Source organism: Paenibacillus sp. UASWS1643, assembly GCF_008693195.1.
Lineage (GTDB): Bacteria > Bacillota > Bacilli > Paenibacillales > Paenibacillaceae > Paenibacillus > Paenibacillus amylolyticus_B.
Map to the genome: position 1 here is coordinate 1 of NZ_VXKZ01000104.1, position 57,671 is coordinate 57,671.

50 protein-coding genes, 1 other RNA gene and 1 pseudogene (1 of these 52 running past the window's edge) are annotated in these 57,671 nt (G+C 47.8%); 47 read left to right on the forward strand and 5 right to left on the reverse strand.

Annotated features, from left to right (window positions below):
* Window positions 1-104: 104 nt before the first annotated feature.
* The 7 genes from FE296_RS10720 to FE296_RS10750 all read left to right on the forward strand — a co-directional run bounded on the left by FE296_RS10720 (window position 105) and on the right by FE296_RS10750 (window position 5,309).
* Window positions 105-284: a YfhD family protein gene (locus FE296_RS10720; protein ID WP_017687220.1), complete on the forward strand. Its 180-nt coding sequence runs from the start codon at window positions 105-107 to the stop codon at window positions 282-284.
* Window positions 277-669, forward strand: a complete 393-nt coding sequence (locus tag FE296_RS10725) for a hypothetical protein (RefSeq protein ID WP_105599752.1) — start codon at window positions 277-279, stop codon at window positions 667-669. The genes FE296_RS10720 and FE296_RS10725 overlap by 8 nt, the downstream gene beginning before the upstream one ends.
* Window positions 670-859: 190 nt before the next feature.
* Window positions 860-1,825, forward strand: coding sequence for a 50S ribosomal protein L11 methyltransferase (gene prmA, locus FE296_RS10730; RefSeq protein WP_150364941.1), 966 nt, complete (start codon window positions 860-862; stop codon window positions 1,823-1,825).
* Between the two features lie 3 nt (window positions 1,826-1,828).
* On the forward strand, window positions 1,829-2,509 hold the full coding sequence (locus FE296_RS10735; RefSeq protein ID WP_150364942.1) for a site-2 protease family protein: 681 nt from the start codon (window positions 1,829-1,831) through the stop codon (window positions 2,507-2,509).
* Between the two features lie 138 nt (window positions 2,510-2,647).
* Entirely contained in the window at window positions 2,648-3,412 is a 765-nt protein-coding gene (locus tag FE296_RS10740; RefSeq protein ID WP_150364943.1) for an RsmE family RNA methyltransferase, read from the forward strand.
* Between the two features lie 2 nt (window positions 3,413-3,414).
* Window positions 3,415-4,761, forward strand: a complete 1,347-nt coding sequence (gene mtaB, locus FE296_RS10745) for a tRNA (N(6)-L-threonylcarbamoyladenosine(37)-C(2))-methylthiotransferase MtaB (protein WP_124115970.1) — start codon at window positions 3,415-3,417, stop codon at window positions 4,759-4,761.
* Between the two features lie 113 nt (window positions 4,762-4,874).
* Entirely contained in the window at window positions 4,875-5,309 is a 435-nt protein-coding gene (locus FE296_RS10750; protein ID WP_150364944.1) for an NUDIX hydrolase, read from the forward strand.
* Window positions 5,310-5,372: 63 nt separating this feature from the next.
* Here the strand turns inward: FE296_RS10750 and FE296_RS10755 are convergent, their stop codons facing one another.
* On the reverse strand, window positions 5,373-6,374 hold the full coding sequence (locus FE296_RS10755; RefSeq protein ID WP_150364945.1) for a Na/Pi cotransporter family protein: 1,002 nt from the start codon (window positions 6,372-6,374) through the stop codon (window positions 5,373-5,375).
* A gap of 576 nt (window positions 6,375-6,950) precedes the next feature.
* On the opposite strand from FE296_RS10755, the gene FE296_RS10760 reads away from it, so the two are divergent.
* From FE296_RS10760 to FE296_RS10785, 6 genes are all read left to right on the forward strand, one after another.
* Complete coding sequence (locus tag FE296_RS10760) at window positions 6,951-8,327, forward strand: class I SAM-dependent rRNA methyltransferase (protein WP_150364946.1); 1,377 nt, start codon at window positions 6,951-6,953, stop codon at window positions 8,325-8,327.
* Between the two features lie 429 nt (window positions 8,328-8,756).
* On the forward strand, window positions 8,757-12,260 hold the full coding sequence (gene addB / locus FE296_RS10765) for a helicase-exonuclease AddAB subunit AddB (protein ID WP_150364947.1): 3,504 nt from the start codon (window positions 8,757-8,759) through the stop codon (window positions 12,258-12,260).
* A complete protein-coding gene (gene addA / locus FE296_RS10770) occupies window positions 12,257-16,684 on the forward strand; it encodes a helicase-exonuclease AddAB subunit AddA (protein ID WP_150364948.1) in 4,428 nt (1,475 codons plus the stop codon). The genes addB and addA overlap by 4 nt, the downstream gene beginning before the upstream one ends.
* A 59-nt stretch (window positions 16,685-16,743) precedes the next feature.
* Complete coding sequence (locus FE296_RS10775; RefSeq protein ID WP_150364949.1) at window positions 16,744-17,928, forward strand: exonuclease SbcCD subunit D; 1,185 nt, start codon at window positions 16,744-16,746, stop codon at window positions 17,926-17,928.
* Entirely contained in the window at window positions 17,925-21,344 is a 3,420-nt protein-coding gene (locus FE296_RS10780; protein WP_150364950.1) for an SbcC/MukB-like Walker B domain-containing protein, read from the forward strand. The genes FE296_RS10775 and FE296_RS10780 overlap by 4 nt, the downstream gene beginning before the upstream one ends.
* Before the next feature lie 498 nt (window positions 21,345-21,842).
* Window positions 21,843-22,187: a hypothetical protein gene (locus FE296_RS10785; protein ID WP_150364951.1), complete on the forward strand. Its 345-nt coding sequence runs from the start codon at window positions 21,843-21,845 to the stop codon at window positions 22,185-22,187.
* Between the two features lie 702 nt (window positions 22,188-22,889).
* Here FE296_RS10785 and FE296_RS33250 read toward each other — a convergent pair.
* Window positions 22,890-23,012: pseudogene (locus tag FE296_RS33250) on the reverse strand (PLP-dependent transferase); the annotation flags it as partial.
* Window positions 23,013-23,115: 103 nt separating this feature from the next.
* Here FE296_RS33250 and FE296_RS10795 point away from each other — a divergent pair.
* The 25 genes from FE296_RS10795 to rnpB all read left to right on the forward strand — a co-directional run bounded on the left by FE296_RS10795 (window position 23,116) and on the right by rnpB (window position 45,839).
* On the forward strand, window positions 23,116-23,475 hold the full coding sequence (locus FE296_RS10795; RefSeq protein WP_017687236.1) for a histidine triad nucleotide-binding protein: 360 nt from the start codon (window positions 23,116-23,118) through the stop codon (window positions 23,473-23,475).
* Between the two features lie 232 nt (window positions 23,476-23,707).
* Window positions 23,708-23,881, forward strand: coding sequence for a 30S ribosomal protein S21 (gene rpsU, locus FE296_RS10800; protein WP_005547957.1), 174 nt, complete (start codon window positions 23,708-23,710; stop codon window positions 23,879-23,881).
* A gap of 15 nt (window positions 23,882-23,896) precedes the next feature.
* A complete protein-coding gene (locus FE296_RS10805) occupies window positions 23,897-24,340 on the forward strand; it encodes a GatB/YqeY domain-containing protein (protein WP_017687237.1) in 444 nt (147 codons plus the stop codon).
* Window positions 24,341-24,622: 282 nt separating this feature from the next.
* Complete coding sequence (locus FE296_RS10810; RefSeq protein ID WP_150365005.1) at window positions 24,623-25,945, forward strand: NfeD family protein; 1,323 nt, start codon at window positions 24,623-24,625, stop codon at window positions 25,943-25,945.
* 158 nt (window positions 25,946-26,103) lie between these two features.
* The gene (floA, locus tag FE296_RS10815) at window positions 26,104-27,114 is read left to right on the forward strand and encodes a flotillin-like protein FloA (protein WP_150364953.1); all 1,011 of its coding nucleotides are present in this window, start codon (window positions 26,104-26,106) and stop codon (window positions 27,112-27,114) included.
* 13 nt (window positions 27,115-27,127) lie between these two features.
* Complete coding sequence (locus tag FE296_RS10820; protein WP_150364954.1) at window positions 27,128-27,727, forward strand: hypothetical protein; 600 nt, start codon at window positions 27,128-27,130, stop codon at window positions 27,725-27,727.
* Between the two features lie 181 nt (window positions 27,728-27,908).
* On the forward strand, window positions 27,909-28,202 hold the full coding sequence (gene yqfC, locus FE296_RS10825) for a sporulation protein YqfC (RefSeq protein WP_017687241.1): 294 nt from the start codon (window positions 27,909-27,911) through the stop codon (window positions 28,200-28,202).
* A complete protein-coding gene (gene yqfD / locus FE296_RS10830; protein WP_124115980.1) occupies window positions 28,199-29,392 on the forward strand; it encodes a sporulation protein YqfD in 1,194 nt (397 codons plus the stop codon). The genes yqfC and yqfD overlap by 4 nt, the downstream gene beginning before the upstream one ends.
* A 6-nt stretch (window positions 29,393-29,398) precedes the next feature.
* Window positions 29,399-30,370, forward strand: coding sequence for a PhoH family protein (locus FE296_RS10835; RefSeq protein WP_017687243.1), 972 nt, complete (start codon window positions 29,399-29,401; stop codon window positions 30,368-30,370).
* Window positions 30,371-30,386: 16 nt separating this feature from the next.
* Complete coding sequence (locus FE296_RS10840; protein ID WP_124116429.1) at window positions 30,387-32,636, forward strand: HD family phosphohydrolase; 2,250 nt, start codon at window positions 30,387-30,389, stop codon at window positions 32,634-32,636.
* Window positions 32,637-32,665: 29 nt separating this feature from the next.
* Window positions 32,666-33,163 carry an rRNA maturation RNase YbeY gene (ybeY, locus tag FE296_RS10845; RefSeq protein WP_124115981.1) on the forward strand — a complete coding sequence of 166 codons (498 nt, stop codon included), beginning with the start codon at window positions 32,666-32,668 and terminating at the stop codon, window positions 33,161-33,163.
* Window positions 33,163-33,534 (forward strand): diacylglycerol kinase family protein, encoded by a 372-nt coding sequence (locus FE296_RS10850; RefSeq protein ID WP_017687246.1) that lies wholly within the window; start codon window positions 33,163-33,165, stop codon window positions 33,532-33,534. Before ybeY ends, FE296_RS10850 begins: the two co-directional genes overlap by 1 nt.
* A gap of 284 nt (window positions 33,535-33,818) precedes the next feature.
* Complete coding sequence (locus FE296_RS10855) at window positions 33,819-34,232, forward strand: cytidine deaminase (RefSeq protein WP_076211616.1); 414 nt, start codon at window positions 33,819-33,821, stop codon at window positions 34,230-34,232.
* 37 nt (window positions 34,233-34,269) lie between these two features.
* Window positions 34,270-35,169, forward strand: a complete 900-nt coding sequence (gene era, locus FE296_RS10860; RefSeq protein ID WP_062835494.1) for a GTPase Era — start codon at window positions 34,270-34,272, stop codon at window positions 35,167-35,169.
* Between the two features lie 104 nt (window positions 35,170-35,273).
* Window positions 35,274-35,414, forward strand: a complete 141-nt coding sequence (locus FE296_RS10865; protein ID WP_074095877.1) for a YqzL family protein — start codon at window positions 35,274-35,276, stop codon at window positions 35,412-35,414.
* Window positions 35,415-35,447: 33 nt separating this feature from the next.
* Entirely contained in the window at window positions 35,448-36,200 is a 753-nt protein-coding gene (gene recO, locus FE296_RS10870) for a DNA repair protein RecO (RefSeq protein WP_047843778.1), read from the forward strand.
* A gap of 149 nt (window positions 36,201-36,349) precedes the next feature.
* Entirely contained in the window at window positions 36,350-36,475 is a 126-nt protein-coding gene (locus FE296_RS33725) for a hypothetical protein (RefSeq protein WP_263364157.1), read from the forward strand.
* A 135-nt stretch (window positions 36,476-36,610) separates the two neighbouring features.
* Window positions 36,611-37,498 (forward strand): glycine--tRNA ligase subunit alpha, encoded by an 888-nt coding sequence (glyQ, locus tag FE296_RS10875; protein ID WP_017687252.1) that lies wholly within the window; start codon window positions 36,611-36,613, stop codon window positions 37,496-37,498.
* On the forward strand, window positions 37,491-39,566 hold the full coding sequence (gene glyS / locus FE296_RS10880; RefSeq protein WP_150364955.1) for a glycine--tRNA ligase subunit beta: 2,076 nt from the start codon (window positions 37,491-37,493) through the stop codon (window positions 39,564-39,566). Before glyQ ends, glyS begins: the two co-directional genes overlap by 8 nt.
* A 208-nt stretch (window positions 39,567-39,774) precedes the next feature.
* Window positions 39,775-40,263 carry a YaiI/YqxD family protein gene (locus tag FE296_RS10885; RefSeq protein WP_047843776.1) on the forward strand — a complete coding sequence of 163 codons (489 nt, stop codon included), beginning with the start codon at window positions 39,775-39,777 and terminating at the stop codon, window positions 40,261-40,263.
* A 47-nt stretch (window positions 40,264-40,310) separates the two neighbouring features.
* Entirely contained in the window at window positions 40,311-42,131 is a 1,821-nt protein-coding gene (gene dnaG, locus FE296_RS10890; protein ID WP_124115984.1) for a DNA primase, read from the forward strand.
* A gap of 43 nt (window positions 42,132-42,174) precedes the next feature.
* Complete coding sequence (gene rpoD / locus FE296_RS10895; RefSeq protein ID WP_062835490.1) at window positions 42,175-43,314, forward strand: RNA polymerase sigma factor RpoD; 1,140 nt, start codon at window positions 42,175-42,177, stop codon at window positions 43,312-43,314.
* 183 nt (window positions 43,315-43,497) lie between these two features.
* Window positions 43,498-44,256 (forward strand): tRNA (adenine(22)-N(1))-methyltransferase, encoded by a 759-nt coding sequence (locus FE296_RS10900; RefSeq protein WP_124115985.1) that lies wholly within the window; start codon window positions 43,498-43,500, stop codon window positions 44,254-44,256.
* Window positions 44,232-45,347, forward strand: coding sequence for a Nif3-like dinuclear metal center hexameric protein (locus tag FE296_RS10905; RefSeq protein ID WP_150364956.1), 1,116 nt, complete (start codon window positions 44,232-44,234; stop codon window positions 45,345-45,347). The genes FE296_RS10900 and FE296_RS10905 overlap by 25 nt, the downstream gene beginning before the upstream one ends.
* 82 nt (window positions 45,348-45,429) lie before the next feature.
* Window positions 45,430-45,839: RNase P RNA component class A (gene rnpB / locus FE296_RS10910), an RNA gene on the forward strand.
* Window positions 45,840-46,096: 257 nt separating this feature from the next.
* On the opposite strand, the gene FE296_RS10915 is transcribed toward rnpB, so the two are convergent.
* Complete coding sequence (locus tag FE296_RS10915) at window positions 46,097-47,326, reverse strand: aminotransferase-like domain-containing protein (RefSeq protein WP_036615022.1); 1,230 nt, start codon at window positions 47,324-47,326, stop codon at window positions 46,097-46,099.
* A gap of 107 nt (window positions 47,327-47,433) precedes the next feature.
* Between FE296_RS10915 and pdxR the strand changes: the two genes are divergently transcribed.
* Window positions 47,434-48,954: a MocR-like pyridoxine biosynthesis transcription factor PdxR gene (pdxR, locus tag FE296_RS10920; protein WP_150364957.1), complete on the forward strand. Its 1,521-nt coding sequence runs from the start codon at window positions 47,434-47,436 to the stop codon at window positions 48,952-48,954.
* An 86-nt stretch (window positions 48,955-49,040) separates the two neighbouring features.
* On the forward strand, window positions 49,041-49,298 hold the full coding sequence (locus FE296_RS10925) for a hypothetical protein (RefSeq protein WP_076211601.1): 258 nt from the start codon (window positions 49,041-49,043) through the stop codon (window positions 49,296-49,298).
* A 101-nt stretch (window positions 49,299-49,399) separates the two neighbouring features.
* Here the strand turns inward: FE296_RS10925 and FE296_RS10930 are convergent, their stop codons facing one another.
* Window positions 49,400-51,274, reverse strand: a complete 1,875-nt coding sequence (locus tag FE296_RS10930) for a S8 family peptidase (protein ID WP_124115988.1) — start codon at window positions 51,272-51,274, stop codon at window positions 49,400-49,402.
* 283 nt (window positions 51,275-51,557) lie between these two features.
* Between FE296_RS10930 and FE296_RS10935 the strand changes: the two genes are divergently transcribed.
* From FE296_RS10935 to thiI, 6 genes are all read left to right on the forward strand, one after another.
* Window positions 51,558-52,064: a YpuI family protein gene (locus FE296_RS10935; protein ID WP_062835484.1), complete on the forward strand. Its 507-nt coding sequence runs from the start codon at window positions 51,558-51,560 to the stop codon at window positions 52,062-52,064.
* Window positions 52,065-52,230: 166 nt separating this feature from the next.
* A complete protein-coding gene (locus FE296_RS10940) occupies window positions 52,231-52,449 on the forward strand; it encodes a DUF1540 domain-containing protein (protein ID WP_074095869.1) in 219 nt (72 codons plus the stop codon).
* A 35-nt stretch (window positions 52,450-52,484) separates the two neighbouring features.
* Window positions 52,485-52,898 carry a hypothetical protein gene (locus FE296_RS10945; protein ID WP_124115989.1) on the forward strand — a complete coding sequence of 138 codons (414 nt, stop codon included), beginning with the start codon at window positions 52,485-52,487 and terminating at the stop codon, window positions 52,896-52,898.
* Between the two features lie 190 nt (window positions 52,899-53,088).
* A complete protein-coding gene (locus tag FE296_RS10950) occupies window positions 53,089-53,841 on the forward strand; it encodes a lytic transglycosylase domain-containing protein (RefSeq protein WP_124115990.1) in 753 nt (250 codons plus the stop codon).
* A 172-nt stretch (window positions 53,842-54,013) separates the two neighbouring features.
* Window positions 54,014-55,162, forward strand: coding sequence for a cysteine desulfurase family protein (locus tag FE296_RS10955; protein WP_150364958.1), 1,149 nt, complete (start codon window positions 54,014-54,016; stop codon window positions 55,160-55,162).
* 5 nt (window positions 55,163-55,167) lie between these two features.
* Window positions 55,168-56,409 (forward strand): tRNA uracil 4-sulfurtransferase ThiI, encoded by a 1,242-nt coding sequence (gene thiI / locus FE296_RS10960; RefSeq protein WP_150365006.1) that lies wholly within the window; start codon window positions 55,168-55,170, stop codon window positions 56,407-56,409.
* Between the two features lie 121 nt (window positions 56,410-56,530).
* Here thiI and FE296_RS10965 read toward each other — a convergent pair whose 3' ends face one another.
* Entirely contained in the window at window positions 56,531-57,241 is a 711-nt protein-coding gene (locus FE296_RS10965; protein WP_047843768.1) for a TerC family protein, read from the reverse strand.
* 88 nt (window positions 57,242-57,329) lie between these two features.
* On the opposite strand from FE296_RS10965, the gene FE296_RS10970 reads away from it, so the two are divergent.
* Window positions 57,330-57,671: the 5' portion of a TerC family protein gene (locus tag FE296_RS10970; protein ID WP_124116000.1), read on the forward strand. Its footprint extends 318 nt past the window's final position; 342 of the gene's 660 nt are visible here — the first part of the coding sequence; it begins with the start codon at window positions 57,330-57,332; its stop codon lies beyond the right edge, outside the window.

Consider the following 57,671-nt stretch of genomic DNA (forward strand, 5'->3'; position numbering starts at 1 on the left):
TAAAAAAAATCTGGGGATAACAGCGATCGGAGGATGGGACTACAATCGGAGTGTTACAGTGTAACACGTATTAGTTCATTTTAATTTGAAGGAGGAGCATTACAATGGCAGAACATGAACGTCCAGGCAAGATTTTAACGAAAACGGAAAAGATGAAACGTATGCAATCCGCGAAAAATGAGGACGTGGAATTCAGCGCTGAAGCTGCGGATCATGAAGATATAGAAGCATTACGCCGCAGTGAGGCGGCTGATCGACGTCAGGGACGGGAGCTTCATGACTGAAGATCGCTCGGCAGTGACCCTCGAAGCTGTTTTTACAAGCTGGACTGAGGCCGAGTCTGCACGCAGAGCCCTGGAATTGTTGCACCCAAACCAATTGAGTATAGAGAGTCTTGGCAATGAATCGTCTGCATTGGATTCAAACGATGTTAAGGGCTTCGATAATTCTCCTACAGCCGTCGTCGGAGGATTTAGTGGCGAATTGAATGTACTTGCCCTGATTAGTGATGACACGGAAATGTTGTCCAATGGTCAGGTGTATGATACACCCGAAGAGGATTCGGCAAACAGGCTAAAACAGGAAATTTTGCTTACCGTGTCCGTATCCAACGATTCGCTCCCGCAAGCCGCAGAGATGATCACACAGAATGGTGGACGTTTTTGCTAAGTGAGATTCGAATGTTGCAAAATGCTGAAGTAAATGAAACAGATATGTATGAATAGATGACAGGATATTCGAGCAGTCAGGCTGCGGATATCCTGTTTTGTTTTTCTTTTACTGGTGCGGCTTTGTGCTCCGGCTAGCTTGTGTAGTACAATAGTTGGGATGTTTGAAAAATGAGGAGGAAAAACCAAGTATGTTATGGCATGAACTAACAATACATACCACAGAAGAAGCTGTGGAGATGATTTCGAATTTTTTACATGAAGCGGGTGCTGGAGGGGTTTCGATTGAAGAGTCCGGTACTTTAAATAAAAAACGGGACACGACATATGGTGAGTTATACGACGTTCCTTTGAATGATATTCCGGAAGGCTTTGCGGTCATCAAAGGGTACTTCTCCGAAGGAACGGATATGGTTGCATTGCAGTCAGAAGTTAATCCTAGAGTTGAGGAACTCTCTGAATTCGGAATTGATACAGGTGAGGTTCGTTATGAGACGCGTACAGTGGATGAAAATGACTGGGCAACAGCCTGGAAGCAATATTTCAAGCCGGTACGTGTATCGGAACGTCTGACGATCAAACCAACGTGGGAAGAGTATACGCCAGAAAGTCCGGATGAGAAAATTATTGAGCTTGACCCAGGCATGGCCTTTGGTACAGGAACACATCCAACGACCTCCCTCTGCTTGCGCACACTGGAAACGGTTATTCAGGGCGGCGAGGAAGTTATTGACGTAGGTACAGGTTCTGGAATTTTGGCTATTGGAGCGATAAAACTTGGCGCAAAACATGTACTGGCGCTCGATCTTGATCCGGTTGCGGTAATCAGTGCCAGGGAGAATGTGGAACTGAATGGGCTGGAGCAACAAATTACGGTTAAAGAAAGTGATCTGTTGTCCGTCCTTGGGAGTCAAGACCCTGCGCTTGGTGTACAACTACCGGTTAAGGTTGTCGTGGCGAACATTCTGGCTGAAATCATTTTGTTGTTCGTAGACGATGTCTATAATGCGCTTGAGTCTGGTGGGACCTATATTGTATCAGGCATTTGGAAGAACAAAGAGCAGGTTGTACATGATGCACTGGTAGCCTCGGGGTTTGAAGTGAGTGCGATCCACCGTGATGAGGATTGGCTGGCGTATGTAGCCAGAAAGGGGTAACGTATGGACTTTCTGGATCGCTTCTTCCGCCTTCCGATTGATCAGTTACCATTCTTCCTACTGACCATCCTGATTGCATTTACAGTTCATGAATTCTCACATGCGTATTTTGCCAACAAATTCGGTGATCCAACAGCTAAGCTGCTAGGAAGGGTTACGCTGAATCCGGTCGTACACTTTGATCTGCTGGGTGTGCTCCTGCTTGTTATTGCCGGCTTTGGTTGGGCTCGTCCAGTTCCTGTAAACCGTGCGAATTTTGACAAGCCAAGATTGATGGGGACAATCGTATCTGTTGTAGGTCCTCTGAGTAATCTGTTGCTCGCTATTATTGGTGCCATTGTCTATGGTTTCCTGTTTGGATCAGGCGTACTGGGAAATATTGAGAATGAGCGAGTAGTTACAGCACTGATGACGTTTTTGCCTATGTTCAGCATAACGAACTTTTTCCTGTTTATGTTTAATCTAATTCCTCTTCCGCCATTGGATGGTTATCGTATTCTTGAAGATGTATTGCCGAGGCCCCTCAGTCGCAAGCTGCAGGGTGTGGAACAATGGTCCATCTTTATTTTCCTGCTGATTCTGGTTATCCCGCCATTGCAGGCTGTAACGATTCAACCGTTATATATTTTTGCAAATAACATGTATATGGATCTAGTAGGTCTGGTTATTGAACTATATCGCTAAAAGCGCATCTTGTATTGGACCGGAATACTGGTCAGAAACACGTAAAAGTTGTATGATCATCTGTGGCGATTGGATTCACGCTTGTCATTAGGCGGGGTGAATTCCAGTCATAACAGGACAGAATGGGTGGATTGACTAATGCAGCGATATTTTGTATCTGCAGAACAGTTTAATGAACACGCTGTGATCATCACAGGTGATGATGCACGCCATATCGGCAAGGTCATGCGTGGTAAACCTGGAGATAAACTGATTGTCAGTGACGGAAACTTCAGAGAAGCACTCGTGGAAATTGAGACCATTGAAGTTGGCCAAGTGACAGCGAATATTGTGGAACCTCTCGAGATGGACCGTGAAGCACGGATTCGTGTAACTGTGGCACAGAGTTTGCCCAAGGGTGACAAGATGGAAACAGTGATCCAGAGATGTACAGAGATTGGGGCGGTATCCTTTGTACCCTTCCTATCAGAACGTACGATTGTGCAATATGATGCCAAGAAAGAAGGCAAACGGTTGGAGCGCTGGCGGAAAATTGCCAAGGAAGCTGCCGAACAGAGTCACCGGAATCGCATTCCTTCCGTCGAGCAGCCGCTTTCCTGGAAAGGGCTGTTATCTTCTTTTGAGGGCTATAGCCTGGTATGTTATTGTTATGAGAAGGAAAACGGTAAACAGCTGAGAGATGCATTGAAACCGTTTGTTGAGCAGCTTGCACCTGATGCAAGTGCAGAAGTTTTGATCGTGGTTGGACCGGAAGGTGGATTTTCTGAGAAGGAGACGGCAGAGGCTGATCAGGCAGGTGCTGTATCTGTTGGACTGGGCAAACGCATTTTGCGTGCTGAGACAGCTGGAATGGCAGCACTAACTTGCGTGTTATATGAATCCGGAGAAATGGGAGGAATGTAATTATGCCATCCGTGGCGTTTTACACCTTAGGCTGCAAAGTTAATTTCTATGATACAGAGGCGATTTGGCAATTGTTCAAAAACGAAGGTTACGATCAAGTGGACTTTGATGAACAGACAGCGGATGTATACTTGATTAATACTTGTACAGTAACCAATACCGGCGACAAAAAGAGCCGTCAAATTATTCGTCGTGCCATTCGGCGCAACCCGGAGGCGATCGTGGCCGTTACAGGCTGCTACGCGCAGACTTCTCCGGCAGAGATTCTGGACATCCCAGGGGTGGATCTGGTTATCGGTACACAGGACCGTGACAAGATTTTGCCATATGTTAATGAAATTCAGGAGTCCCGTCAACCGGTTAATGCGGTGCGTAATATTATGAAAACCCGTGTGTTTGAAGAGATGGATGTACCTGATTTTGCTGATCGTACCCGCGCATTCCTGAAGATTCAGGATGGTTGCAATAACTTCTGTACATTCTGCATCATTCCGTGGTCTCGTGGTCTCTCACGTAGTCGGGAAGCGAACAGCATTATTCAACAGGCGCATCAACTCGTACACGCCGGATACAAGGAGATTGTTCTGACCGGTATTCATACAGGTGGGTATGGCGATGACATGGAGAACTATGATCTGACCGACCTGCTGTGGGATTTGGATAAGGTAGAGGGACTGGAGCGTATTCGAATCAGCTCGATTGAAGCCAGCCAGATCGATGACCGCATGCTCGACGTGATCAAACGTTCGGATAAACTCGTTCGTCACTTCCATATTCCGCTGCAAGCGGGGGATGATACGGTGTTGAAACGCATGCGCCGCAAATATACGACAGAAGAGTTTTATAACAAGATGCTTCGCATTCGGGAAGCAATGCCGGATGTAGCGATTACAACAGACATCATTGTTGGATTTCCAGGTGAGACGGATGAGATGTACCGTAATGGCTATGAGTTGATGCGAAAGATCGGTTTTTCCGAAATGCATGTATTCCCTTATTCCAAGCGTACGGGTACGCCAGCAGCACGAATGGAAGATCAGGTGGACGAAGAGATCAAAAATGCACGTGTGCATGAACTGATTGAGTTGTCTGAGCAGATGCAGCTGGAGTACGCTAAGCAGTTTGTTGGACAGGTACTTGATGTTATTCCGGAAGGTGAAGCCAAGGGTCGTGAGGGAAGTGGCAAGCTGCACGGTTACAGCGACAACTACATTCAACTGGTCTTTGACGGAACGATGGATATGGTCGGTAAAGTATGCCGAGTCAAAGTGGTTGAAGCCGGCGTCAACGAGAGTCAGGCTACGCTGGTACGTGTGTTGGAAGAGAATCTGAAGTCCGCCGCGATGTGATCGAGGCGTCAGAAACAAGGATTTCATTTCCTTGGGGAGCTTACCCGGGGAGATGAGGTCCTTCTTTTGCAAAAAATAAGATAAAGATATCGAAGTTGATGGGGGAGAGCACGATGAACAAAAAAGAAATTTCAGCAGGCGGAGTTGTTTATAGAACAGGGGAAGACGGACGTCTTCAAATTCAGCTTATCGTAGATCGTTATGGTAAAACAACTCTCGCCAAGGGCAAAATGGAAGATGGAGAAACAATCGAACAGACGGCACTGCGCGAGATTTTGGAAGAGACAGGTATGGTGGGTCGCATTGTAGAGCCAGTCGATATCATTGCTTACACGTACCAACATGCAGATTTTGGCCCGGTGGACAAGGAAGTCCATTATTATCTCGTTGAAGCCGAGAGTGGTGATCTACAGCCTCAGATTGAAGAAATCAAGGGTGTGGATTGGTATGCTCCGGAAGAAGCATGGTCCTTACAGCAGCAGAGCGGATATGATAATAACGATGATATCTTGCGTGTAGCCCTGAACAAGTTAGGCATTTACGTATAACGCATTGTAGTTCTAGTTCGAGTCAGTTATCCGCATGTTCTGTGGGTATGGATAGGCAGATCATCAAGCCACGGGTGACTTCGCCGCGGGGGCGTGGACCGGTGGTTTTTTGTGCCAGATTGGCAAGTAACAGAACGGTAAAGCAAGCAGTGAACTGGTGATGTTAAAAAGGGTCTGGGCATGCGCAATCTGTGCCCCGTTGTCCGCTGACAGCCAGGCCGAAGCTGCATGCAGCTGGCCGATCAGCGGCATAAACAGCAGCGCTCCCGCAATGTTTAATACAACATGGGAGGCTGCGACAAATTTGCCTGCGGATGCTCCGCCCGCGGCAGCAATCACAGCGGTGATGCAGGTCCCCACATTGGACCCGATCAGAATGGCGATACCGATCTCCACAGGCAATACCCCTGTGGCTGCGAGCGTAATCGCCATGCTAATGACAGCTGCGCTGCTGTGAATGAGCGCTGTCAGACAGGCACCTGCCAGGAAGCCCCACCATAAGCTGTCAGCAGAGCGGTCGAGAAACCATTGAAATACACCCATGCTCCGCAGTGGCAACGCAATGGATTGCATCACCTGTATGCCTGTCATGACCAGTGCAAATCCTGCAGCTGCCAGGAAGCTGTACTGGATGTTAAACAGAGTCCGGCGCGTGTGTTCAGGAGCGGCCATATTGCGTTCACCAAGCACAACAAACATGGCCCAGCCCGTCAGCGACAGGACAAGCAATGGCAGGGAAGCACGCCCGATCTGCAGTCCTACCAGCTCCGTCGTCAGACAGGTCCCAATGTTGGTGCCGAGGATGATGCCGAGTGTGCGTCCATAGGTGATTAATCGGGCATTAGCCAGTCCAATGGTGAGTACGGTGACCGCAGTACTGCTCTGTAACAAGGCCGTTGCACCCGCACTGAAGGCCATGCCTTTCCATGGAGCAGAGGTGGCACGATTGAGCCAACCTGCCAACATGGGACCTGCCATACGCTGCAAGGCCGTCTCCATCAGCTTCATGCCACCAAAAAAGATAATAAGCCCATACAGCAGGGGCAATATCACATCTCTAAACATAGAAACATCATTCCTTCCGTCCGGTTCCTTACCTCATCCTATGAGTAAATAGAGACAACCATGACAAGCCTAAAGGAAATCAGAGGGAAGCCAGCCTCCCACAATTCAAGTATTTCAATTGCCGCACCCCATTTCGAAAGATACGGTGATTCGTGCAAGCGTAGTGGATGGGACGGATTGGAATCTGAAGAAGCGAGTAGCACGTGTATGTGGCGGTTGTTTAAGACTTTTTTGATTAGGTGAGTCTCAAAAAAGAATAGCAACGCTCAGAACCAATCCGTAACCGTTACATCATTTAATTAAAGCGACCAAAGTACCAATCGGCGGCTGAAGCGTCTAAATTACCCGCCCCAATTCGAAAGATACGGTGATTCGTGCAAACGTAGCGAAGAAGACGAAATTGTTACCGAAGAAGCGAAGCGTGCGCCTTTGTCTCCGGATTTTCCCTTTAAAAAAGGGAATCAAAAAAATCTGGAGACAACAGCGATCGGAAGATCGATTCGTGACCGAAACGCCACCTACGCGCCGAACCAAACCTATCTTTTGAACTATTAAATTAAAGGAAGTGGATCTACCTTGCCATCAGTTACACTCGAACGCAGTCGCAAAAAGCGGCTTGAACATGCACATCCATGGATATTTAACAACGAAATTGCCTCTGTTGACGGAAACCCTGAGCCGGGAGATCTGGTCAATGTATTGAATCATCAAGGTCGCTATCTGGCGACAGGATATTACAATCCCGCATCTCAGATCACTGTAAGAGTTGTAGCGTATCAACCCTTGGAGTCTGAACAGATGGATACGGCGTTCTTTGCAGCGCGTTTCCGCGATTGCTTGCGTCATCGGGAACGTTTTATCCAGGATGGAGAGGCATACCGTCTCGTTTATGGCGAAGCTGATTTTCTGCCAGGATTGATCGTTGACCGGTTCGGTAGCATCCTCGTTGTACAGTTGCTTACACTTGGTATGGATCGTTGCCGTGAAGCCATTGTACAAGCACTCATTGAAGTGATGCAGCCGGAAGGTATATATGAGCGCAGTGATGTCCCGATTCGTGAACTCGAAGGTTTGGAGCAGACCAAAGGTCCACTGTACGGAGAGTGCCCACGGCATGTCACAGTTACAGAAAATGGATTACTCATTAAAGTGGATATTGTGGAAGGGCAGAAGACAGGTTACTTCTTCGACCAACGCGAGAATCGTGCTGCCATCGAACCGCTCATGAAGGGTTGGGGCTACAAGAGTGGAATCACACTACAAACGACCGAGCAGGATGGCACAGAGCAGCTGTTGCCTGTGAATAAAAGCGGTAAGGTAGTTACATTCCCTTATTGGGACGGTGCCACCGTACTGGAGTGTTTCTCACACACGGGAAGCTTTACGTTGAATGCTTGCAAGTATGGAGCCAAAAAAGTGACTTGTCTTGATATTTCGGAGCATGCCATTGAGAGTGCACGAACAAATGTGGAGCTGAACGGTTTCACCGACCGGGTCGAATTCGTAGTTGCTGATGCATTCCAGTACTTGCGTGAACAAGTGAAGGGGCTGGATGAACGTACCGCACGTGCGCGTGCAGGCGAACAGAAAGTGGATACATCCAAAGCGCTGGCAGCTGGCGGTAAAACATTTGATGTAGTCATCCTTGATCCTCCTGCATTTGCCAAAACGAAATCAGCAGTTAAAGGTGCATGCCGTGGATATAAGGATATCAACCTGCAAGGAATGAAACTGGTTAATGAGGGCGGATATTTGGTAACAGCCAGCTGTTCGTATCACATGCGTCCTGACCTTTTCCTGGATACGATTGCCGATGCAGCAGAAGATGCAGGAAAAGTGCTGCGTCTAATCGACTGGAAGGCAGCCGGTAAGGATCATCCGCAAATTTTGGGCGTGGATGAAGGACATTACCTGAAATTTGCTATTTTCGAAGTGCGCAGTAAAAAGAATTAATCGGTATGATTTCCGTTCTAATTTAACTGTATAGATTGGACTAAAGATTTACACGAGAACGTAGAGGACAGAAATAACCTGAAGATGTGGAGCTAAAAGCTTTCTGAAGGAAAGCTGCTTCGAAAGCATAATCTTCGCCTTTATTCTCGGATTTTTTCACTTTTTAAAATTGAATCAAGAAAATCTGGGAATAACAGCGATCGGAGGGTTGTTCTGTCATCGGAGTGGCAAGTGTAAATTATCTTTAATTTAATCTATAGATCAAGTCAAAAGTCCACAGTGTGCTAGCTGCGGGCTTTTTGCTGTCTTGCTGTGTTAACGGAGATGATCTCCGGTTTTACCGGATAGTGGCAAACGTATGTTCCGAACCAAGTCAGATATGTTATACTGGGAATTAAAATCTTGTACGTGTGGTTTGGAGGATTAGACATGTCCGTTCGTTTTGTTATTGGCCGGGCAGGCAGCGGCAAAAGCTCGCTGATTACCCGGGAAATTACATCCCTGCTTCAACAAGAACCGCAAGGTAACCCTTTGATTTTACTCGTGCCGGAACAGAGTTCCTTTCGAACAGAGCAGGCATTGGTGTCTTCTGGAGCAATTAAAGGTACCATGCGTGCAGAAGTACTCGGCTTTCGCCGCTTAGCCTACCGCGTAATGCAGGAAGCCGGCGGTTCCGCTCGTATTCCGATCGGAGCCGAAGGCAAAAAGATGCTGCTCTACAAAGTAATCCAGCGCCGTAAGGAAGAATTAAAGCTGTTTGGTGCATCCGGCAGCCAGCTGGGGTTTATAGGGGAATTAAATAACTTATATAGTGAATTTAAGCGTTATGAAGTTGATCCATCATTGCTGGAAGAAGGGCTGTCTGGAGGGAATACCTCATCCACTTCGCCAATTTTGGAGGACAAGTTGCATGACTTGAATCTGATATATCGTGACTTTGAACAAGAACTGACCAATTTATATATTGATGATGAAGACACGTTGACCGAGCTGACAGATCGTTTGTCGGAAAGTGCATTGCTGCAGGATGCCCAGATCTGGATTGATGGTTTTCAGGGATTCACGCCACAGGAGATGAGTGTGATTGGTCGATTGATGTTGCAGTCCTCTTCCGTGACGATTGCACTGACATTGGATCGTCCTTATGATCACGGCGCACTGCCTGGAGAACTGGAACTGTTCTATCCCACGGCAAGTGCCTATGCGCGCTTGAAAGGGATGGCTGACGAACTGGGTATACGGAGCGATATAACCGTGCTAGATTCGGAGATTCCACCGAGATACAAGGATCGTCCGGGACTTGCTCATCTGGAGGCTGGTTTCGACCGTCCAATTCGTTGGAAAAGTGAAGGCCTTGATTCCGGAATCCGACTGGTTGCAGCGGAGAACCGACGAGCTGAGATGGAGGGGGCACTGCGTGAGATGCGGCGCCTGGCACAAAACGAAGGTGCGCGTTACCGGGATATGGCGGTACTTGTTCGTCAGTTGGATACCTACGCTGATATAGCTGAACCTCTATTCAGGGATTATGACGTACCCGTCTTTCTTGACCGCAGAAGAAATGAACTTCATCATCCATTATCCGAGTTTATCCGTTCCGCACTGGATATTGTTCGGCGCCACTGGCGTTACGAGGATGTATTTCGCTGTGTCAAAACGGATCTGCTGCTTCCGCGTGATGGTTCCATCACTCGTGAAGATATGGACCAGCTTGAGAATTATGTACTGGCTTGTGGTATTCACGGGTATCGCTGGACTGACGGCAAACCGTGGAAGTATGTACCAAGCCTGTCGCTGGAAGACAACGGTCAGGATGGCCGTAGTCGAGGACGGGACCAAATGCTTTCTTTAATGGAGAGCTGCCGAACGGTCATTACAGATTCCTTGGGTGTTTTTGAGAAACGAATGAAAAAGGCAAAGACAGCCAAAGCCCAGTGCGAGGCACTATACAGACTGCTGGAAGATGCTGAGATCCCATGGAAGCTGGAGAACATGTCTGCTGAAGCTAAGTCTCAAGGTGACCCCGAACGGTCGAGAGAACATCGGCAGATGTGGGGAGCTGTGCTGGATTTATTGGATCAGATGGTCGATATGATGGGGAATGAACGGCTGGATATCACTCTGTTTGCCGGGATGATTGAGACCGGATTGACGGAACTGAAGCTGGGTCTGGTACCACCAGCACTTGATCAGGTATTGGTCGGTTCCATGGACCGTACACGCCTTCAGGACATCAAATACGTATTTATCCTTGGCGCCGTTGATGGTGAATTACCCGCCGTACCTCAGGATGATGGCGTATTAACGGAACTGGAGAGAGCGTTACTGGCGGAACGTGGCATGGCGCTTGGACCAGGTGCAACAAGGCAGATGCTGGATGAACGTTTTCTGATCTACACGGCACTTACAGCGGCAAGCAGCCAGTTGTGGCTGAGTTACCCGGTTGCTGATGATGAGGGAAAAGCACTGCTTCCTTCCGAGATTGTCCGCCATGTACGGAAAATGTTTGGTCTACAAGAACAGCCATTGCTCGCTCAACCACCGGTTGCGAACTCAGAAGAAGCGCATTGGTCCTATGTCACCCATCCGGGTCAGAGTCTGTCAACGCTCATTGGACAATTGCGCAAATGGCGCCGCGGAGAAGACATTCCTGAAATGTGGTGGGTGGTCTACAATTGGCATGTATCTCGAGAGACAAGCAGACCTCAGCTGGAGCGGTTGATGGGATCGATCTTTTATCGTAATAGAGCATTACCACTACGTACAGCCACCAGTCGCAGACTGTATGGCACAGAGGTAAGGACGAGTGTCTCACGAATGGAGCGGTTCGTAGCTTGTCCGTTCTCCCATTTTGCCTCGCATGGGCTGCGTCTCAAAGAACGGCAATTGTACCGCCTTCAGGCTCCTGATATCGGACAGCTGTTTCATGCTGCACTAAGCCAGCTGGCTATGCGGTTGCGCGAAGAAAATCGTAGTTGGGGCAGTTTGACTCCAGATCAATGCCGTCAGGAAGCCGAGCAAACGGTGGAGCAGATTGCTCCACAGCTGCAAGGGGAGATTTTGCTAAGCACCAAGCGATACGGTTATATTTTCCGCAAATTGAAGGACATTGTTAGCCGGGCATCCGTTATTCTCGGTGAACAGTCCAGACGTGGAAGTTTTGAACCGATTGGGCTGGAGCTTGATTTTGGACCGGATAAAACACTGCCGCCACTGCGTTTTGAACTGGAGAACGGATGTGTGATGGAGATCGTGGGTCGGATTGACCGTGTGGATGTGGCAGAAGGCGAGAATGGTCTGCTCTTGCGTGTCATTGACTATAAATCAAGCCAGACGGACCTCAAGTTACATGAAGTGTACTATGGGCTGTCATTGCAGATGCTCACCTATCTGGAGGTGCTGCTTAGTGCTGCAGAGGAATGGCTTGGAGAAACGGCGATGCCTGGAGGAACGCTGTATTTCCATGTGCATAACCCGCTGTTACAATCCGCAAACGGCATGACATCGGAGCAGGCAGGGCAAGAACTGCTGAAACGGTTCAAAATGAAAGGTTTGCTGCTGGCAGACCGGGATGCAATCGCACAAATGGACAACACCCTGGATAAGGGGTATTCAGCCATTATTCCGGTTGCCCTTAAAGCAGATGGCAGCTTTTATAGCAGCGCCGCTGTAGCTACGCCAGAGCAATGGGATACGCTGCTTGCTTCGGTTCGCAGTAATATCCGCGAGATTGGTACCCGGATTACGGATGGGGATGTGGCCATTGAGCCTTATCGTATTCAACAGGAAGTGGCATGCACGTTCTGTCCGTATAAGCCTGTATGTCAGTTTGATGAGAATATAGAAGGAAATGAATACAACCTGTTGTCCAAACCGGGTAAACAGCAAATCTGGGATATGTTATCTCACACCAAGGGAGGGGAAACATCATGACGAATATGCCAAAACCGGAAGGAAGCTTCTGGAGTGATGACCAGTGGAGTGCCATCTCCGAAAGCGGAGAAGACATTCTGGTTGCCGCTGCGGCGGGATCAGGCAAGACAGCTGTACTGGTTGAACGAATTATTCGCAAGATCGCAGATCCCTCCCAAGGTTTCAGTGTGGATCGCTTGCTTGTAGCTACGTTTACCAAAGCCGCCGCCGCCGAGATGAAACAACGGATTCGGGAAGCGCTGGAACGTGCGCTGGAAGAACAGCCTGGAGAAGAGCATCTGCGCAAGCAGCTGTCGCTGCTTGGACGGGCATCTATTACAACGCTGCATTCATTCTGTATGGAAGTCATTCGCCGTTACTATCAGCAAATTCCGTTGAACCCGGCTTTTCGTATCCTGAATGAAAATGAAGCGGAAATTATGCGACAGGAACTGCTCGAAGAACTTTTTGAGGAAAAGTATGGCGAAGAAGATGAAGGCAGTACATTCCGCGAATTGGTGGACTGGTTCAGTGGAGAACGAAATGATGATGCGATGCATCGACTGGTGCAACGATTGTATGATTTCTCCCGCAGTCATTCCTGGCCGGATCATTGGCTCTCAGAGATGGCATCTGCTTTTCAGGTGGAAAGTGTGGAGGCACTTGGACATTCAGCATGGGTTCAGAGTATTTTGCGTGATGCGGCTCTTGCTTTGAGTGGTGCAGCAGGACTGCTCCGTCAAGGCATCCATATTTCCATGCAGCCTGAAGGTCCGGCACCTTATGCGGATACGTTAAAAGAAGACCTGGTGATGGTAGAAGAGCTGTTGTCTGCGGCCCAGGTTATGCCATGGGAAAGGTTGCCTGAAGTGTTTCAACCCGCTGCATTTGGCAAACTGAAACCCTGTAAAAAGGATCAAACGGACCCTGCTTTACAAGATCAGGTGAAGGAACTCCGTGAGGCTGCGAAAAAGGCAGTTATCAACCTGAAAGGTTCATTGTTCGGAAGAAGTGCGTTTTCGTTCTGGCAGGAGCTGGAGCAAGCGGCACCACTCATGCAGGAGTTATCGAGGTTGGTTAGTACATTTGGAGAACGTTATCGACAGGCCAAACAGGAACGTGGGCAAGTTGACTTCAGTGATCTGGAGCATTACTGTCTTCACATTTTGCGACATGAGGATTCAACGCCTGAACTGTCGATGCCTTCCGATGCGGCTATGGAGTACCGTTCGCGATTCGATGAAGTGTTGCTTGATGAATATCAGGATACCAATACGGTTCAGGAAGATATCGTGAAACTGATCTCCAGAGAAAACCCGGGTAACCGATTCATGGTCGGTGATGTCAAACAGAGTATCTACCGTTTCCGGTTGGCTGAGCCAGGTTTGTTTATGAACAAGTATCGCCAATATGGAGCGAGCACACGTGAAGATGGAATAGTGGAAGATCGTTTGCATCCTACAGGTCAACGTATTGATCTTGCACGGAATTTCCGCAGTCGTGCGGAAGTCGTGCATTCGGTAAATATGATATTCCGGCAACTCATGAACGAAGGTGTAGCAGAGATTGCTTACGATGAACGAGCTCAACTGGCATATGGGGCTACGTTTCCGTCAGAAACGCTTGGTGATAAGGCGTATACACCTGAACTTATGCTGATCGATCGTCAGGGCGGTGGTCCTGATCTGACAGAGAGTACGGATGAAAATGGGGATGCATCGGTCTCCGCAGATCTGGAGAGTGCCGAACTTGAAACAGCCCAGTTGGAAGCGCGGGCGATCGCAAGGCGTATTCGTGAGATGGTTGGGGATACGGACAAACCTGCCCTCCATGTATATGACAAAGCCCTGCAAACGATGCGCCCGGCACGTTACGGTGACATGGTCATCTTGCTGCGTTCGACCTTGATGTGGGCTCCGCTCATGATTGAGGAATTCAGACAGCAGGGAATTCCTGCTGGCGGAGAACAGAGCAAGGGTTATTTTCAGGCTACAGAAGTGGAAATCATGATGTCTCTGCTTCAGCTTGTTGATAATCCAAGGCAGGATATTCCGCTTGCTTCCGTGCTTCGTTCCCCGATTGTAGGACTGGATGAAGAAGAACTGGCACAGATTCGGCTCGGTGACAAAAGACATTCATTCTACGATGCAGTTATATCGGCTGCTGGAGAATGGGGCGATTCTTCCACTAATGCCGGACAACAATCCCGGCAGGATAATCATTCTGATTCCAATATCGTCCAGTTGCAGTGGCCGGAAGCCTGGTCAGAGATGGAACAGGGACAGCGGGAGACAGCCGCTTCTGTCGAGGCAGAGATCCTGGATGATGGATATGAATTCGATGTGCATAGAGTCCATACAGATGGAATGCAAGATGCTGGTGTTGCTGGACATGCAAGCGAGGATATGGGTATAACGGAGATCTCAGGCTCGGCGTTGCAGCAAAAGTTAATACGCTTTATGCGTCAATTGCAGCAGTGGAGACTTGAGGCAAGACAAGGCAGTCTAAGTGAACTGATTTGGCGTATGTACCGAGAAACCGGGTATTTAGACTGGGTTGGTGGTCTTCCCGGAGGATTGCAACGTCAAAGTAATCTTAAGGCATTGTACGATCGCGCACGACAATATGAGGAATCAACTGCAAATCGTGGCTTGTTCCGTTTCCTGACCTATGTCTCCAGACTGCGGGAAAACGGGGGAGACCTGGGGACTGTAGCGGGTAGTTCCGGTGAGCAGGACAACGCTGTACGTATCATGACGATTCACCGGAGTAAGGGTCTGGAGTTTCCGATTGTCTTTGTCGGTGGCATATCCAAGATGTTCAATCAGCAGGATCTGAACGCACCGTTTCTAATGCATAAGGAACTGGGATTTGGTCCGAGGTTTGTGGATCGCGAGAACCGGGTTGCCTATCCTACATTAGCCAATCTGGCGATTCGTCGTCGTGCGCAATTTGAACTGCTTGCTGAAGAGATGCGTGTGCTGTATGTTGCGTTGACCCGTCCCAAAGAGAAAATGATTCTGCTGGGTACTGTAAAAGATGCCGCGAAAAAAGCGCTGGCGTGGTCTCAGGTCAAAGATAGTCCTGAACTGGCATTGCCAGACTATCTGCTTGCTGCTGGACGGAGTTACCTGGACTGGATTGGACCATCCCTGATGAGACATCCAGATGCGGTTGTGCTGCGTGAACTTGCTGGAAGCAATGATTCGTTCTCAGCCTGTCTTGCAGATGATCAATCACGATGGGCGATCTCTATTATTTCCGCCGATCAGGTATCCCGTGACCATGTGGTGGATCAGACACTCGGAGAAGAAGACGGAATGACTGAGGTACGGAAAGAACGAATTGCTGCGCTAAAAGCCGTTCAGCCTGTGGAGCTGATTCCATCATCAACTGTAGGAGAGCTTACGAAGAGTGCACAAGATACGGCTAACCAAAACATTGGAGATGAAGGTGCAGATAGAGTAGCTCTTCAACAAGAGGAGACACGGCTGATCAACGAGGTTGATCAACGGCTTTCATGGACGTACCCCTATGAAGCAGCAACTCAAGTAGCAGCCAGTACTTCTGTCACGGAGTTGAAAACGTTACTTGCGATGCAGGACATCCAGTCCGTAGAGGTGATGGAGGAACTGGGCGAACAATCTGAGAAATTATTGGCTCACAACACCCCAGGAATCAATTACACCAAAGATGAAGCAGGCCATGTACTACGTGGCGTATCCGATGAATCTAACGAGCGTAAGACTGGATCAGGGGCAGATTCAAACGGTACGGTGAACCTTCCGGATGCGGGATCTGGGGGTACGTCTTTCAAACTGCACCTGCGTCGTCCGAAATTCATGGAGGCAACGCAGCTGACAGGGGCAGAACGGGGGAATGTGTATCATACGTTGATGCAGCATTTTCCTATAGATGGTTCATCCGTTGATACACAGCTTATTGAACAGACGATTGAGCGGTTGATTAAGCTTCAGATTTTGCTGCCCCATCATGCTGCGGCTATTGAACCTGAAGAACTGGCCGGATTTTTCAATACAGAACCAGGGAAAGAATTAATGCGTGCAGCGTGGGTGAAACGGGAGATTCCGTTTGTGTATGGACTTCCGGCACATCAGTCTCCAGTGGAATGGCTTCATGAACGGGCGGCGAACTCAGATATACAGGTGCTAAAAGAAGATAGCAAAATGCAGGCAACGATTGAAAATGAAACCGTGCTTGTACAGGGGATTATCGATTGCCTGTATGAGGTGGACGGCGAGCTTGTCTTGCTTGATTACAAGACGGATCGGGTATTGGAGCATCGTGGTGGTTTGGATGAACTCACCAAAAATTATCGCTTCCAGCTGGATCTGTATGGACGGGCCATTGAAGATATATTGGGTCGGAAAGTTGACCGGAAATGGCTGTACTTTTTTGATGGTGGACATGCAGTGGAATTGTAAAAGAACTGGATCGGAATTTAAAACCATGGATTTCATATGGGAGAGGGGTGGAACGGACGATGCGTATTTTGCATACAGGGGACTGGCATTTGGGAAAAACGCTGGAAGGACGAAGCCGACTGCGTGAACAGGAAGATTTCGTTGATGAACTCGTCAGGTTGGCTGATGAGCAGCAGGCGGATGCCATATTGATGGCCGGAGATGTGTATGATTCGGTGAATCCTCCCGCAGCGGCGGAACAACTTTTTTATGAAGCGGCAGCGCGTCTGACGGAGCATGGAAGACCCCTCGTGGTGATTGCAGGAAATCATGATCAGCCAGAGCGTGTGGCTTCTGTGACTCCGCTTGTGAACAGACAGGGCATCACACTCGTAGGGATGCCTACTTCAGAAGCGGTGACTATCCATGCAAAGCGAACCGGAGAAATTGCACAGATTGCCGCATTACCTTATCCTTCTGAAGCCAGATTGAATGAACTGCTGACAACAGATGGGGACGAAAATGTGCTTCGTCAGGCATACAGTCACCGTGTGGGGATGTTAATGCAGCGTCTGGCAGCTTCTTTTCGCCCGGATACCGTGAACTTGGCCATGAGTCATATCTATGTGCTCGGCGGTCTTGAGAGTGATTCGGAACGTCCGATTCAGATCGGTGGGGCCTACACGGTGGATCCTTCGTCTTTATCGACTGGTGCGCAATACACGGCGCTTGGGCATCTTCATCGTGCACAGGCTGTCAAAGGAGACGGTGTGATTCGATATAGCGGCTCTCCGCTGGCTTACAGCTTCTCGGAAGCAGGGCAGAGCAAGTCTGTCACGATGGTTGATCTGGCACCGGGCGGAGCTGCACAGGTAGAGGAAGTTTTGTTAACATCCGGGCGTCCGCTTGTTCGTTGGCAGGCGCGTGGTGGTCTGGCAGAAGTATATCGCTGGCTGGATGAGGGACGTGATCCACAGGCTTTTATCGACATGGAAGTGTGGCTGGACGAGGCGATGTCCCTGAAGGAGATTCAGCAGCTGCGAAAATCACATGAAGGTATCATTCATATTCGCCCGGTGTATCCCGAAATGGCTGCAGCAGGGCTTTTGGAACAACGATCCGAGCTGCCGGTCCACGAACTGTTCCGTAAATTTTATCAGCGTCAGACGGGTGGTGCACAGCCGGAAGACAGCCTGGTACAGCTTTTCCTGGAACTTGTGGATGAAGACGAGCCAGGTGTGCGTGAGGAGGTCGAGGAAAGATGAAGCCAATTCTATTAAAAGTTGCCGGACTGCAAAGTTATCGGGAGATGCAGGAGATTGATTTTACCGTGCTGACGGAGACGGGACTATTCGGTATTTTCGGTCCAACGGGTAGTGGTAAATCTTCCTTGCTCGATGCCATCACACTCGCCATGTACGGAAAAGTGGAACGTGCGGTGAATGGGACGCAAGGTATTATGAACCATGCAGAGGATTCGTTGTCGGTTGCTTTTACATTTGAACTGATGTCGGCAGAGGGGACTCGAAGATTTCGTGTAGAGCGACGATTCAAACGAAATAATGAAGTGTCGGTGAGTAACACGATCAGCAAATTCATAGAGACGGTTAATGGCGAAGAACAGGTACTTGCCGACAAATTGGCAGATGTGAATCGCTGCGTTGAAGATGTGATCGGTTTGAAGATGGATGATTTTACACGGGCAGTGGTGCTTCCGCAAGGGAAGTTTGCCGAGTTTTTGTCACTCAAAGGCAGTGAACGTCGCCAGATGCTGCAACGATTATTCCACTTGGAGAAATATGGGGACCAGTTGGCCATCAAATTAAGCCGGCGGGTCAAGGATAATGATATGGTTCACCAATCTCTTGCTGCGGAGCAACAGGGACTGGGCAATGCCAGCAAGGAGACGCTCGAAGAAACGAAACGTCTTCTTCAAACCGCTGTTCAGCAGTCTGAATTGTCCCGCAAAGCGCTGGATGAAGCTGCGAAGGAAGCTGAACAGCTGGGCAAAATTCGTGAGTTAAGTAACGAACGGCAGGCCCGGATGGATGAACAGCAGAAGCTGAAAGCACTGGAACCACAGATAGAGGCAGGCGAACAACGGCTGAAACAATCCGTTGCGGCAGATGCAATACTGCCTGCGCTGCAGACGGTTCGAGATGCCAAGGCTACACAGAAGCAACGGCAGGATACCGCCGAGACAGCTCATCAGCAAGCACTGGAACATGAGCGTCTGGCTGTTCAGGAAGCGGAGAAGGCTGAGACGGCACGCAAGCAAATGACTGAGGAAGAACCGAAACTTTTGCTGCGCCTGGAGCAACTTGAACAAGCGAAAGAGCTTCAACGGGAACGAGACGGGCTTCAGGCCGATTGCTCACGCCTCGCGCAGCTTCTGGAAAAGGGGCGAAGCGAACAGACTGCACTTGGACAGCAGCTTGAGAAAGAAAAGGAGCTGCAGCAGCGCGGGCGCAAACGGCGTGAGGAACTACAGGAGAGCCTCAAGCCAAATGAAGTGAAGTCAGAGGAACGCAGGCAACTTCAAGCTGCGCTTGAACTGAAACATCGTGTGGATACTGCCGCGGAGCAGTTGCAGCAAAACAAGGCTGACATGCAAGCCTATAAGCAGTCGGCAGAACAGGGAGCCGACAAGCTGAAAGCGGCGGCTGAGGAAGAAAAACGCCTGAGTGATCAGCGTCAGCATCTGGTAGAACAGGCGTCAGCAGGTCTTGAGGCCTTGCTTGCCTGTGAGCAGGATATTAGCCGGGAACAAAGCTTGCTGGCCCTTGCGGAGGAACAGCTGCGTGCCACAATGCGTGAGCAGGAGTTGCACCGGCTGTCCTCCGCCTTGCGCGCCGAGCTGCACGACGGCGAGCCATGCCCGGTGTGCGGCTCGCCGCATCACCCACTCCCGGCTGCGCCGCCGGGAGAAGGTCCGCACGCAGGCGATGCGGACCTGGAACTGCTGCGCAGCCTGCACGCGGAGCTGCAGGAGCTGCGCTTTGGGCTGCGCCAGCAGCTGCACGAACGTCGCAGCCTGCTGACGCAGCTTGGCGCTGCGGCCGGCGAAGCTCCTGCCGCAGCCGAGGCCGCGCCTTCGGCAGCGGAGCCCGAGCCCGCCGGAGCGCCCGAACACGGGCGCTCCCCGGCAGGCTGGGCATCGCGTGCCGCGGCGCTGCGCGAAGCCGCGCAGGCGCTGGGTGCCGCAGCAGCGCCGCTCCAGGCCGAAGCCGCCGCGTTGCAGCAGGCGGCTGTGGGCGCGCAGCAGCGCCGCATGGAAGCGGCAGCTGCGCAAGAGGCCGGCCGTGCCGGGCTCGCCCAGGCGGAGCGCAAGCTGGCCGAGAGCGAGGCCGCTGCGGCTGCCTTGCAGGGCCGCTGGGCCGCGGAACTGCCGGGCATCGCTCAGGAGGAGGCCAAGGCCCTCTATCAGGCGATGCAGGAGCGCGACGCACGCGCCGAAGACATCAAGGAACGTCTGAATAAAAGCGTGACGTTCCTTGAGGAAAAAGACCAAATCATTCAATCTCTCCAGCAGAAGCTGGTTGAATTGGACAAACAACTGATTCAGTGGCAAACGGAGTGGCAGGGCAATAGCAAACAGCTGGCCGAGAAGGAAGAACGCTTGCGCCAATGGGTCGGAGAGAAGCGGGTAGAAGATCTGATTGCTTCGGCTCAGGCTCGTCTGGATGGACTGCGGAAAACAGCTTCGGACTCGGCACAACGCTTCAAAGAGGCGGACACGCTGAAGCAGGAATCAGCCAAGAAAGACGTTATGGCTCAGCAGGCAGCCGCCTCGGCCACAGAACATCTGCAACAGGCACAGGAACGGTGGAAGCAATTGCTGGAACAATCCCCGTTTGACTCGGATGATGCTGTTGTGTCTGCGGCAATTCCTTCCGAGGAAGCAGAGCGACTGGCAGGGGAGATCAAGCAACACCGTGAACGTGAGCGTGAACTGGCATCCCAGTTGCGTGAATTGGAACAAAAACTGGATGGAGCTGTCGTATCGGAGGAACAGTGGTTAGCCTGCACCGTACGTTTGCAGCAGGTCCGGATTGAGGATGAAGCTGCCCTTCGTGCCAAAGCACGTGCAGAACGTGATCTGGAGGATGTGGAGCAGCGACATGTTCGCTGGACCGAACTTGAGAACAAGCGGGTGGAGGTCAGCCGTCAAGGCGAACTGCTGAGCAAGCTGCAATCCGCGTTTAGAGGCAATGCTTTTGTTGAGTATATTGCCGAAGAACAACTGATGCAGGTTAGTCATGCGGCATCTCAGCGTCTGCGTTTCCTGACCAAACAACGTTATTCACTGGAGGTGGATTCCGGTGGTGGTTTTGTGATCTGTGATGATGCCAACGGGGGAGTCAAACGACCGGTATCAACGTTGTCAGGTGGCGAGACGTTTTTGACCTCATTGTCGCTGGCCTTGGCACTGTCGGCCCAGATTCAGCTGCGAGGTCAGTACCCACTTCAATTCTTCTTCCTGGATGAAGGGTTTGGTACCCTTGATCCTGAACTGTTGGATACCGTCATTACATCTTTGGAAAAGTTGCATGACGACCGATTGGCTGTTGGTGTAATCAGTCACGTGCCTGAACTGCGTGCACGCTTGCCGCGCAAACTTGTGGTAATTCCGGCAGGGGAGGCCGGAAACGGCTCACGTGTGGTCTTGGAGACTCTGTAGAGGGCAAATGTGTAAGCAATATAGATCATAGAAGCGCCTCTAATAGTCCATGCAAAATGAATATTAGAGGTTGTTCAAAAAGTCCGCTTTTGATTACGAATGGTGCCTAGCGGCATCATCAACATCGAATATGGAATTCAGCCGAAATAAGCGTCTTTTTGATACTGAAAACCGCCTTTTTTAAACACGCACTATTACCGAATATTATTTTTGTGAAAATATTTCTTTTCTTGCTTTTATAACTTAGCGGAGTGAGTTACATCACAGATACAGGTTCATCCCGCTGTTATACTACAGTTAAGCCGACAAACTTTATTTTAGTACCCCGGCGGACATCTGATCAGGACGTTTCCTGAATAGATGTCCGCGCAGCAGCCTTCCAAGGAAGCCGCTCACGGGGTGCTTCTTTTTTGTGTTTTCTCGTCAGTAGTGTCAATTCGCCCAGTTCTGAATACCATGAAAAGGTGATCAAGAGCAGAATCAGGGAGGCGTTGGCAAGTGGAAAAAGTGGAAGCGAAGAAAATATGCAAGGAACACATGCACCGTTATGTATGTGTACAGATGAATGACGGTATGCACTACGATGGCATTATGGAAAATGTGGATGACGAAATGATTTACCTGGCTGTTCCGGTTGGGCCGGAAGCCATGGTGAATCATGCAAACTGGCCTCCAAATGCAATGCCTGGAGCAAACTATCCGATAGGTCATACTCGCGGATTTTATCCAGGTTACGGCTACCCTACACCTTATCCGTATTATGGTTATGGCCGTAGACGTTTTAACCGACTGGTGCTCCCGTTATTTGCGCTTACAGCGTTAACCCTTTTACCGTACTATTGAAATTAAAAAAAACAGGCATAACTACAGTGATTCATTCTCATGCTTCTTATGAAATCTCGAAAGTAACTAGCTGAGGATGGATGTTTCATTCATGGTACCGTACAGCATGAATTAGAGAGGTCTTATCACATACAGAGTCTCAGCCTGATGTATCGCAACAGTCATTGCAATACAACTGGCAACATACGAACATCCAAAAGGTCATGCTGTGCAGAAGCGTACTTCTGTATGGCATGACCTTTTTTTGAACCTAATTAGTGTAAGGTCGATGATGAACGGATGGCACAACGAGTGTATTTAAACCTGCTTAAAGCAGAAGCGGGCCTTAACGTGTCCGCAGCAGAGGCGTACCGCATCCTGAATATGCGAGAATGTGCCTATGTGTGAGCAAACATTAAGAAACCCCAAATTTTAATTCTCCATTCCGATAAAAAGCTTCGCTTCTGGTGGAATCGATGCTGTTCTCTTGCCCACGGTTGGAGGAGTAGAGCATGATGTGAGCGCTGACGAATCTGAGACACGTTATAACCGAATAAAGAGCCGCTTTCAGCATTTTTTGAGGTTATTTCGGGAAATAACGTGCCTGATGTTCCTTATAATTTCAAATGTGGGTCTGACAGCCAAATAAGATGCCCTGTGTTCCTTAGAACATCGTCAATTTCCTATTCGCAATTTTCAGTCAGCATGGACTTCAAAATGCCCTCAACTTAATGCAAATTTCAAATCCTCAAGTAAATCCTCAACATCCTCGATTCCAACGGAGATCCGAATCAAACCATCCGTGATCCCCAATTCTTGCCGACGTACATAGGGAATGGATAGTTGACCTACCTTACCTGATAGTATGCCTAGAGATTGGACGTGGGTTTGTACTTCTAGTATGATAGAAGGGAATACATACACTGGAATACAAAGGAGGGTATGAACTATGGATTGCTTATTTTGCAAAATTGTAGAGGGCACCATTCCCTCCAATAAAGTACTAGAGAATGACCATGTTATCGTTTTTCATGACATCCAGCCCGCTGCACCGACGCATGTTCTTGTCATTCCGAAGAAACATATTGCTTCTATGAATGAAGTTACTGCAGAAGATCTGCCATTGATCGGCGAGATTCATCTGGCTGCTCAAGAAGCGGCGAAGCGTCTTGGCGTGGAGGAAACAGGATATCGCTTGATCAACAATTGTGGTAAGGATGGAGAACAAACCGTTCATCATCTGCATTACCATTTGTTGGGTGGTACCAGACTTGGCGTGTTGACAAGTCTGTCCGATTCTCACAAATAAACGAGCTAATGGGTACTAATATTGAGGATTTAGTCATATGCATTAAATCCACGAATGTGTGACCAAATGCTTATATAATGAATTCATTTCATAATACCTTTGAGTTATAAAATGGATTCAAATAAGTGATCATTACATTGAGGTTGACACCTTTATTATCTTTCGCCTATAATGTAAGATGATGAACCGTGTTATTGCTCTTGGACGGTCTGGTCGGAGGGAGGGAAAACTGGTGTCTGAAACTAAAGTTCGCAAAAACGAGACTATTGATGCTGCACTTCGTCGTTTTAAACGCTCCATCGCTAAAGATGGCGTATTGGCTGAGGTGAAGAAACGTAAGCATTATGAGAAGCCAAGCGTAAAGCGCAAGAAAAAGTCCGAGGCTGCTCGTAAGAGAAAGTTTTAGGAGGATTTTAACTACATGAATCTTAGCGAACGATTGAACGAAGATATGAAGCAAGCGATGAAGAGTAAGGACAAGTTCAGACTCTCCAACATTCGGTTGATTCGTTCGACGATCAAGAATCTTGAAATAGATTTGAAAAGAGATTTGGATGACAACGAAGTGCTTGATATCCTGAGTCGTGAAATCAAACAGCGCAAAGATGCCCTCCAAGAATTTGACAAAGCGGGCCGTGAAGATCTCGCGGCAAATGCAAAAGCGGAAATTGAAGTACTCATCCAGTACCTTCCCACACAGCTTACCGAAGAAGAAATTAAAGTTATTGTACAGCAGACCATCCAGGAAACCGGTGCTTCTTCGAAAGCCGAGATGGGGAAAGTCATGGCGGCCCTTATGCCTAAAGTTAAAGGCAAAGCGGACGGCAAACTGGTAAATCAAGCAGTTCAACAATTTCTGCAATAAAGCAAATCAATAAACACCTTCTGACTTGTCAGGAGGTGTTTTTTCCATTTATCAAAAGGTATGATGTCCTTGTTATAACGGAATTTCTTTTTAATGGTTAATATATATTATTATGGATTTCTATTCTTGCAATTGATCGAGTTTTCAAATATAATTTTAAGATTTTGAAACGAAATGTTGCATTGCACGTAATAAATACCATAAGCTGGACAGTATAACATTAATGGAAAAGGGGGGACTATTGTGAAGGGAAAGCGCCGGAAGAAGCTTACGGGGCCATTGATGCTCTTAATGCTGCTGACGCTGTTGCTTCCTGTCTGGATTGGATCACCGTCAGCGCATGCAGCTGAGAAGAGTGGCGCCGTATATATTATTCCGGTTGATAAACCAATCGAGCAGGGGCTTGGCAAGTTCATGGAACGCGGGTTCAAGCAAGCAGAAGAGATGAATGCTGGACTGATCGTTCTTGATATCAATACGCCGGGAGGCCGTGTCGACACTGCAGAAGCATTGGGTACCCTGATCAAGGACAGTCCGATTGAGACTGTTGCATTTGTTCGTGGAGATGCTGCTTCAGCCGGGAGTTTTCTGGCTCTGAATGCAGATAAGATCGTAATGTCACCAGGCAGTATGATTGGTGCGGCAGCCATGGTGGACAGTACGGGTAAACATGTTGATGATCCAAAGCTTGTTGCATTCTGGAAAAGCAAAATGCAGGGAGCGGCAGAAATCAGTGGTCGTGATGGCAAGATTGCAGCTGGAATGACGGATGTTAACATCGTTGTTGAAATGCCAGAGATTAATAAAACCAAGCAAAAAGGTGAAATTATTGCTCTCTCGGCTGAAGAAGCGCTGAAAGTTGGTTATGCCGACCACATCAGCAACACACCGGAAGAAGCGGTAGCTTGGCTCGGTTACAGCCAGGATGATGTATTTAAGGTAGAACGGACGACAGCAGAAAACATCTCATCCTTTCTTACCAATCCGGTTGTCATGACCATATTGTTGTTCCTCGGAATCGCAGGTGTGGCCATTGAATTGATCGTTCCTGGGTTCGGAGTACCTGGTATTGTCGGTATTGTATGTTTTGTCCTGTATTTCTCAGGAAATTACGTTGCCGGTTTTGCAGGAGCAGAGACATGGGTATTGTTCACTGTTGGACTCATCTTGATGATTCTGGAGATGTTCATACCAAGCATGGGTATTTTGGGTATCCTGGGATCAATTTCGCTTGTTGCAGGTGTTGTGAGGGCTGCTTATGATACGAGTGATGCATTCGTTTCCTTGGGTATCGCTTTCGGAGCCGCATTGGTAGTGATTGCGATTATCGCAGTACTGTTTAAAGATCGAGGGATATGGAATCGATTCATACTGAGTGACAGTCTGTCAGCTGAGCGTGGATACTCATCCGCTACCGAGCGTAAAGAGTTGATTGGACTGCAAGGCATTAGTCTCACACCACTTCGACCTTCTGGAACAGCGATGTTTGAAGGAGAACGAATTGATGTTGTAACAGATGGTGATTTCATTCCGGTTGACACCCCGATTATTGTGATTAAAGCGGAAGGTACCCGGATTGTGGTTCAGCAAGCATTACCGGTGTAAACCCGCTCTGTTGTCGAAGTGCTTAATACTTCGGCAATGTACATAACCACTTGGCTTAAACAGTCAGCGATGTGGTGCATTCTTCAAACGAGCAGTAATTCATAAAATCTGCTCGGATGTATTTATCAAATTCAAATAACAAATGGAGGAATTATCACATGGACACATCTATGATCACGATTTTGCTCATTGCGGTAGTAGGTATTATCGTATTGAGCGTATTCTTCAGCTTTTTCCCGGTTATGCTCTGGGTATCAGCGATTGCATCCGGTGTAAGGGTAAGTATTATCACGCTGGTAGCAATGAGACTGAGACGTGTAACGCCTAGCCGAATTGTAAATCCAATGATCAAAGCAACCAAAGCAGGTCTTCAATTGTCAATGAACCAACTGGAGAGTCACTTCCTGGCGGGTGGTAACGTTGACCGTGTTGTAAATGCCCTGATTGCTGCACAACGTGCAAACATTCCGCTGGAGTTCGAACGCGCTGCTGCCATTGACCTCGCAGGCCGTGACGTGTTACAGGCCGTGCAGATGAGTGTAAACCCCCGTGTAATTGAAACACCGGTTGTATCTGCAGTAGCAAAAGATGGTATTGAAGTTAATGTTCGAGCACGGATTACAGTTCGAGCAAATATTGATAGACTCGTTGGTGGTGCTGGTGAAGAAACAATCATCGCCCGTGTTGGTGAAGGTATCGTAAGTACAAACGGTTCCTCTAACTCTCACAAAGACGTTCTGGAAAATCCCGATATGATCTCGCGTACGGTCTTGTCCAAAGGACTGGACTCAGGGACTGCATTTGAGATCCTGTCCATTGATATTGCGGACGTCGATGTAGGTAAGAACATTGGTGCCTTCTTGCAAACAGAGCAGGCAGAAGCTGACAAACGAATCGCTCAGGCTAAAGCGGAAGAGCGTCGTGCAATGGCCGTGGCACAAGAGCAAGAGATGAAAGCGCGCGTAGTGGAAATGAGAGCCCGCGTTGTTGAGTCTGAATCGGCGGTACCACTTGCAATGGCAGAGGCTTTGCGTAGTGGGAAAATTGGTGTGATGGACTACATGAATCTCAAAAATATTGAAGCAGATACTCAAATGCGCAATACATTGGGAAAACCTGGTGAAGGTTCGAATTCCAACGATCAGGGTGATTCCAAAAACGGAAGATAGGCGGTGAGTGCATATGGGCCTATTCGAATGGATTTTTGATAACTTGTACATTGTGGCTGTTGTCGGTTTTGCGCTCTTCTCATTCTTGGGGAAAGCTGCCAAATCGGCTGATCCGAACAAAAAGCGTCCTGCCAACGGGATGCCTACGTTTGGAGGCGGCGGTGATTCAGACCGGGAAGAACGCTCAAGAGACAATTCATCTCCGCAGCAGTCTTCCGGACATACTGATCCCCGTTATGATGAACAGTATGACGATCGGTACGAAGACGAACAATATGAGAATCAGTATGGTCAGCCATATTCTGAGAATGCTCCTTCTTCTCCGTCCGCAAGTGACTACAGAAGTGAGAACTCTTTGAGCCGCATGGAAAGCTCACTTGATCAACAAAAGAAAGATCTGGAACGACAGGAACGATTGATTCAGGAGCGATTAAATCGCTTCTCGAATGCAAATAAACCAGTTGTGTCTGATTCGAGTTGGGATGAGACCAATATCGATGAATCGGGAGCATCTCCGCTTCGCCCTGCCGATATTCGTACAGGTGTGTTGTGGGCAGAAGTACTGGGTCCTCCTCGTTCCAAACAGCCGTTTGGTACAAGAGGGAAACTGTAAACAAGTCTTCATAATGAACAGAAAATAGAGCCGTCTCTGGTGCGCAGAAAGCAGCCAGAGACGGCTTTTTCTGTGTTCCTTGCTTTTTTCTCAACATTCGTACCTAACACGACCCGGAATTTTCATAAATTCTTGAATCTGCGCATAAGTTGAACTGTAGAGGAAGGGGGAAGACCTTCGAATGACCCGGATCAGCCGCAAGCTGCGCAGATGGACCAGTGAGGTGTTGGATCTGCCGCAGGATGTGCTTTATGATATGCCACGGTTAACCCTGATCGGCAGTAAGCAACTGTATATAGAGAATCATCGCGGTGTCATCCATTTCACACCGGATCGCATCGTGCTCGCTCTTTCCCAAGGCCAGTTGGAGATCAAAGGAACTGCCTTGGTGATACGTAACATTTTGCCGGATGAAGTAGCTGTTGAAGGAACGATTCTGGATATTCATATGAATGGAGTGGAGGGGAACGGATGAAGCAGCCCAGTCTGTATAAACTGCGGGGAGCAGTCCGAATCACGGTCACTGGGGGAGACATTGAAACATTGATCAACACGGTGGCAGAGCAGGGACTGGAAGTGTGGAACCTGCGTGCTCACGATGGACGCGTGGCAGAGATGAACATTCTGCTGCCGCATTTTTTCAGGTTGCGTCCTGTGTTGAAACGGACAGGCTGCAGGGTGAAAGTAACCCATCGCAGCGGTTTCCCTTTTTTTGCAGCTCGATTATTACGTAGGAAGTTCTTTCTTGGGGGGATGCTGTTTTTTGTCGCAGCTTTGTTTACATTGTCGTCCATGGTATGGGATGTGGAGGTCAAGGGTAACGTCACCATTCCTACGGACGAGGTGCTCGCAGCAGCGAAGAAAGAAGGGATATATCCTTTCCAATGGGGGTTCCGTTTGCAAAGCCAAGACAAGCTCTCTAGGCAGCTTGCACTCGCTCTGCCGGATGTAACCTGGATTGGCGTGAGCAAAGAGGGGACAACCATTACCATTCAGGTCGTAGAATCGGCGCAACCCAAGCGCGAACCATTACTGAACCCTAGACATCTGATTAGCAAGTCAGATGCTGTTGTCACTCAAATCTATGCGGAGCAGGGACGCCCTGTAGTTCAGAAGGACATGCGGGTCAAAAAGGGTCAGGTATTGATCTCGGGGATTCTCGGGGATGAGGAGAACACCAAAACCATCGTTGCCAAAGGTGAAGTTCGTGGTCTGGTGTGGCGTGAGTATCAGGTAGAGGTTCCACTGGTGCAAAAACATAATACAATGACAGGTGAAAGCAAAGAACGTTTTTACATGGTGCTGGGGAATTGGGCGATCCAGCTGTGGGGGTATGGAAGTACACCGTTCAGTTCATTTGATACAGAAAGTAATCATAAACCATTGACGTGGCGATCCTTTACACTTCCTATGGGTTGGCTGACAGAGAAAGATCTGGAGACCCGAGAGCATGAGCAACAACAGACGATAGAATGGGCCAGAACAAAAGGATTGGAAGGAGCAAGGAACGATATTATCGCCAAAAACGGCAAAGGCACAAAAATTATAAGTGAAAAAATTTTGCATGAGAAGAAAGAGAATGGTAAAGTTTATATGAAAGTCTTATTTGAAGTAGAAGAAAGCATTGCGGAAGAACTTCCGCTAGTCCATAGTCAAGGAGAATGAGGATATTTGTCAGAGCAAACACGCAGCATACAAATCTCGCTCCAGAGTGCGGGAGAGGGCCAATCTCTTTTTGGACCCCAAGATACTTTTCTTAAACTGATTGAATCCGAGATTCCCGCCCAGATTGCATCCCGTGAAGCGGAGATTGTGATTTTTGGCAACGCACAGCAGGTGGAATCGCTTGAACAATTATTTGATGTGTTACTGCAATTGATACGCAACGGATATGTGTTAACTGAAAGAGATGTGAAGTATGCAATTGAACTTGCCAAGGATATGCGGGCAGACCAGCTATTGGATCTGTTCAAAGGCGAGATTACTACGACATACAGAGGTAAACCAATCCGTGTTAAAACCATTGGACAGAAGCACTATGTAACTACAATTAAAAAACGTGATATTGTATTTGGCATTGGTCCAGCCGGTACAGGTAAGACCTATCTTGCTGTTGTACTGGCTGTTGCCGCAATTAAAGAAGGCAGCGTGAAGCGAATTGTACTCACACGGCCTGCTGTTGAAGCGGGCGAGAGTCTTGGGTTTTTGCCAGGGGATCTTCAGGAGAAGGTAGACCCGTATCTGAGACCGCTGTACGATGCCCTGTATGACGTTATGGGACAGGAACAGACCGCTAAGGCACTGGAACGTGGGTTAATCGAAATTGCACCACTTGCCTACATGCGGGGGCGTACGCTGGATGACTCCTTCATCATTCTCGATGAAGCACAGAACACAACACCGGAACAGATGAAGATGTTTCTGACCCGTCTTGGTTTTGGCTCCAAAATGGTCATCACCGGAGACGTGACACAGATTGATTTACCGCGTGGTAAGAAATCCGGGCTTGTGGAAGCGAATACGATCTTAAACGAAGTTAACGAGATTGGATTTGTCTATTTTGCCGAGCAAGATGTTGTACGGCATTCCCTTGTCCAGAAAATTATCGTGGCTTACAACCACGCCGCAGAAAATCAAGCATAGAAAGGGATTGTCTAAAGTGACCTCGAAGGAACCGTCAAAAGGCAAATCTTTTCAGAATAAGGCTACAGGATGGAAGTATAGCGTGTGGGTACGCTATCTTCTGTTTTTGTTTCTGGTGATTCTTTTCTACGTGAGTTTGGCTTCCAAGCTGCTCCCTGAGCGCTATGATATTCAGGAAGGGACACGGAGTGAAGTGGACATTGCTGCGCCCATGCAGATTCCGAATAACAAGGCCACACTCAAAGCACAGGAAGAAGCTGCTGAACGGGTACAGCCGATATTTCAGATTGTCCAGTTGCGAAACGAAAATTTGATGACTACCCTGCTTGACCGTGTAGATCGATTAAATCAGGATGATCAGATTTCAAGTCAGGACAAGATTGATATTTATAAGGATGAAATTCCGCAGCGCCAGAAGGATTTTGTGACCAACTATATCAATAATAATCGGAAAGCCGGTACATACTCCGAGACTCTTTTGGAAGAGATCAGAAATGTGGTACAGGAGCAAAGCTACCGTATTCCCGAAGAAACTTACATCAAAATCTCGCGTCTGACATCGGATGATATCCAGGAGATGAAACCGGTTGCGAGGGATATTGTTGCCCGGTTAATGACGGATCAGATCAGCGATGCAACCACTGCCCGTGCCAAAGTAGCTGAGATGGTGAGTGTCAGCTCTCTTGGTAAGCGAACGCAACGTGAGGTCGTGCAAGAGCTTGCTCGCCTCGTGGTGACCGCTAACCGCTTCTACGATGAAGAGGGAACCAAGGAAGCGAAAGTTCAGGCGCGTGAGAACACGCAAACCGTCTTTATCAAGCAAGGGGACACATTAGTTGCCAAGGGTGAGATGATCACCCCGGAGATGTATACTTTGCTGGGTGAAAATGATTTGCTGAAAAATGAAGTGAACTACTGGCCGCAGCTTGGACTTCTTATGTTTTCCTGCCTGTTGTCGGCAGCCATTCTGATGTATATTCAGCAAGGCAGCGGAACGCATTTCAAATATAATAATGCGCAGCTGTTGATGCTTGTTCTCATTTTTATTATTACGATTGTAGTTATGCATGTGACGGCGATTATCCAGACCAATGAGAGGTCTTATGTTGGCTTCCTTGCACCTGTTGCGGTAGGAGCGATGTTAATTGCCTTGTTACTGGATACCTCGCTTGCCTTTGTATGTTCGATATTGATCGGTATGTTGTCCAGCATCATTTTGAATACCCATCAGGGTCAGCTTTTTGACTTCGAATTAGGTTTCTTCGCTGTATTGGTTTCATTTGTTGCGATCTTCGCAACTCATAAGGCTAGCCAGCGATCAACGATCCTGAAAGGAGCCATTATGGTCTGTCTGTTCGGGTCCATAGCCGTCTTCACCTTGGCTTTGATTGACTCGGGCGATTGGAATCGAACTACGACACTGTATGGCGTTGGGTTTGCATTTGCTGGTGGCGTACTGACTGCGATTTTGGTTATTGGGCTGATGCCATTTTTTGAAACTTCATTTGGCATCTTGTCAGCGCTCAAACTGGTAGAACTCTCTAATCCGAACCATCCGCTTCTACGCAAGTTGCTGACGGAGACACCGGGTACCTATCATCACAGCGTTATGGTAGGCAATCTGTCCGAAGCAGCAGCAGAAGCCATAGGAGCTAACGGATTGCTCTGCCGAGTGGGTTCGTATTATCATGATATTGGCAAGACGAAGCGCCCCATCTATTTTATTGAAAATCAGAACAATATGGAGAATCCGCATGATTCAATTGATCCGAAACTGAGCAAATCCATTATCGTTGCCCATGCACGCGATGGGGTGGAAATGCAGAAGGATTACAAGCTGCCCAAACCTATTCGGGATATCGCGGAACAGCATCACGGCACAACATTTCTCCACTATTTTTATCACAAAGCAATGCGTCAGGCGGAAGAAGCAGGCGTTGAGCCTGATTTCACGGAAGAAGATTTCCGTTATCCTGGGCCGAAGGCTCAGTCCAAGGAATCGGCTATTGTTGGCATTGCTGATAGTGTGGAGGCTGCTGTGAGATCTTTGCGCAAACCGACAGTGGATCAAGTGGAGTCCATGATTGAGAAGATTATTAAAGGGCGATTGGACGATCATCAATTCAATGATTGTGACCTTACGATGCGTGAACTGGATATCGTCGCCAGAACATTGAAGGAAACGGTGATGGGTATCTTCCACTCCAGGATAGAATATCCGGAGGAGATTAAGAAACCAAAGCCAACTTCACCCGAAGCAGGCTAATAATATGAGTAGACAGGAGTTATGAAGGAATGAGTCTTAATCTGGCATGGAATAATGAACAACAGGATAAAGAAATTACAGAACCGATAATTGCAATGCTGGAACAGTTGCTGAATCTCGCCGGAGAAGCGGAAGGTGTTGCAGACGGGGAAGTGGCTCTGACTTTTGTGAACGATGAGCAGATCCATGAGTTGAACCGTGATTATCGCGGCATTGACCGTCCTACGGATGTACTGTCTTTTGCGATGAACGAAACGGTTGATGAAGAGCTCGATATTATCTATGAGCTGGACGAAGATGAAGAAATGGAAGAAATGCCGGATGTTCTTGGAGACATCATCATTTCCGTACCACGGACCATCCTGCAAAGTGAAGAGTATGGACACTCATTTGAACGTGAACTTGGTTTTCTGTTTGTCCATGGTTTCTTGCACTTGCTCGGATACGACCATCAGGATGAAGCAAGTGAGGCTGAGATGATGGGCAAACAAGAAGCGGTATTGGCCCAGGCCGGGTTGACACGATAATGAAAAGGCGCTCCTGGGGTCTGGTATTCCGCAATGCTGCGGAAGGAATCGCATATGGGTTGCGGACTCAGCGTAATGTGAGAGTTCACACGGGAGTGGCTATTTTGATGTGTGTAGCCGGCTTTTTTTTCAGAATCTCAAGAACGGATTGGATGTTTGTGCTGACCGCTGTCTTTTTGGTCCTGGTGACTGAATTGATGAACACGGCTGTAGAGGCAGCGGTTGACTTGGCACACCCCCATATCCATCCGCTGGCAAAAGCGGCAAAGGATACCGCGGCCGGTGCAGTTCTTCTGGCTGCGGTATTCGCCGTCATCATCGGTTGTATCGTTTTCATTAAGCCGGTGATGAGCTGGCTAGGTTTGTACTGATTTCGTTTTGATTTTAATACTACACAACTTTATAAAGTTAGACCTTGTTTAAGTTGAACTTGTAGACGTTACACGATAACGAAGAGGACAGAAATAAACCTGTAGAAGCGAAGCGTTCGCCTTTATCCCCGGATTTTCCCTTATTAAAAGGGATCGAAAAAATCTGGGGGTAACAGCGATCGAAGGGTTATTCTGGAATCGGAGTGGCTAGTGTAAAATTGGCTTTGGTTGAACTTAATTCGTAGGTACTAACTTTATATTGCACCCTAAGGGAGAGAATAATGATGGATAACGGTTTGTTAATGCAAGAAGCAATTAAGGCACGTACGAAGGCGTATACGCCTTACTCCCATTTTGGTGTAGGCGCGGCTTTGCTTGACAGTGAAGGTCATGTGCATCATGGTTGTAATATTGAGAATGCTGCGTATACACCAGGTAATTGTGCTGAGCGTACAGCGATGTTCAGTGCCATTGCAGGTGGGCAGAAGCCTCGTAGCTTCAAAGCGATTGCCATTGTGGGCGACACGGATGGTCCGATTGCTCCATGCGGTGTATGTCGACAGGTGATGTACGAACTGTGTGAACCGGATATGAAAGTTATCTTGGGGAACATGAAAGGTGATCTGCAAGAGACCACCGTTGCTGAACTGTTACCTTGGGCTTTTGGGCCTTCTGATCTGAATTCTGCCAAAAAATAAACCAATATTCCAGGCCTAGGCGCCTGAGGAGGAACATATGAAAAAACAAGCATTTAAATCCGGTTTTGTAGCTATTATTGGACGTCCAAACGTAGGTAAATCCACACTGATGAACCAGGTGATCGGACAGAAAATTGCGATTATGTCGGACAAGCCACAAACCACACGTAATAAAATTCATGGTGTGTATACATCCGAACATCAGCAAATCGTATTCCTGGACACGCCGGGGATTCACAAACGTCAATCCAAACTTGGCGATTACATGAACCAGACTGCTCTGAACACACTTGGAGAAGTAGAAGCAGCGCTGTTCCTGATTGATGCATCGGAAGGCATGGGTGGCGGTGACCGTTATATTGCGGAACAGTTGAAAAATATTCGTACGCCTGTCATTCTTGTCATGAATAAAATTGACAAAATTGAGCCGGAAGCGCTGCTGCCCCTTATTGAGGAGTATCGCAAACTGCATGATTTCGCTGAAATCGTGCCTGTATCTGCCATGCTCGGCAGCAATGTAAGCACACTATTGGAACAACTCGGCAAGTATTTGCCAGAAGGTCCGCAGTACTATCCTGATGACCAGGTTACTGACCATCCGGAGCAATTTGTATGCGCAGAGTTGATCCGCGAGAAAATTTTGCAGATGACTCGTGAAGAAGTGCCACACTCCATTGCTGTAACGATTGAGGATATGAAAGTACAAGATAACGGTGTCGTTTATATCTCAGCCGTCATTTTTGTGGAACGGGATTCGCAAAAAGGGATCATTATCGGGAAGCAGGGTGCCCTTCTGAAAGAAGTAGGTAAACGAGCTCGACACGATATTCAGAACTTGCTTGGCTCCAAAATTTTCATGGACCTGTGGGTTAAAGTGAAAAAAGACTGGAGAAATCAGGATAGAGTTCTGCGTGACCTTGGCTTTGGCCGCGACTGATCGTCGGAATTGTATCCAGTAATTGCAACACATAGTTTACCTTGCAAGACTCCATCCTATTTGGTAGATGCAGACGTCATTTCCGAAGAGAGGATGAAATTCCGATGCGAGATTTTTCGTGGAAGGTTTTTGCAATGACGGGGGATGTAGAGTCCTATTTGTTATATACCGAGGCGTGTAACTCGTTAGGACAGGAGTCGGATAATGCAAGGGAAGTGATTGAAGATGAAGAAGCCGAAGGATAACTGGCTGATTCGAGAATGGTTAGGTGACGAGGCATGCTATACAGGGTGGAAGGGATTGTCATCCGCAGCATGGACTACGGCGAAGGGAACAAAATCATTACGCTTTGCACCGAAAGCGGCGGGAAAGTAGGGGTACTCGTCCGCGGTGCCAAAAAGCCCAAGAGCCGACATGCTGCACTGGTGCAGCCGTTTACGTATGGTCAATATGTATATTTTCGCAATACAGGTCTAGGCACACTGAACGCTGGAGAAATTGTTGAATCTTATCATGAGTTGCGTGAAGATCTGGTCAAGGCCTCATATGCTTCTTATGCGTGTGAACTATTGGATCGGGTGCTTCAGGATGAAGAGACAGGTACATTTTGGTTCAAACAGTTAAAGGCGTGTTTGCAGGCCTTGAAGGAAGAGAAAGATCCGGTTGTTATTACAAGTCTGTACGAAATGAAAATATTACAGGCATCCGGATATGGTCCACAGTTCGATGAGTGCATCTCCTGCAACCAGGAGCGACCAGATGAGCAGTTGTTCATAAGTCCCAGACTTGGTGGCGTCTTGTGTCGAGCATGCAAACATTTCGATCCTCCAGCGATGTCCGTAAGTCCAAAGGCTCTGAAGTTGTTGCGTTTGTTCGCGCAGTTGGATCTGCAGCGCTTGGGGAATATATCAGTGAGTGAGTCTACCCGTGATGAGATCAAAAAGTTGATGCGTGCTTTTATGGATCATCAGCTTGGTCTGAATCTTAAATCCCGTTCTTTCCTCGATCAGATGGAGAAGTACGGGATTTGAGGCGTTTTGGTGGAAGTGAAACTATATCTTGACTTCATACTAGATTTTATATATTATGAAATATAATTTCTCTTTATGAGACATGCATTGAACGAGAAAGTAAAAGACTGGATTTATTGCATTTATGGAGACAAGTCTTTGTATAACACTTGGTAATCATGAATGAGCGAGCCGGGGATGGTGGGAGCCTGGCTGAATCGGTCTTTGAAACGGCACTCGGGAGCATGAATGGACACGGAAAAGTGGGCTGGAACGAACAGGATCATTCTGTTTGATCTAAGCCAAGTAGGGTGGAACCGCGGGAATAGCTCTCGTCCCTACGTCTGTACAACAGGCGTAGGACGGGGGCTATTTATTGTTGTCTTCACCGTCCTAAGCTTGCTAACAAACCATTGAAAAGGAGCATGATTATGAATTTTCAGCAGATGATTCTAACGCTGCAACAATTCTGGGCCGAGCATAACTGTATTATTGTCCAGCCATACGATACGGAAAAAGGGGCAGGTACGATGAACCCGATGACCTTTTTGCGCTCGCTTGGACCCGAACCTTGGAAAGTAGCCTATGTGGAGCCTTCCCGTCGTCCTTCGGACGGACGTTATGGTGAGAACCCTAACCGGCTGTACCAGCATCATCAGTTCCAGGTAATCATCAAGCCTTCACCGGACAATATTCAGGAAATTTACCTGGAAAGTCTAAAGCGTCTGGGCATTGATCCGCTCAAACATGATATTCGGTTTGTTGAAGATAACTGGGAGAATCCTTCCCTTGGTTGTGCAGGTCTTGGTTGGGAAGTATGGTTGGACGGAATGGAAATTACACAATTTACGTATTTCCAACAGGTTGGTGGGATCGAGACAAATCCGGTAGCTGTTGAAATTACGTATGGTATGGAGCGTTTGGCTTCTTACATTCAAGATAAAGAGAATGTGTTTGATCTGGAATGGGTGGAAGGTATCACTTATGGCGATGTATTCCGTCAGCCAGAATTCGAACACTCTAAATATACGTTTGAAGTATCTGATGTCAAAATGCTGTTTACACTCTTCAACATGCATGAAGAAGAAGCAAACAAGGCCATGGCGCAGCATCTGGTATTCCCGGCATATGACTATGTGCTGAAATGTTCCCACACATTCAACTTGTTGGATGCACGTGGAGCTATCAGTGTAACGGAACGTACGGGTTACATCACACGTGTCCGTAATCTGGCTCGCCAAGTCGCTGCAACATATATGGAAGAGCGTGAGAAGCTAGGCTTCCCGCTGATCAAGAAAGGGGGAGCCGAGCATGTCTAAGGATCTGTTGTTTGAAATCGGGCTGGAAGAAGTACCTGCACGCTTTATGCGCGCAGCAATCGCGCAGCTGCAAGAGCGTGTCGTGAAATGGCTTGACGCATCCCGCATTGCTTATGGTGAAGTGAATGCATATGCTACACCGCGCCGTCTGGCTGTTTTGATTCAAAATGTGGCTGAAAAACAGGAAGATATCGAGGAAGAAGTGAAAGGTCCTTCACGCAAAATTGCCCTGGACGACAGTGGCAATTGGAGCAAGGCTGCACTCGGATTCGCCCGCAGTCAAGGTGTTGAACCCGACCAGTTTACGTTCAAGGAACTGAACGGTGTCGAATATATCTATGCAACGAAGAGCAGCAAAGGTGTGGAAACGGCTTCTGTGGTTGGCGAAGGATTACTTTCTGTATTACATGCCATGACGTTCCCGAAATTCATGCGTTGGGCTTCCTATGATTTCAAATTTGTACGTCCAATCCGCTGGATTGTGGCTATGCTCGGCAGTGATGTTATCGATCTGGAAGTGACAGGGGTTAAATCGGGTAATGTAACTCGCGGACATCGTTTCCTCGGTAAGGAGGCTGTGATCTCCACTCCGTCTTCATACGTGGAAGTGTTGCGTGCAGAACATGTCATTGCTGATATCCAGGAACGTGAACAGATGATTGTATCCCAGATTCAGGCACTGGCTGCTGAGAAAAAATGGGATATCGCGATTAAGGAAGACTTGCTGGAGGAAGTCCTGTTCCTGGTGGAAACACCTACCGTATTGTTCGGGACATTTGACTCCTCATTCTTGAATATTCCACAAGAAGTATTGATTACTTCCATGCGTGAACATCAGCGTTATTTCCCTGTACTGGACAATGAAGGACAATTGTTGCCATTCTTCGTGACGGTACGTAACGGTGGAAGTGATTCACTGGACGTTATTGCCAAAGGGAATGAGAAAGTACTGCGTGCACGTCTATCTGATGCCAAGTTCTTCTATGAGGAAGACCAGAAGTTACAGATTAAGGATGCATTGTCGAAGCTCGAAAGTATCGTCTTCCAGGAAGAGCTGGGAACGGTTGGAGATAAAGTACGCCGTATTCGCAAAATTGCCGATGGAATTGCTGCAAAACTGCAAGTATCCGGTGATGTTGCCGAATCCGTTAGCCGCTCAGCAGATATCTGCAAATTCGATCTGGTGACACAGATGGTGGGGGAATTCCCAGAACTGCAAGGTGTGATGGGTGAGGATTACGCTCGTAAAGCGGGCGAAAAAGAAGAAGTGGCTAAAGCGGTATTTGAACACTATCAGCCACGTTTCGCTGGAGATCAATCCCCTGCTTCTCTTGTTGGTGCCATTGTGAGTGCAGCGGACAAAATGGATACAATCGTGGGGTGTTTCTCCATCAACATTATTCCAACGGGTTCTCAGGATCCGTACGCGCTGCGCCGTCAGGCTGCAGGTATTGTACAGATTTTGTTGGATCACAAGCTTCCGCTGACATTGTCAGACGTGTTCGGAGTAGCACTTCAGGTACATGCCCAGATGAACCTGTTGAAACGTGCAGATGAAGAGGTTCGTAAAGATCTGCAAGACTTCTTTGGTCTTCGTGTGAAAAAATTGTTGTCCGAAACCGTTCGCTACGACGTAGTGGATGCCGTGATTTCTTCTGGATTTGATGATATCAGTGCTGTGGTTCCAAAAGGTGAAGCGTTGATGGCGGCTGTTCTGACAGGAGACGCATTCAAAACAACGGTTGAATCGTTCAACCGTGTGGGTAATCTGGCTGCCAAAGCATCCAATGCTTCTGTACATCCAGAATTGTTCACAGAAGATGGAGAGCGTCAGCTACACGAGTCATGGAGCAGAACGAATGCAGAATATCGTGAGGCGTTAGCTCAGCATCAGGCTGCTGAAGCGCTGGCTATTGCTTCTGCTTGGAAAGATGGTATTACCTCATTCTTCGATTCGGTCATGGTTATGGCTGAAGATGAGGCTGTCCGTGCGAATCGTCTTGCCTTGCTCGCGGCTATTGATCGTGACTTGAAAGGATTTGCTGATTTTTCCAAGTTGGTTTGGTAATTGGACGTATTTCATGAGTTCTTTTCCACAGACTTTGCGCAAAGCTAAAATTCAGTATTAAAGAAGGATATATGAGGGTATAAATATACGGAACGGGTTGTGAAATGTATTTTTTACAACCGCTCCGTATTTTAGCCTTTGATTTCCCTTGTTGTGCCAGAAGGATTTTGCCTGGCCGGGGTCGTATATAACAATATGCAGCTATTTTATGAAACCGGGTGGTCTGGGTTTGAGTGAGTTAAATATACGTCACATTGTTGTGGATGGTGATGCTTGCCCGGTCAAAACCGAGATTGCGCAAACCGCTCGCCTTTTCAACATCCCCGTATTGTTAGTCTCTTCATTTGATCATTTGCTTCAAGGAGGAGAAGGGGTACGAACCGTGCAAGTGGATCGCAGTGATCAGAGCGCAGACCTGTATATTGCTAATCATATTAAGCCATATGATGTGGTTATCACTCAGGACTATGGACTTGCGGCACTTGCGCTCGGCAAACGTTGTTATGTTTTATCCTTTCGTGGTCGTGAGTTCAACGATCGTGACATTGATTTCATGTTGGATTCTCGTCATACTGCGGCCAAAGCACGAAAAAGAGGCCATTACGGGAAAGGCCCAAAGCCTTTCACAGAGCAGGATCGAGAAATGTTTCAACATAAACTGACAAAACTTTTAAAAGATTTGCAGGAGAATGTGTAAGTTTATCGAATTATATTTACGTGTTGAAGAGATGAAGGTGGCCAGAGATGAGTACCGGACAAGGCGGTATACCCGAAAGTATTATTGAATCGGTGTTACAGCAGAATGATATTGTCGATACGGTGAGCCGATTTGTGCATCTGACCAAACAGGGGAAGTATATGAAAGGCCTCTGTCCTTTTCATTCCGAGAAGACGCCTTCGTTCACCGTTACACCTGAGAAACAAATTTTCTACTGCTACGGTTGCGGCACGGGTGGAAATGCCATCAAATTCAGGATGGAAATCGAAGGGTTATCCTTTCCCGAGGCTGTCAAAACGATGGCGGAAGAAAGTCACATCTCTATGGGGGACTGGCAAGGGCGTGAATCTGCTCATGTGAATCCGGAGACTGAACGTCTGTTGGAGGCTTATGAGCTTACCGCGAAGCTGTATCATTTTTTGTTGAAAAATACAGAGCACGGCAAGTCAGCCATGGAGTATTTACGCTCAAGAGGTTTTGGCGACAAGTTAATCGACCAGTTCCAGATTGGTTTCGCACCAAATCGTTGGGACACATTGGTACAATTTCTCGAGAAACGTAACTATCCGCTCGAAGAGATGGAAAAGGGTGGACTTCTGTCACCGCGAAATGAAGGTCAGGGATATGTGGATCGATTCCGAGACCGGATTATGTTCCCGATTAATGGCAGGAGCGGTAAGCCGATTGCATTTGCAGGACGCATATTGGGAGATGGGCAACCGAAGTATCTAAATTCACCGGAAACCCGGTTATTTAACAAAAGCCGTGTTCTCTATAATCTGCATCATGCCAAAAATGCAATTCGCAAACAAAGACAAGCCATTTTGTTCGAGGGATATGGTGATGTCATCTCCGCATGGGATCAGGATATCCAGAATGGTGTAGCGGCAATGGGTACTGCGCTAACGGAGAATCAGGCGCTGATGCTCAAAGGAATGTGCGACGAAGTCATCATATGTTATGACGGCGACAGAGCAGGACAGGCTGCTGCACTCAAAAACTTCCCCATTCTGGAGGAAGCTGGATTGCAGGTCAAAGTGGCTCTCATACCCGAGGGACTTGACCCGGATGATTTTATCCGGAAGCATGGTGGTGAACGGTTCCGAAACCAGATTGTGGATGGTGCCGTGACAACTACAAAATTTAAACTTATAAACTTGAAAAAAAGCCATATACTGCTAGAGGGTGGCGGACAAATCGCCTATTCGAAAGAAGCAGTAAAATTGATTGCACCCTTACCTTCTCCAACAGAAAGGGAAGTGTATCTTCGTGAACTGGCTGCAGAAGTGGACGTATCCTTCGAAACATTGAAGCAGGAGTGTAATGAAGAACGGGAGGCAATGAAAAATAACCTCCAGTACGGGGATAATAACCCGAAAAGGTGGAATAATGGTAGGCAACAAAATAGGCAGGTGCCTACACCGAATCTGTTGCCGGCTTATCACGCTGCCGAACGCAAACTGATTGCCTGGATGTTGCAGGATGATGAGGCTGCCCAGTACGTGAATGAGCATCTTGGTGAAGCTTTTAACTTGGATGATCATGCAGCTATTGCTGCTTATCTATATGCCTACTATGCGCAAGGCAAACCGTCGGATACAAGCCGTTTTATGTCTTCACTGCATGACGATCGCTTGGAAAAAACGGTCAGTTCAATCTCGATGATGGATGGTCCAGGTGAATGGAGTATTCAAATGCTCGATGATTGCATCAGGGAAGTGCTGAAGTATCCGCGTAAAAAAGAGTACGATTTGAAAAAAGAAGAAATGATTGCTGCAGAGCGGGCAGGTGATTCTGTACGCGCGGCACAGATTGCAATTGAAATGATTGCCCTAGAGAGACAGTGAACGTCTGAGGATTAGATGTTTCTAGGGAGGAGGGAGTCGAGTTATGGCGAATGATCAGCATACTGAACTAGAAACAGAATTGACACTGGATCAGGTTAAAGATCAATTGATTGAATCAGGTAAGAAAAGAGCTTCGCTGAATTACAAGGAAATTATAGAGAAACTCTCTCCTTTTGAGCAGGATGCAGAGCAAATGGATGAGTTCTATGAGCAACTGAGCGATCTGGGTATCGATGTAGTGAATGAAAATGATGAAGAGGTTACACTTCGTCCTAGTGAAGATTCCGAGAACAACACCAGAGAGGGAGAGGACGAATTCCACTTTGATGATGATCTGAGCTTGCCGCCAGGTATCAAAATCAATGACCCTGTCCGTATGTACCTCAAGGAAATTGGTCGTGTGCCACTGTTGTCGGCAGATGATGAAGTACAACTGGCTAAACGTATTGAGAACGGGGATGAAGAAGCCAAGCGTCGTTTGGCTGAAGCGAACCTTCGACTTGTAGTCAGTATCGCCAAGCGTTACGTTGGACGTGGAATGTTGTTCCTTGATTTGATTCAGGAAGGTAATATGGGTCTGATCAAAGCGGTTGAGAAGTTCGACCATAAAAAAGGATACAAGTTCAGTACGTATGCTACATGGTGGATTCGCCAAGCGATCACTCGTGCTATTGCTGACCAGGCGCGTACAATTCGTATCCCTGTGCACATGGTGGAGACGATTAATAAGCTGATCCGGGTATCCCGTCAGCTGTTGCAGGAACTTGGGCGTGAACCGACACCAGAAGAAATCGCTGCTGAGATGGATCTGAGTGTAGAGAAAGTTCGTGAAATTACGAAGATTGCACAGGAACCGGTTTCTCTGGAAACACCGATTGGTGAGGAAGATGATTCCCATCTGGGTGACTTCATTGAGGATCAGGAAGCACTTGCTCCGGCGGATGCTGCTGCGTATGAGTTGCTGAAAGAACAGCTCGAAGATGTATTGGATACACTGACTGAACGTGAAGAGAACGTGCTTCGTCTACGTTTTGGTCTGGACGATGGACGGACGAGAACGCTGGAGGAAGTTGGCAAGGTATTTGGTGTTACGCGTGAGCGTATTCGTCAGATCGAAGCCAAGGCTCTTCGTAAATTGCGTCACCCGAGCCGTAGTAAACGACTCAAGGATTTCCTCGAATAATCGAACTATGGGAGACTTTCCGCAAGACGCTTTAGCGGCGGCGGGGTCTCCTTTATTTTTAATTAAACGTCTTGATTTCTTGGTTTTGGAAATTCATCCTTGAAATGTTTTATTGGATTTTATTTTATCGCTTTTCCTTGTTCAATGCAAATCAATAAATTAAATGAATGGTGTAGGTGCTTCATGAAACTTTCGAATCGATTACAGCGAATACATGATCAAATTCCCGATGGCAGCCGCATGGCTGATATCGGTTCAGACCACGCGTTGCTGCCAGTAGCCGCAATCCGCAGTGGGAAAGCTGCAAGTGCAGTAGCCGGGGAAGTCAATCCTGGTCCTTATGATGCTGCATGCAAACAAGTCAGTGATGCTGGCCTGAAAGAAAAAATAACGGTACGCCGTGGAGACGGATTGGATGTAATCTCTGCAGGAGAAGTGGATGTCATCACCATTGCAGGCATGGGGGGTGCCCTGATTGCCTCTATTTTGGACCGAGGTATATCCAAACTGGAAGGAGTCCAGTTACTTATTTTGCAACCAAATGTGGGAGAGGATATCCTCAGACGCTGGTTATTGGAGCATCACTGGGTGGTTGTAGCAGAACAGTTGCTCGAAGAAGATGGCAAGATCTATGAAATTATAACGGCGATGCCACAATCCGTAAGCCCGATTGCAAATGTAGAGGTGTATCGTGCACGTCCGCTTCAAGGCGGGGCAGAATTAACGGAAGATTTGCTGCTGCGGATGGGGCCATATTTGGTGGATCGTCCAACGGATGTATTCTTTGCCAAATGGGAAAGTGAGATCATCAAACTGCAAGGGGTTGTAAACTCGATCTCCAAATCCGATCAGGATTCTTCCCGGGACAAGGCGACTGAGGTAGAGCGTCTTATCGCAAACTTGAAGGAGGTTTTGGCATGTTTGCCAAAGGTCAAACTGTAATTCAACTGATGGAGCAACTCGCTCCCAAACATCTGGCTGTACCGGATGACCGCATTGGTCTCCAGCTCGGCAGTTTGCAAAAAGAAATCAGTCACGTGTTAGTAGCTTTGGATGTGACGGATGAAGTGGTGGACGAAGCGATTCGCGTCGGAGCCAACCTGATTATCGCTCATCACGCCATCATTTTCCGTCCGGTTAAGTCACTGAGTACAGATACACCTATGGGTAAATTGTATGAAAAGCTGATTAAGCATGATATTGCTGTCTATATCAGTCATACGAACCTGGATGTGGCCGAGGGTGGTATGAATGACTGGATGGCCGAGGCACTTGGCATCGAGAGTAAAGAATCGCTGGAAGATGTACACACAGATCATCTGTACAAGCTGGCGGTGTTTGTGCCTCGTACCCATCATGAACAGGTTCTTCAGGCCATTCTGGAAGCCGGAGCGGGGAGTATCGGTCAATACAACAAGTGCAGCTTTAACACGGAAGGTACAGGAACGTTTGTACCTGGAGAAGGGACTCAACCGTTTATCGGTACCCAAGGGCAGATGGAACGTGTGGAAGAAATGCGGATTGAGACCATCGTACCCCAAAGTCTGAGAAGTAAGGTCGTTCAGGCGATGCTTAAAGCTCATCCGTATGAGGAAGTGGCCTACGACCTCTATGCAATGGATTTAAAGGGCCGTACGCTCGGTCTGGGACGCTTGGGACCCCTTAAGGAACCTAAGACATTAGGTGAGCTCGTGGAGGTTGTGAAGACTCAATTCAATGTGCCTCATGTGCGTGTAGTAGGAGATCTGAACAAGCAGATCAAAAAAGCAGCAGTTCTTGGCGGTTCTGGCAGCCGTTATGCGCTCACTGCCCGCTTCAAAGGTGCGGATGTTATTGTGACCGGAGATATTGATTATCACACGGCTCATGATGCGTTAATGGCAGGTATGTGTATCATTGACCCGGGACATAATTCCGAGAAGATTATGAAACCAAAAACAGCGGATTGGCTTCGTTCCCGTTTGGAAGAAAAACGATATGATACACAAGTTACGGCTTCTGAGGTAAATACGGAAGTATTCCAGTTTATCTAAAAAGACCGTTGATGTGCAGCTTCCAGTAATATTAAGCTTGTCTGTGAACCTAAATGCCTGTATACTATGTAATGTTGTTCGGAAAGCTTGACAGACAATCGCTGGTGGCCTTTGTTGCCACGAGAGGAAAGTCCGGGCTCCACAGGGCAGGATGCTGGATAACGTCCAGTCAGCGCGAGTTGAAGGATAGTGCCACAGAAATGGACCGCCGATGGCCGGATTTTCCGGCACAGGCAAGGATGGAACCGAGGTGTAAGAGACCCCGAGGAACGCTGGTGACTTCGTTCCTGGTAAACCCCATCTGGAGCAAGACCTAATGGGACACAGCCACCTCTTCGGAGGAGGCAACCTTAGCCCGAGGTGTGTCTAGGTTGGTCGCTTGAGCTATGCAGCAATGTATGGCCTAGATAGATGATTGTCGCTTCTGGTGGGAGGGTAGTTCCCGTATGAACCACGAAGAGCACAGAACCCGGCTTACGGTAAGCTTTCCTAACTGCAACAACAACACCATAGCAATACAATGTCGTCCACCTATCAGTCGAGGACAATTCGTATGAATCATCCGATGGCCTGACTGATCAGAAGGACCTATGAACATCTAAAAAAACATAACTCCTGTTGATAACAGGTTCTATAAAAATAAGGCGGCAGTTCCGAGGTTCTCGGGCCTGCCGCCTTATTTTTATTTCTCATATCAAGTTAATAACCTTCATACGCTAATGGAATAGTCAAACGTTTATGACAGTTCATTACAGTGTAACAACACTGTCCGATGTTAAGGAAGCATGCCAGCGTTGGATGGCGCGATCCATTCTTTCCACGGCTTCCGGAAGAAGCTCAGGGTCCGTATGAGTAAAGTTGATTCGCATGCGGTTTAACTCTGGTGTACCTGCATAGAAGGAATCACCAGGGACAATGCACACTTTCTCCTGGATACCATAAGTGAACAGATTGCTTGCCAGCATGCCTTCAGGCAGTTGCAGCCACAAGAACATGCCACCTTGAGGTGAATTCCACGAGATGCCTTCCCAAGCTTTGGCTGCCATAAGAGTCGTCAGTGTTTTCATGCGTTGTTCGTAATCCTCTGAAATATGGCGGATATGCGCATCCAGATCGAAAGATTCAAGCAGTGCATGAAGCGCTCTTTGGTCAATGCTGCTGGAATGCAAGTCGGCACCTTGTTTGGCTCGTGCTGCCATTTTCACAATATCGGGAGCAGCCAGTATCCAGCCCGTACGAAGGCCAGGTGCTACCGTTTTGGAGAATGTACTGGTGTAAATAACATTGGAAGGGCCATCATAGGATACTGCATCCAGTTCTGCGAGAGCAGGGACATCCAATTGCTCCGGATTGAACCGAATTTCACCATAGGGATCATCTTCCAGAATGAGTACACCATACTTGCGGCACAGATCCACAGCCTGCTGTCTTCTTTCTCGTGACCACACTTTTCCCGTAGGATTGGAGAACGTGGGATTAATGTAGACAAGTTTTGGACGATGCAACTGGAGCTGTTCCTCCAGAGATTCAGGCAACATGCCGTGATCATCACAGGCTACGCCGTGAGATTCAGCCTGATAGGAATGAATGACTTGCAGAGCAGCGAGGTAGGTTGGTGATTCAACCAATACGCGGTCACCCGGGTCGAGAAGGATGCGGCAAACCAAATCAATGGATTGCTGTGAACCCGTAGTGAGAAGCATGTGATCGGGTGAAGCGGGAATGCCCTTGGATTCAAGACGTTCGGCGATTTTGGCGCGAAGAGGACGGTAACCCTCAGTCTCCGCATATTGAAGAGCGGCTGCTCCGCTCATAAATACTTTTTCATATGCAACGCGGATGGCTTCCAGCGGGAATGAAGTCTGGGCGGGTAATCCACCGGCTAGTGAGATCATTCCAGGTGCCTGAGCGGCCTGGAGCATGTCGCGAACGACAGAGGACGGGGTGTTTTGTGCCATTTTGGACCAAGGGATACTCATGTTATTCTCATCTCCTGTTATTCACTGTTATACTGATATTATAAACTATAATAGACGGACTACACTATAACAGTAAAATGAAGATCATAACAGTTGGGGGAGCACATATGCATATTGAATTAAAGCGGGGAAGCAGTACCAAATTGTATGTGCAGATTGCACTAACGATTGCCGATCGCATCCGATCAGGACTCATTGAACCCGGAACCCGACTTCCATCTGTTCGTAAAATGACCGCGGATTTGGGTGTCAGCCTGGTCACTGTATCCAAAGCGTATGCTGAACTTGAAGCGATTCAATTGATCACCTGCTCCCAGGGGAAAGGTTGTTATGTGAGAGGTACATTGAACGTGGATCAGATGGAGGATGTGGACCGAACACAGCGAAACAATGCCAGCAGTGAATCCGGTACGTCATGGAATTGGCAGATGGCACTGGTGGATTATTTACCGCGAGCGCAGCTCTGGAGACATTTTGATACGTCACCTCAAGTTCGGTATGAACTTCATATGTCAGCGATTCAGCCTGAACTGTTGCCTACACGAGAGATTATCGACAGCGCCTACCGACTCTCCTCTGATCATACAGAGCGTATGGCAGCTTACGGATCTTTTCAGGGGGATCGGGAGCTTAGGCAGATCTTTGCCGAACATTTTGCCGAGCGTGGACTACAGGCTGCACCTGAACGCATGTTAATTACAAGTGGTGCACAGCAGGGGATCGATCTTGTGGCACGAACTTTTGTCGGACCTGGGGATGTTGTATACATGGAGGCACCAAGCTATACCGGAGCCATTGATGTATTTACGAGTAGAGGGGCGAAGATCATTACGGTCCCGATGGATGACGAAGGCATGCGTATTGATCTGTTGACCCGGTTATGTGATACCTATCCGCCCAAGCTGATCTATACGATCCCGACCTATCACAATCCAACAGGTATCACGATGAGTGCAAGAAGACGAGCACAACTTCTGAATCTCGCGCAAAGCTACCACTGCCTCATTCTGGAGGATGATCCGTTTGCAGATCTTTATTTTCGGGACCCTCCCCCGGCTTCCATTAAATCGATGGATGGGACAGGTCATGTCGTATATATCAAAAGCTTCAGCAAGGTGCTGTCTCCCGGTTGCCGTATAGCCTGCGCCATCGCAGAGGGAAGTGTATTGACCCGGCTTGTGGCTGCGAAATCTACGGCGGATTTGGGGAGTCCGCTGCTTACACAAAAGGCATTGCAATCTTTTATTCAGAATCAGTACGGTGCCTATGTATCCCGATTGAGGGATGAATTGTATTCTCGCTTGTGCGCAGCATCTGAAGTGCTGGAAGAGCATGCTACTACGGGAATGCAATGGCGCTTGCCCGAGGGAGGACTCAATCTGTGGCTCCAACTTCCGAGTAACTTGGATATGCGTGAGTTGCATCATCAGTCACTTGCTGCAGGGGTCTCTTTCCTCCCGGGTTCCGCCTGTTATGTAGGGGAGATGGATACACCGAGTCTGCGTATCTGCTTCACTGTAACAAACGTTGAGCTTTTGTGTGAAGGACTTCGTGTACTGTGCCAAGTCATTGACAGAGTAACACCTGGGCAGGGGGGGACAGTGGCGGACAGGCTACCGCTCATATAATTTTTCGGACTATGGACATACATCCAATCCACTTTCGACCTGTTGCAATAGGTTATAGTATCACCAGAAAGGGAGTTGGTTTTGAAATGAACCATTACTGTCCACCGCTTTGCCCGATTGTCTGTGACCCGATCCAAGTTGTTGAGGATTATTACATCCCACAAATCGTGCCTGTAATCCACCCGATTGAAGTGATCAAAAAACATCACTGTGTTCCGATTCATCACCACATGTATCCTGTTGTTGTCAAAGAAGAAGACCCTTGTTATGTATCCAGCCATAATCCGAAGAAAAAATCCGTGAAAAAATCAAGTAAAGCCCGCACATCTTCACGCAAGCGCTAATTGCAGCGGGTGCCCCGGGGAATTGGATATAAACCAAAAGAGCAGCATACGCCCCGGGGCGCAGCTGCTTTTGTATTTTTTACAGATTATCCTCAATACGCTTACTGCGTATACTTTTTCATCGTATTATCCATTTGTTGTCTGACATGTTGCGGCCAGAACTGCAAAGGAGCGCTGTTGCCTGATGCGGCTTGCAGTGCCTTATAGACATCGATTTGGCCATAGCCGAAATACTTGTCGTGACCCGGATCACCGAGGTCAATAACACTTTGGCGCATCAAATCCATCACTTCCGTGTTGGTCAAGTCCGGGTTCAACGAACGAATCAAACCTGCAAGTGCGGCTACATGAGGGCTAGCCATGGACGTTCCAGACAAGGCCGCATACTGATTGTTTGGATAGGTACTGGCGATACTGGACCCGGGAGCCATCACATCTACATAATCCCCATAGTTGGAGTAGGAAGCTTTGCTCATATCCGGGTCCGTAGCAGATACGGCAAATACTTCCGGATAAGCAGCAGGGTATCCTGGACGCTCTGTATTATCATTCCCCGTGGCTGCAATCAGGACGATATCCCGGTCAAAAGCGTATTTAATGGCATCATGAAGAAATTGCGCATCAGCATAATTGCCCAGACTCATGTTGATAACTTTGGCTCCATGATCGGCTGCCCAGATGATGCCTTCGGCAACGGCATACGTGGTACCAGAACCCGAGTTGTCGAGTACTTTAACCGGTAGTACCTTGTTATACCAGCTCATTCCTGCCACGCCTTCATTATTGTTGACAGTAGCGCCGATAATGCCTGCGACGTGTGTCCCATGTCCCACATCATCCATCGGTTGGCTTCCCGGCTCGACCACATTATAACCCTCAAGGAGCTTGCCCTTCAGGTCAGGATGATTCATATCAACCCCCGTGTCGACCACCGCAACGATGACATCTTTGTTTCCCTTGGTAATATTCCAACCTCTGTTTGTCTCAATCGCAGGCAGGTTCCACTGGTAATCAGAGAACAAAATGTCATTGGGTATCGTTACATCTGTTTGTTCAGTTACAGTATCATTGGTTAAATACATATAGTGGGGTTCCATATAGAGTGGATTCCATTTGCTTTCGAAATAACTATGCAATTGTTTGTAACTCATGTGTTCTGACCGAAAAACATACGTGTATCCCAGCTTGCGCGCAGATTGCGCTCTCAGATCGGATTTAATGATACGCATATCCCGTTCACCGGGATCTTGGCGAAAACGGATGACGATTTCATTTTCGTAAAAATGACTGGCATTTGCATTATCATGTCCGGTCTTCACTGTGATTTCGTTAAGCGTATCCGGGTGAACAGACTCAATTTTGAATTTACCCTCACGCGGATAAGGGATCATGCGAAGATTTTTGCGCTGATGTTGTTCAACAGCATTTAATACGTTCTGGCTGAACAAGGCAATCACAGCTCTTTTTCCATCTTTGGAGGGTTGCCCCATAACAAAATATTTTTCCTTACCCAAAGGAAAAGAAGAGGATTCAAAACTTTGACGTTTGTTTACCGCTTTTTTGGCAAGGTTGAGCGAATGTTGAAGCTTCTGTTGTTCCAACTTGCTTCCTTGTGAGGTGGCTTGATCAAAGGGCTTGTCAAAAGAGCCATTGGTATTCATGAGATGAATGGATCTGATATGTTCATGTGAACTTTGGAGATCATTCACATATCGGCTAACCTGCGCAGAATTCATTGTGGCGGTTTTCTCCAGCATGATACTGAGATGTTGCTTTGCATCCATACGGGTCAGAAGATCGGTTGCTTTGACATCCTGCACTTTCAGACGCTTCTTACTCGTGTGCTCTTCATGAGCAGAGTTGGACAGGGCACTTGGTTTAGGTTCGGGACGATTGGATGTTGGAAGCAAGAGTGTCAGGGCGAGTGCTCCTGCACCAGCTGCAAGGGCCCAGTTAATCCATTTCGGTCTGGACATGGTGGATGGAACCTCCTTCGTTCATTTTGGACAATCATTAACAGTGCTTCATCGTTGTCACTGGTTATATCTATCGTTAGAAAAAGCGGATATTTTTATGCAGGCGAGTTCGAGTCTGACTGCGTATAATAGGCATGTTTAGCGGCAGAAGCGGAAAGCATGATTAAGGGATACCGCTCGTCATCTTTTTATGGTAGGATTATAGCTGAGAATTCAAAGGTCAGGGGAAAACCACCGTTGGCCGACCTATATGTAAGGACTTATTTAAGGGGGAGCTACCTTTATGTCAGCAGCCAATGTACAGAAAACATGTGAGTCAACTAGGGAAAAGTTAAAACCGGCTATCGATCGGATTGAAAAATTTTTGAATGAGAATGCTTTGCCTGAACTGGATCAGAATCAGACGGAAGAATCAACAGCCTTCTACAAAGGATTTCTTTCAGATCTCCGTCATTTGCTCGTTTTTTCTGAAGTTTCTTACGAAAAACTTGGCGTTGTGCTGCGTCGTGCCAACTTTGATGTCGATTTTGCCGAAAAGGCTCTTTATAATACGTATCACCAATGCGTAAACAGCTTTTTCTATCCCAAAAATGAATGTTATTCCGAAGACGGAAGATACGCTTACACAGGACAAGATGCCATTCGTTTCCGTGACAAGCCAATCCGTGCAGTACGGGATGTTATTCTGGAGGTTTCCAAAACGTACGAAGAATTGCGCGATGATCTGGCATATTATGAAAGTGATTACCTGACTCAGCGCCGTATGCAAAATCAACGGAATCACGCCTAATTAACGTTTAAACCTTAATATGAAATTGGACGAAACCGCCCTTGTGGCGGTTTTTTTGTGTTTTTAGTGAGAATCAAAACGAGGTGTGATCATGTCATCATCTGGCATTTTGACGGGGAATATCAGGTTTGTGGCGGGGAGACAATAGTAGTCGAGGTGATAAAAAATGAGCCAAGACAAACCAATTGTCAAATGCAGCGTCTCCAACTGCAACTTTTGGGGAGAGAACAATTTCTGCCACGCTGATGCCATCATGATTGACATTGACCAACATGCCACCCGTCGTCTGCATGAGGAATTTGCCGGTGAGACATTTGACTCCGATCACCATGATCACGCACGCACATCCTCTGCAACATGCTGTCACACGTTCAAACCCAAGTGAGCAGTCATCCCTATTCATAACGGAGGTGCTTCCAAATGAAAAATGACGATAATAAGTTTAATTTTCAAGATCGCCCTGAAACCAAGGGTGACGGTGAAAAACAGCGTATGCGTGTCGATTATCCAAGAAAAGTACATCGCGAAGAATACGGGGCAGAGGTCGCTCCTCCGACTGTCGTAAGAACTGGAGGTACCGAACGGGCGGAGCCTGTACCTGAGAAACATGAGGCAGACCGGGTCATGGAATCAACAGGCAAAGTCGCGGGTTACATGGGACTTGCCTTCGGGATCGCATCTTTGTTCATGTGGTCAATCGTACTTGGACCAGCCGCAGCCGTACTGGGTTACTATGCATATGTGAATGGTCGTAAGACAGCGGGAGCTTGGTCCATTGGACTGGGTATTGTAGCCACGCTGAGTTATTTTTTCATGATTCCATTCGCTCGCTAACGTGTAAAATGATTCATTCAAAAGCCTTCTGTTCTCACCCAAATGTGGTGAATTACAGAAGGTTTTTTTCGTATATGCGCAGGTTAGGTGGGAAGATTCATATATTTTTTTGAAAACAATGGAACCTTGCTGTAAAACGATGTAGAATAAGGTCATAATACGCTTAATTATACGGGAGTGGGTATAACTCATGCAGATTGATCCAAGCGGATCGCGGCAGTTGTTGGAACTGCAATTGTCCAATGTGAAAAACCAAACCAGTGGATCACAATCGGATGCTGGTTCAACAGTGGATTTCGCCAATGTGATGGACGGGCTGTTAGGTACGGGTGCCAATTCGACGAGCAATACAGATTCCACCGCTACGGTCTCCAAAAGATCCAGTGATGGTTTGTTGTGGCTGCAACTCGGAAGCACGTACAATCCGGATATAAATACGGCAGGATCGTCCTCTGTCTCCAATAACATTGTTGAGTCTTTATTATCTTCATCCAATACAGGAATCGTGGATTCCGGTGCATCCGTACCTACGGATTTTGAATCATTGATTGCGGAAGCAAGTGCGAAATATGGTGTGCCTGAATCATTGATTAAAGCCGTCATTGACACAGAGTCCAATTTTAACCCAAATGTTGTGTCCTCTGCCGGAGCCAAGGGGCTCATGCAATTAATGGATGGCACGGCTGCAGGGCTGGGTGTGAGTAATTCATTTGATCCTGCCCAGAACATTGATGCGGGTACGAAGTATCTTTCCCTTCAGCTCCAGCGTTTCGGTGGAGAAGTGAAGATGGCGCTTGCTGCATATAATGCAGGACCAGGCCGTGTTTCACGTCTGGGTGTGTCGAGTGATAGCGAACTGATGAGTGTACTTAACCGTCTGCCTTCCGAAACTCAGAATTATATCTCCAAGGTGGAGAAGGCACAGTCGAAATATGTGATCTAAACTCATAGATAGACATTTCGCGATAACATTGATAGGCAGGACAAGATCAAATGTGGGAGCAGTAGCGCTTGAAACACCTGTTCCCGGTTGGTCTTTTTGTGTTGTACGGGTATCGTGTTACAATGCTCACTGTAGGTTCATGAACGAAGAGATAAGGGAGGTCTAACCTCATTTGAAATATTTTGATTATGCTGCAACCACTCCTCCCCATCCGGATGTAATTCGTACGATGGCCGAAATTATGGAGACACAATTCGGTAATCCGTCCTCCATCCATGGGTATGGAGAGCGTGCCGATCAGTTGCTGCGTCGTGCTCGATCCGGCTGTGCTGCGGCAATCGGCGTTAAGCCTGAAGAGATTGTATTTACTTCTGGTGCGACCGAGAGTAATAATCTCGCGATAAAAGGTGCGGCATTACGTTATCAGTCACGAGGCAGACACATCATCACTACGGCTACCGAGCATGCCTCGGTGTACGAAAGTTTTATGCAATTGCAGCAGTGGGGATGGGAAGTGACATTAGTTCCTGTGAATTCCGATGGAGTAGTGAACGCTCAGAAGGTTGTAGACGCGATCAGGCCCGACACGGTGCTTGTGAGTCTGATGCATGTAAACAATGAAACAGGAGCCATCCATCCGATTGCAGAGATCGGCAAACAGCTCAAAAAGAAAGCACCACGCGTGCTTTTCCATGTAGATGGTGTTCAGGGTTTTGGGAAAATGGAGGCGACACCTGCTGCTTGGGGTGCAGATCTGTACAGTTTGTCTGCTCACAAGATTCGTGGACCGAAGGGAGCAGGTCTCCTATATGTGCGAAGTGGGGTGGAGCTTACGCCACTATTGTCAGGAGGATCACAGGAACAAGGCCTAAGAGCAGGCACCGAAAACGTGGCCTTGCTGGTAGGCATGGCAAAGGCTATGCGGATGGCGGCAGAAGATCAGGGTGATTTTGCCCGGCGTACAACGGTGCTCCGTGATCGACTGATGGCAACGATACGAGTTATTCCTGAATTTGAATTGAACAGTCGCACAGAGGGTGCACCTCATATTGTGCACTTCTCCTATCCCGGGATGAAGGCAGAAGTGGCGCTGCACACCTTGGAGCAACTTGGCGTAACCATATCGACCCAATCTGCCTGTTCTTCGCGTTCGGCTGAACCGAGTCGGGCTCTACTTGCGATGGGCAGAGATGCAGCTTGTGCTGGTGGCGGATTGCGTATTAGTCTTGGAGATGAACATACAGAAGAAGATGTAGCCTTTCTTGAACAGGCTTTACATCAGATGGTGGCGCAGTTGCGGCCCCTCGAAAGGCGGATGTAATGGATATGAAATATGATATGCTGCTTCTCCGTTTCGGAGAGTTTATGTTAAAAGGGAAAAATCGTGCCCGATTTGAAAAAACGATCATTACACAGGTGAAAGCTCTGCTTAAACCTTATCCAGGTGCGAGCCTTCGCAAAGAATATGGCCGTGTCTATGTGGATCTTGGCGGTGAATCACATACTGAACTGATTAAGGTGCTGAAGCGGGTATTTGGTGTGATGTCGATTAGTCCGGTTAAAGTTACTCCATCAGAGCTTGATGAGATTGTAAAAACAGCAGTTGCGTTTATGGACGAAAGGGAAGACGAATTCAAAGAAGGCACCACATTTAAGGTAAATGTAAGGCGGGTATGGAAGGAGTTCCCGAACTCTTCCCATGAAATGAACCATTTGGTCGGTTCCCCTATCCTTCGGAAGTTCCAGCAATTGAGTGTTGATGTTCGCCAACCTGATATTGAGCTGCGAGTGGAAATTCGGGATCAGGGCACCTATATTTTCAACGAAACCATTCCGGCAGTAGGTGGGTTTCCGCTGGGCACAAATGGCAAAGCAATGGTACTGCTATCAGGTGGAATAGACAGCCCGGTTGCAGCCTGGTCTTCCATGCGCCGTGGACTTGAAGTGGAATGTGTACATTTTTACAGTTATCCGTTCACAAGCCAGCGTGCCAAAGAAAAAGTCATTGATTTGGCGCGTGCCCTTGCCGATCATGCAGGAACAATCAAGCTGCATCTGGTTCCATTTACAGAGATTCAAACGGCATTTACCCAGCTGGGTCAGGATAATCTGATTATTACGCTGATGCGACGTTCAATGCTGCGAATTGCATCCAAACTTGCCGAGCGTGAGCGGGCACTCGCGCTGATTACCGGGGATAGCTTGGGCCAAGTAGCGAGTCAGACTCTTCCAAGTATGAATGTCATTGGTCGTGCGACGGATCTGCCACTGTTGCGACCACTGGTTATGATGGATAAACAGGAGATCATTACCCTGTCCAAACAGATCGGAACGTATGACATATCTATTTTGCCATATGAGGATTGCTGTACTCTCTTTGTGCCAAAGTCACCTTCAACCAATCCAAATCTTCGAATTGTGGATAAAATAGAATCAACAATGAGCCATCTGACAGAATGGGTGGATCAGGCGGTGGAACAAACTGAAACGATCACACTGCACGCCGGTGAAACTTCTGTGGTAACGAATCCGACAGAAGACAATGGTATGAAGGATGACTGGTTCTAAACTAAATAAAATTAGCATGGCTGACATAATAAGGGCTATGTTAACTGCAAAAAAGGACTGTCCGATGAAATATCGTTCAGTCCTTTGCTGTATTCAGATGAAATTTTTAGTTTAAATTAGCCTACGAATAGGAGCGTTGCTGTTCCCCGCCAGATCCCTTGTGGCTGGAACTGCTGGAGCGTTTGCGATAACCTGCAAAGACTACACCTGCAATAACCACAACGATGAAGAGAATGCGCAATGCCGGATGCTCAGTAAAGTAAGGCAAAAGTCGCTGTTCCTCAGTGATCATATTGGAAGCCGTATACCCGAGAACAATGGCTCCGACATAGATGATCCAAGGAAAGTGATTAATTAGCTTGATAAACAGGGTACTTCCCCAGACGATAATAGGTACACTAATCAGGAGTCCAAGGATGACAAGCACGAGATGCTGCTGCGCAGCTCCAGCAACTGCAATCACGTTATCTAATCCCATGGCTGCATCCGCAATCACGATGGTACGAATAGCGGTCCACAAGGAAGTTCCCGCCTGAACATCATTGTGTTCATCTCCCTGATCCGCCAATAATTTATAGGCAATCCAGATCAGAAGTATGCCTCCCACAAGCAAGAGCCACGGAACTTTAAGCAACCATAAAACAACAACTGTTGCTAAAATTCGAATCAAAAGTGCACCGCCAGTTCCATATAGAATCGCCTTTTTCTGCACGGAAGGGTGCAAATTTCGAGCTGCGAGACCAATGACGATGGCATTATCCCCAGCCAGAATTAGATCAATAAAGACAACGTTCAGCAAAGCCAGCCAGAATGTGGGACTAAATAGCTCCATGAGATATGTCACTCCTTATATACGGTTCAATCATTAAGAATAGCATGGACAACTCTGACATACAAGTTAATGTGGGGGGGATGAGGACATGGATACACTATGGCTGTTAACTGAAATTTTGATGATCAATCTGGTATTGAGTGGAGATAATGCGGTTGTTATTGCGCTTGCCAGCAAGGATCTGCCACCAATACAACGCAAAAAAGCGGTATGGTGGGGAGCTTTTGGTGCGGTGCTGCTGCGTTGTGTATTAACCTTTGTAGCGGTATTATTGCTGGGAATTCCCTTTATCCAAGCAGCAGGTGGGCTGTTGCTACTCTGGATTGCAATAAAGCTGCTGCTTCAAAATGATGATGAAGTACATATTCGAGAAGTTTCTACGACCTGGAAAGCCATTCAAACCATTCTGATTGCCGATTTTGTAATGAGC

Bases quoted from the DNA above. Each gene is read 5' to 3' on its own strand.
- FE296_RS10905 (WP_150364956.1), top strand. From the start codon at position 44,232: ATGTTTGCCAAAGGTCAAACTGTAATTCAACTGATGGAGCAACTCGCT.
- FE296_RS10805 (WP_017687237.1), top strand. From the start codon at position 23,897: ATGAATCTTAGCGAACGATTGAACGAAGATATGAAGCAAGCGATGAAG.
- FE296_RS10795 (WP_017687236.1), top strand. From the start codon at position 23,116: ATGGATTGCTTATTTTGCAAAATTGTAGAGGGCACCATTCCCTCCAAT.
- floA (WP_150364953.1), top strand. From the start codon at position 26,104: ATGGACACATCTATGATCACGATTTTGCTCATTGCGGTAGTAGGTATT.
- FE296_RS10735 (WP_150364942.1), top strand. From the start codon at position 1,829: ATGGACTTTCTGGATCGCTTCTTCCGCCTTCCGATTGATCAGTTACCA.
- FE296_RS10945 (WP_124115989.1), top strand. From the start codon at position 52,485: ATGAAAAATGACGATAATAAGTTTAATTTTCAAGATCGCCCTGAAACC.
- yqfC (WP_017687241.1), top strand. From the start codon at position 27,909: ATGACCCGGATCAGCCGCAAGCTGCGCAGATGGACCAGTGAGGTGTTG.
- FE296_RS10750 (WP_150364944.1), top strand. From the start codon at position 4,875: ATGAACAAAAAAGAAATTTCAGCAGGCGGAGTTGTTTATAGAACAGGG.
- FE296_RS10865 (WP_074095877.1), top strand. From the start codon at position 35,274: ATGCGAGATTTTTCGTGGAAGGTTTTTGCAATGACGGGGGATGTAGAG.
- glyQ (WP_017687252.1), top strand. From the start codon at position 36,611: ATGAATTTTCAGCAGATGATTCTAACGCTGCAACAATTCTGGGCCGAG.
- FE296_RS10930 (WP_124115988.1), bottom strand. From the start codon at position 51,274: ATGTCCAGACCGAAATGGATTAACTGGGCCCTTGCAGCTGGTGCAGGA.
- FE296_RS10950 (WP_124115990.1), top strand. From the start codon at position 53,089: ATGCAGATTGATCCAAGCGGATCGCGGCAGTTGTTGGAACTGCAATTG.
- FE296_RS10780 (WP_150364950.1), top strand. From the start codon at position 17,925: ATGAAGCCAATTCTATTAAAAGTTGCCGGACTGCAAAGTTATCGGGAG.
- FE296_RS10755 (WP_150364945.1), bottom strand. From the start codon at position 6,374: ATGTTTAGAGATGTGATATTGCCCCTGCTGTATGGGCTTATTATCTTT.
- dnaG (WP_124115984.1), top strand. From the start codon at position 40,311: ATGAGTACCGGACAAGGCGGTATACCCGAAAGTATTATTGAATCGGTG.
- FE296_RS10965 (WP_047843768.1), bottom strand. From the start codon at position 57,241: ATGGAGCTATTTAGTCCCACATTCTGGCTGGCTTTGCTGAACGTTGTC.
- FE296_RS10915 (WP_036615022.1), bottom strand. From the start codon at position 47,326: ATGAGTATCCCTTGGTCCAAAATGGCACAAAACACCCCGTCCTCTGTC.
- FE296_RS10820 (WP_150364954.1), top strand. From the start codon at position 27,128: ATGGGCCTATTCGAATGGATTTTTGATAACTTGTACATTGTGGCTGTT.
- FE296_RS10850 (WP_017687246.1), top strand. From the start codon at position 33,163: ATGAAAAGGCGCTCCTGGGGTCTGGTATTCCGCAATGCTGCGGAAGGA.
- prmA (WP_150364941.1), top strand. From the start codon at position 860: ATGTTATGGCATGAACTAACAATACATACCACAGAAGAAGCTGTGGAG.
- FE296_RS10720 (WP_017687220.1), top strand. From the start codon at position 105: ATGGCAGAACATGAACGTCCAGGCAAGATTTTAACGAAAACGGAAAAG.
- ybeY (WP_124115981.1), top strand. From the start codon at position 32,666: ATGAGTCTTAATCTGGCATGGAATAATGAACAACAGGATAAAGAAATT.
- FE296_RS10810 (WP_150365005.1), top strand. From the start codon at position 24,623: ATGCTCTTAATGCTGCTGACGCTGTTGCTTCCTGTCTGGATTGGATCA.
- FE296_RS10925 (WP_076211601.1), top strand. From the start codon at position 49,041: ATGAACCATTACTGTCCACCGCTTTGCCCGATTGTCTGTGACCCGATC.
- glyS (WP_150364955.1), top strand. From the start codon at position 37,491: ATGTCTAAGGATCTGTTGTTTGAAATCGGGCTGGAAGAAGTACCTGCA.
- era (WP_062835494.1), top strand. From the start codon at position 34,270: ATGAAAAAACAAGCATTTAAATCCGGTTTTGTAGCTATTATTGGACGT.
- yqfD (WP_124115980.1), top strand. From the start codon at position 28,199: ATGAAGCAGCCCAGTCTGTATAAACTGCGGGGAGCAGTCCGAATCACG.
- FE296_RS10740 (WP_150364943.1), top strand. From the start codon at position 2,648: ATGCAGCGATATTTTGTATCTGCAGAACAGTTTAATGAACACGCTGTG.
- pdxR (WP_150364957.1), top strand. From the start codon at position 47,434: ATGCATATTGAATTAAAGCGGGGAAGCAGTACCAAATTGTATGTGCAG.
- FE296_RS10935 (WP_062835484.1), top strand. From the start codon at position 51,558: ATGTCAGCAGCCAATGTACAGAAAACATGTGAGTCAACTAGGGAAAAG.
- FE296_RS10725 (WP_105599752.1), top strand. From the start codon at position 277: ATGACTGAAGATCGCTCGGCAGTGACCCTCGAAGCTGTTTTTACAAGC.
- recO (WP_047843778.1), top strand. From the start codon at position 35,448: ATGCTATACAGGGTGGAAGGGATTGTCATCCGCAGCATGGACTACGGC.
- FE296_RS10900 (WP_124115985.1), top strand. From the start codon at position 43,498: ATGAAACTTTCGAATCGATTACAGCGAATACATGATCAAATTCCCGAT.
- FE296_RS10855 (WP_076211616.1), top strand. From the start codon at position 33,819: ATGGATAACGGTTTGTTAATGCAAGAAGCAATTAAGGCACGTACGAAG.
- FE296_RS10775 (WP_150364949.1), top strand. From the start codon at position 16,744: ATGCGTATTTTGCATACAGGGGACTGGCATTTGGGAAAAACGCTGGAA.
- FE296_RS10940 (WP_074095869.1), top strand. From the start codon at position 52,231: ATGAGCCAAGACAAACCAATTGTCAAATGCAGCGTCTCCAACTGCAAC.
- FE296_RS10885 (WP_047843776.1), top strand. From the start codon at position 39,775: ATGAAACCGGGTGGTCTGGGTTTGAGTGAGTTAAATATACGTCACATT.
- addB (WP_150364947.1), top strand. From the start codon at position 8,757: ATGTCCGTTCGTTTTGTTATTGGCCGGGCAGGCAGCGGCAAAAGCTCG.
- addA (WP_150364948.1), top strand. From the start codon at position 12,257: ATGACGAATATGCCAAAACCGGAAGGAAGCTTCTGGAGTGATGACCAG.
- rpoD (WP_062835490.1), top strand. From the start codon at position 42,175: ATGGCGAATGATCAGCATACTGAACTAGAAACAGAATTGACACTGGAT.
- mtaB (WP_124115970.1), top strand. From the start codon at position 3,415: ATGCCATCCGTGGCGTTTTACACCTTAGGCTGCAAAGTTAATTTCTAT.
- thiI (WP_150365006.1), top strand. From the start codon at position 55,168: ATGAAATATGATATGCTGCTTCTCCGTTTCGGAGAGTTTATGTTAAAA.